This is a genomic window from Stenotrophomonas sp. 2694 (assembly GCF_040548715.1).
In the GTDB taxonomy this organism is placed as follows: domain Bacteria; phylum Pseudomonadota; class Gammaproteobacteria; order Xanthomonadales; family Xanthomonadaceae; genus Stenotrophomonas; species Stenotrophomonas indicatrix.
The window spans coordinates 55360-113030 of the sequence record NZ_JBEPSG010000002.1; the positions used below are offsets into that span (position 1 = coordinate 55360).

The 57671-nt window shown below is 65.9% G+C and carries 47 protein-coding genes (2 of these 47 only partly in view); 25 read left to right on the plus strand and 22 right to left on the minus strand.

Going from position 1 to position 57671, the window contains the following annotated elements; translation table 11 throughout:
• A protein-coding gene (locus tag ABIA73_RS03045) for a type 1 glutamine amidotransferase domain-containing protein (RefSeq protein ID WP_025873977.1) crosses the window boundary here: on the plus strand, positions 1-319 show its 3' portion. Its footprint begins 224 nt before the window's first position; only the last 319 of its 543 coding nucleotides appear in the window; its start codon lies beyond the left edge, outside the window; the stop codon is at positions 317-319.
• 72 nt (positions 320-391) lie between these two features.
• Here the strand turns inward: ABIA73_RS03045 and ABIA73_RS03050 are convergent, their stop codons facing one another.
• The 4 genes from ABIA73_RS03050 to ABIA73_RS03065 all read right to left on the minus strand — a co-directional run bounded on the left by ABIA73_RS03050 (position 392) and on the right by ABIA73_RS03065 (position 2694).
• The gene (locus ABIA73_RS03050; protein ID WP_025873976.1) at positions 392-988 is read right to left on the minus strand and encodes a YceB family lipoprotein; all 597 of its coding nucleotides are present in this window, start codon (positions 986-988) and stop codon (positions 392-394) included.
• An 81-nt stretch (positions 989-1069) separates the two neighbouring features.
• A complete protein-coding gene (locus ABIA73_RS03055) occupies positions 1070-1612 on the minus strand; it encodes a hypothetical protein (RefSeq protein WP_025873975.1) in 543 nt (180 codons plus the stop codon).
• Between the two features lie 70 nt (positions 1613-1682).
• Entirely contained in the window at positions 1683-1991 is a 309-nt protein-coding gene (locus tag ABIA73_RS03060; protein WP_025873974.1) for a DUF3861 family protein, read from the minus strand.
• A gap of 304 nt (positions 1992-2295) precedes the next feature.
• Positions 2296-2694, minus strand: a complete 399-nt coding sequence (locus tag ABIA73_RS03065) for an HU family DNA-binding protein (protein ID WP_025873973.1) — start codon at positions 2692-2694, stop codon at positions 2296-2298.
• Positions 2695-3064: 370 nt separating this feature from the next.
• On the opposite strand from ABIA73_RS03065, the gene ABIA73_RS03070 reads away from it, so the two are divergent.
• Positions 3065-3496 (plus strand): OsmC family protein, encoded by a 432-nt coding sequence (locus tag ABIA73_RS03070; protein ID WP_025873972.1) that lies wholly within the window; start codon positions 3065-3067, stop codon positions 3494-3496.
• Between the two features lie 87 nt (positions 3497-3583).
• Here the strand turns inward: ABIA73_RS03070 and ABIA73_RS03075 are convergent, their stop codons facing one another.
• Together ABIA73_RS03075 and ABIA73_RS03080 are read right to left on the minus strand one after the other, a co-directional pair.
• Positions 3584-4462 (minus strand): PhzF family phenazine biosynthesis protein, encoded by an 879-nt coding sequence (locus ABIA73_RS03075; RefSeq protein WP_180831468.1) that lies wholly within the window; start codon positions 4460-4462, stop codon positions 3584-3586.
• A 94-nt stretch (positions 4463-4556) separates the two neighbouring features.
• A complete protein-coding gene (locus ABIA73_RS03080; protein WP_218788848.1) occupies positions 4557-5429 on the minus strand; it encodes a PhzF family phenazine biosynthesis protein in 873 nt (290 codons plus the stop codon).
• 75 nt (positions 5430-5504) lie between these two features.
• Between ABIA73_RS03080 and ABIA73_RS03085 the strand changes: the two genes are divergently transcribed.
• The 4 genes from ABIA73_RS03085 to ABIA73_RS03100 all read left to right on the plus strand — a co-directional run bounded on the left by ABIA73_RS03085 (position 5505) and on the right by ABIA73_RS03100 (position 11562).
• A complete protein-coding gene (locus ABIA73_RS03085) occupies positions 5505-8099 on the plus strand; it encodes a bifunctional aspartate kinase/diaminopimelate decarboxylase (RefSeq protein ID WP_354275413.1) in 2595 nt (864 codons plus the stop codon).
• 90 nt (positions 8100-8189) lie between these two features.
• Positions 8190-9542: a UDP-N-acetyl-alpha-D-muramoyl-L-alanyl-L-glutamate epimerase gene (gene murL / locus ABIA73_RS03090; RefSeq protein ID WP_354275414.1), complete on the plus strand. Its 1353-nt coding sequence runs from the start codon at positions 8190-8192 to the stop codon at positions 9540-9542.
• Complete coding sequence (gene murD, locus ABIA73_RS03095) at positions 9523-10932, plus strand: UDP-N-acetylmuramoyl-L-alanine--D-glutamate ligase (RefSeq protein WP_354275415.1); 1410 nt, start codon at positions 9523-9525, stop codon at positions 10930-10932. The genes murL and murD overlap by 20 nt, the downstream gene beginning before the upstream one ends.
• Before the next feature lie 15 nt (positions 10933-10947).
• Positions 10948-11562: a hypothetical protein gene (locus ABIA73_RS03100; protein WP_354275416.1), complete on the plus strand. Its 615-nt coding sequence runs from the start codon at positions 10948-10950 to the stop codon at positions 11560-11562.
• Positions 11563-11627: 65 nt separating this feature from the next.
• Here ABIA73_RS03100 and ABIA73_RS03105 read toward each other — a convergent pair whose 3' ends face one another.
• Positions 11628-12209: an SMI1/KNR4 family protein gene (locus ABIA73_RS03105; RefSeq protein ID WP_309909803.1), complete on the minus strand. Its 582-nt coding sequence runs from the start codon at positions 12207-12209 to the stop codon at positions 11628-11630.
• Between the two features lie 129 nt (positions 12210-12338).
• On the opposite strand from ABIA73_RS03105, the gene ABIA73_RS03110 reads away from it, so the two are divergent.
• Positions 12339-13130, plus strand: coding sequence for a dienelactone hydrolase family protein (locus ABIA73_RS03110; protein WP_099783146.1), 792 nt, complete (start codon positions 12339-12341; stop codon positions 13128-13130).
• Positions 13131-13201: 71 nt separating this feature from the next.
• Here the strand turns inward: ABIA73_RS03110 and ABIA73_RS03115 are convergent, their stop codons facing one another.
• A complete protein-coding gene (locus ABIA73_RS03115) occupies positions 13202-14200 on the minus strand; it encodes a polyprenyl synthetase family protein (RefSeq protein WP_354275417.1) in 999 nt (332 codons plus the stop codon).
• A 215-nt stretch (positions 14201-14415) separates the two neighbouring features.
• On the opposite strand from ABIA73_RS03115, the gene ABIA73_RS03120 reads away from it, so the two are divergent.
• Entirely contained in the window at positions 14416-16029 is a 1614-nt protein-coding gene (locus ABIA73_RS03120; RefSeq protein WP_134832106.1) for an alpha-glucosidase family protein, read from the plus strand.
• A gap of 410 nt (positions 16030-16439) precedes the next feature.
• On the opposite strand, the gene ABIA73_RS03125 is transcribed toward ABIA73_RS03120, so the two are convergent.
• Both ABIA73_RS03125 and ABIA73_RS03130 read right to left on the minus strand, forming a co-directional pair.
• Entirely contained in the window at positions 16440-19199 is a 2760-nt protein-coding gene (locus ABIA73_RS03125; protein WP_218788860.1) for a TonB-dependent receptor, read from the minus strand.
• 254 nt (positions 19200-19453) lie between these two features.
• Positions 19454-21508 (minus strand): glycoside hydrolase family 97 protein, encoded by a 2055-nt coding sequence (locus ABIA73_RS03130; protein ID WP_354275418.1) that lies wholly within the window; start codon positions 21506-21508, stop codon positions 19454-19456.
• A 236-nt stretch (positions 21509-21744) separates the two neighbouring features.
• Between ABIA73_RS03130 and ABIA73_RS03135 the strand changes: the two genes are divergently transcribed.
• The 6 genes from ABIA73_RS03135 to ABIA73_RS03160 all read left to right on the plus strand — a co-directional run bounded on the left by ABIA73_RS03135 (position 21745) and on the right by ABIA73_RS03160 (position 28560).
• Positions 21745-23937, plus strand: a complete 2193-nt coding sequence (locus tag ABIA73_RS03135; RefSeq protein WP_354275419.1) for an alpha-L-rhamnosidase-related protein — start codon at positions 21745-21747, stop codon at positions 23935-23937.
• Positions 23934-25421 carry an MFS transporter gene (locus ABIA73_RS03140; protein ID WP_354275420.1) on the plus strand — a complete coding sequence of 496 codons (1488 nt, stop codon included), beginning with the start codon at positions 23934-23936 and terminating at the stop codon, positions 25419-25421. Before ABIA73_RS03135 ends, ABIA73_RS03140 begins: the two co-directional genes overlap by 4 nt.
• Positions 25421-27136, plus strand: coding sequence for an alpha-amylase family glycosyl hydrolase (locus ABIA73_RS03145; protein ID WP_354275421.1), 1716 nt, complete (start codon positions 25421-25423; stop codon positions 27134-27136). The genes ABIA73_RS03140 and ABIA73_RS03145 overlap by 1 nt, the downstream gene beginning before the upstream one ends.
• A gap of 153 nt (positions 27137-27289) precedes the next feature.
• Positions 27290-27676, plus strand: a complete 387-nt coding sequence (locus ABIA73_RS03150; RefSeq protein WP_025873957.1) for an SseB family protein — start codon at positions 27290-27292, stop codon at positions 27674-27676.
• 117 nt (positions 27677-27793) lie between these two features.
• The gene (locus ABIA73_RS03155) at positions 27794-28258 is read left to right on the plus strand and encodes a GNAT family N-acetyltransferase (RefSeq protein ID WP_032975876.1); all 465 of its coding nucleotides are present in this window, start codon (positions 27794-27796) and stop codon (positions 28256-28258) included.
• Entirely contained in the window at positions 28255-28560 is a 306-nt protein-coding gene (locus ABIA73_RS03160; RefSeq protein ID WP_033830565.1) for a hypothetical protein, read from the plus strand. Before ABIA73_RS03155 ends, ABIA73_RS03160 begins: the two co-directional genes overlap by 4 nt.
• Before the next feature lie 155 nt (positions 28561-28715).
• Here the strand turns inward: ABIA73_RS03160 and ABIA73_RS03165 are convergent, their stop codons facing one another.
• Both ABIA73_RS03165 and ABIA73_RS03170 read right to left on the minus strand, forming a co-directional pair.
• Positions 28716-32294: a M1 family aminopeptidase gene (locus ABIA73_RS03165; protein ID WP_354275422.1), complete on the minus strand. Its 3579-nt coding sequence runs from the start codon at positions 32292-32294 to the stop codon at positions 28716-28718.
• A gap of 12 nt (positions 32295-32306) precedes the next feature.
• Entirely contained in the window at positions 32307-33206 is a 900-nt protein-coding gene (locus ABIA73_RS03170; protein ID WP_218788871.1) for an ABC transporter ATP-binding protein, read from the minus strand.
• A 153-nt stretch (positions 33207-33359) separates the two neighbouring features.
• Here ABIA73_RS03170 and ABIA73_RS03175 point away from each other — a divergent pair, with 153 nt between their 5' ends.
• The 3 genes from ABIA73_RS03175 to ABIA73_RS03185 all read left to right on the plus strand — a co-directional run bounded on the left by ABIA73_RS03175 (position 33360) and on the right by ABIA73_RS03185 (position 37695).
• The gene (locus ABIA73_RS03175) at positions 33360-34073 is read left to right on the plus strand and encodes a hypothetical protein (RefSeq protein WP_279208312.1); all 714 of its coding nucleotides are present in this window, start codon (positions 33360-33362) and stop codon (positions 34071-34073) included.
• 81 nt (positions 34074-34154) lie between these two features.
• Entirely contained in the window at positions 34155-35651 is a 1497-nt protein-coding gene (locus ABIA73_RS03180; protein WP_033830567.1) for an ATPase domain-containing protein, read from the plus strand.
• Entirely contained in the window at positions 35641-37695 is a 2055-nt protein-coding gene (locus tag ABIA73_RS03185; protein ID WP_105163599.1) for a PAS domain-containing hybrid sensor histidine kinase/response regulator family protein, read from the plus strand. The genes ABIA73_RS03180 and ABIA73_RS03185 overlap by 11 nt, the downstream gene beginning before the upstream one ends.
• Before the next feature lie 94 nt (positions 37696-37789).
• Here ABIA73_RS03185 and ABIA73_RS03190 read toward each other — a convergent pair whose 3' ends face one another.
• Complete coding sequence (locus ABIA73_RS03190; RefSeq protein ID WP_032975883.1) at positions 37790-38821, minus strand: LacI family DNA-binding transcriptional regulator; 1032 nt, start codon at positions 38819-38821, stop codon at positions 37790-37792.
• A gap of 283 nt (positions 38822-39104) precedes the next feature.
• Between ABIA73_RS03190 and ABIA73_RS03195 the strand changes: the two genes are divergently transcribed.
• The 3 genes from ABIA73_RS03195 (at position 39105) to ABIA73_RS03205 (ending at position 45372) form a co-directional block, all read left to right on the plus strand.
• A complete protein-coding gene (locus tag ABIA73_RS03195; RefSeq protein WP_033830569.1) occupies positions 39105-39677 on the plus strand; it encodes a single-stranded DNA-binding protein in 573 nt (190 codons plus the stop codon).
• Positions 39678-40436: 759 nt separating this feature from the next.
• A complete protein-coding gene (locus ABIA73_RS03200) occupies positions 40437-44990 on the plus strand; it encodes an RHS repeat-associated core domain-containing protein (protein WP_354275423.1) in 4554 nt (1517 codons plus the stop codon).
• Complete coding sequence (locus tag ABIA73_RS03205) at positions 44980-45372, plus strand: tetratricopeptide repeat protein (RefSeq protein ID WP_025873945.1); 393 nt, start codon at positions 44980-44982, stop codon at positions 45370-45372. The genes ABIA73_RS03200 and ABIA73_RS03205 overlap by 11 nt, the downstream gene beginning before the upstream one ends.
• Before the next feature lie 130 nt (positions 45373-45502).
• Here ABIA73_RS03205 and ABIA73_RS03210 read toward each other — a convergent pair whose 3' ends face one another.
• Complete coding sequence (locus ABIA73_RS03210) at positions 45503-45832, minus strand: hypothetical protein (RefSeq protein ID WP_154879604.1); 330 nt, start codon at positions 45830-45832, stop codon at positions 45503-45505.
• Between the two features lie 159 nt (positions 45833-45991).
• On the opposite strand from ABIA73_RS03210, the gene ABIA73_RS03215 reads away from it, so the two are divergent.
• From ABIA73_RS03215 to ABIA73_RS03230, 4 genes are read left to right on the plus strand one after another with little or no spacing between them, the layout of a single operon-like run.
• Positions 45992-46882 carry a hydroxypyruvate isomerase family protein gene (locus ABIA73_RS03215; protein WP_354275424.1) on the plus strand — a complete coding sequence of 297 codons (891 nt, stop codon included), beginning with the start codon at positions 45992-45994 and terminating at the stop codon, positions 46880-46882.
• A gap of 26 nt (positions 46883-46908) precedes the next feature.
• Positions 46909-48594, plus strand: a complete 1686-nt coding sequence (locus tag ABIA73_RS03220) for a GMC oxidoreductase (protein WP_354275425.1) — start codon at positions 46909-46911, stop codon at positions 48592-48594.
• Entirely contained in the window at positions 48594-49169 is a 576-nt protein-coding gene (locus ABIA73_RS03225; RefSeq protein ID WP_033830572.1) for a gluconate 2-dehydrogenase subunit 3 family protein, read from the plus strand. Before ABIA73_RS03220 ends, ABIA73_RS03225 begins: the two co-directional genes overlap by 1 nt.
• The gene (locus ABIA73_RS03230; protein WP_354275426.1) at positions 49154-49927 is read left to right on the plus strand and encodes a 3-keto-disaccharide hydrolase; all 774 of its coding nucleotides are present in this window, start codon (positions 49154-49156) and stop codon (positions 49925-49927) included. The genes ABIA73_RS03225 and ABIA73_RS03230 overlap by 16 nt, the downstream gene beginning before the upstream one ends.
• A gap of 10 nt (positions 49928-49937) precedes the next feature.
• Here the strand turns inward: ABIA73_RS03230 and ABIA73_RS03235 are convergent, their stop codons facing one another.
• Genes ABIA73_RS03235 through ABIA73_RS03255 form a run of 5 tightly spaced genes read right to left on the minus strand, consistent with a single transcriptional unit; the run spans position 49938 to position 54572 of the window.
• Positions 49938-50225 (minus strand): c-type cytochrome, encoded by a 288-nt coding sequence (locus ABIA73_RS03235; RefSeq protein ID WP_032951568.1) that lies wholly within the window; start codon positions 50223-50225, stop codon positions 49938-49940.
• A 27-nt stretch (positions 50226-50252) separates the two neighbouring features.
• The gene (locus ABIA73_RS03240) at positions 50253-51119 is read right to left on the minus strand and encodes a sugar phosphate isomerase/epimerase family protein (protein ID WP_354275427.1); all 867 of its coding nucleotides are present in this window, start codon (positions 51117-51119) and stop codon (positions 50253-50255) included.
• Positions 51120-51138: 19 nt separating this feature from the next.
• The gene (locus ABIA73_RS03245) at positions 51139-52263 is read right to left on the minus strand and encodes a Gfo/Idh/MocA family protein (RefSeq protein ID WP_032975890.1); all 1125 of its coding nucleotides are present in this window, start codon (positions 52261-52263) and stop codon (positions 51139-51141) included.
• Positions 52264-52275: 12 nt separating this feature from the next.
• Positions 52276-53493, minus strand: a complete 1218-nt coding sequence (locus tag ABIA73_RS03250; protein WP_032975891.1) for a nucleoside permease — start codon at positions 53491-53493, stop codon at positions 52276-52278.
• A gap of 26 nt (positions 53494-53519) precedes the next feature.
• A complete protein-coding gene (locus tag ABIA73_RS03255) occupies positions 53520-54572 on the minus strand; it encodes a sugar phosphate isomerase/epimerase family protein (protein ID WP_301864214.1) in 1053 nt (350 codons plus the stop codon).
• A gap of 95 nt (positions 54573-54667) precedes the next feature.
• Here ABIA73_RS03255 and ABIA73_RS03260 point away from each other — a divergent pair, with 95 nt between their 5' ends.
• Positions 54668-55675, plus strand: coding sequence for a LacI family DNA-binding transcriptional regulator (locus ABIA73_RS03260; RefSeq protein WP_309909861.1), 1008 nt, complete (start codon positions 54668-54670; stop codon positions 55673-55675).
• A gap of 39 nt (positions 55676-55714) precedes the next feature.
• Here ABIA73_RS03260 and ABIA73_RS03265 read toward each other — a convergent pair whose 3' ends face one another.
• The 3 genes from ABIA73_RS03265 to ABIA73_RS03275 all read right to left on the minus strand — a co-directional run.
• On the minus strand, positions 55715-56107 hold the full coding sequence (locus ABIA73_RS03265) for a DoxX family protein (RefSeq protein ID WP_025873933.1): 393 nt from the start codon (positions 56105-56107) through the stop codon (positions 55715-55717).
• A gap of 187 nt (positions 56108-56294) precedes the next feature.
• A complete protein-coding gene (gene arsB / locus ABIA73_RS03270; protein WP_059063380.1) occupies positions 56295-57317 on the minus strand; it encodes an ACR3 family arsenite efflux transporter in 1023 nt (340 codons plus the stop codon).
• A 14-nt stretch (positions 57318-57331) separates the two neighbouring features.
• Positions 57332-57671 carry the 3' portion of an arsenate reductase ArsC gene (locus ABIA73_RS03275; RefSeq protein ID WP_059063382.1) on the minus strand. 167 nt of this gene lie beyond the right edge of the window, so the window shows 340 of its 507 coding nt (coding positions 168-507); its start codon lies beyond the right edge, outside the window; the stop codon is at positions 57332-57334.

A 57671-nucleotide genomic window follows, 5' to 3' on the forward strand; every position in this document is an offset into this window, starting at 1 on the left:
TGCGCTGGTGCTGCCCGGTGGCGTGATCAATCCGGATACCCTGCGCACCAACGAAGCAGTACTGGATTTCATCCGCAGCATGGCGGGTGCCGGCAAGCCGGTGGCGGCGATCTGCCACGGCCCCTGGCTGCTGATCAACAGCGGGCTGGCGGAGGGCCACGAGGTCACCTCGTGGCCGTCGCTGCAGCAGGACCTGGCCAATGCCGGCGCGCGCTGGCGCGACGCGGAAGTGGTGGTGGACGGCAACCTGATCACCAGCCGCAAGCCCGATGACATTCCAGCCTTCAGCGAGGCGGTGGTGAAAGCGCTGGCGGCGTGATGCGGCGCTGGTAGCGCCGGCCGCTGGCCGGCACGTGCGTAAAAGGATTGCCGGCCAGCGGCCGGCACTACCTTATTTGCCGAGGATGCCCGCCGGCACCAGGTCGCCCAGGTTCTGGTTGAAGGTCACCACCAGCTTGCCGTTCTTCACCTGTGCCGACTGCACCTGCAGGGCGCCGAGCAGTCCGGCCACGGCCGGGTCCAGCTTGTAGATCGGTTCGCGCTGGGCGTAGTCGCTCAGCCATGCGTTCAGCAGGCCACGGGTCCGTGAATCGAGACGGCCACCCTGGCTGGCCGGAGTGAAGTCATCCACGCTCGGCTGCTGCAGGTGGAAGCCCTGGGTCTGCGCGTCATAGCGCAGGCCACTGCTGAGCTTCACCGTACCCAGCTTGGCCGGGTTACCGCCGGCGGTGGCCAGCGCCACGTCCATGCCCAGGTTCAAGCGCTCGCCTGCGGGCAGGCTCAGCTGCGGGTGGCTCATGGTCAGCGCGATCAGGCCGCCCAGCGCGTCCTGCGTGCGCGGGAAGCTGCCGTCCAGATACTGCTGCACGTCGCTGGCGCCAACCGCCAGTTCACGACCGGAGATCGAAGGGGCGGCCTGCGCACCGATCGCAGCAGCAATCAGCACGGTCGAGGCGGCAAGGCGGGTCATCAGGGAACGCAGGCGCATGGCGGTGACCGGAAGAAGGATCCAAGAGGCCTACAGAGTAGCTTTGCCCGCTGAATCGCGGGTACACACGGTTGCAACGGTTCAGTCCAGCGTTGGTTGCAGGCTGGCCGACTGGATCTGCCAGCTGCGGCCATCGGCGCTGGGCTGCACGCGGTACCAGCCGTGGTAGCGGAAGGTGCCGTTGGCGGTCACCGCGCGGATCTTCACTGGCACCTCCAGCAGGCGTGGCGGCTGCCCATCGTCGCGGGGCAACGCCACGTCACTGTCCAGGCGCAGGTTGCGCACGTCGGGCAGCAGGCGCAGCACGGCATCGTCGGCATGACGCGGGTCGGCGGGGGCATAGGCCCAGGCCGCATCGCTGCGCGATGTGTTGCGGTTGAGCAGATCCAGCATGTAGCGGTTGAGCATCGCTGCGGGCGTTTCGCTGCCGTTGGCAACGGCGCCATACAGCGGATCGATGGCGATCGCGTCAACGGTAGCGGCCTGCGGTGCCGCTTTCGTCGTTGGCACCGACGGGGCGGTTGTGGCGGCGCTCGCGTCGCGCCCGGTGGCATCGACCGGGGGCGCCGGGTTGGAACACCCCGCCACAAGCAGCGGGATCAACAAGGAAATAAAACCGCGCATGTCTGCCTCCTCCCCGAGGCAGCCTGGAAGGCGGCAGTGTAGCGGCCGGGGACCGCTCAGCGCGAAGTGGTCAGCGCGAAGAGGGAAGCTGTTCCAGCGCGTCCAGCGCCGGCAGGACCTGCGCGGCGACCGCTGCCAGTGCATGGCCGTCGGTGTCGGCATGACGCTGCACGATGTCACGCAGCAGCTGGGTGGCCACCACCAGGGTGGCACGTTCGTCACCGCTCAGGCCTGCCGTGCGCGGGGCCGATTCCAGCAGGCGCATCAGGTCGCGGCTGGCGCGGTGCTCCAGTTCGATGGTGCAGCGCCCGGTGCACTGGTGCCCGTCCTTTTCGATCGGGGTCACCGAGATCCGGTAGCGGGTGGAAGGGCTGGCCATGGGGGTGCTCGCGCTGGTGGGGAGGAATGGCACCACCATAGGCAAGGCGTCGGCCGGCGGCGATGGCCGGCGCTGCACGCAGTGTTCCACCCGGTTCGTTCCTGCGCTGGAAAAACAGCGGCGCGGCCATGGGCGGCGGGCCTGTGCGGGAAATTGCGTGGGCGCGGGAAACGCTGTGTTGCGGGGGCGCAGTGGACGGCATCCACGCATGGCGTGGATCTACGGCAGAGCGAGCGCGGATGCGGGGCAAAAAAAACGGGACGGCCAAGGCCGTCCCGTCAGGTATCCGCTGCAGGGCGCGCGCTTAGAGCGCAGCGTCCTTGAGCTTCTTGAGCGGGCGAACCTTGAGCTTGGTGGTGGCCGGCTTGGCGGCGAACCACTGCTCTTCCTTGGTGAACGGGTTGATGCCCTTGCGCTTCGGCTTGGCCGGCACATTGACGGTGGTGATCTTCAGCAGGCCCGGCAGGGTGAACGAGCCGGCGCCCTTCTTGTGCACCGAGGAAGCGACAGCGCCTTCCAGCGAGGCCAGCACAGCGCGGACGTCCTTGGCGACAACGCCGGAGACTTCAGCGATGTGTGCAACCAGGCCCGACTTGGTCAGCACTTCCTTGATCGGCTTCGGAGCGGCCGGCTTGGCGGCTGCCTTCGTCGCGACTTTCTTCACTGCCTTCTTCGGGGCAGCCTTCTTAGCGGTCTTTGCCATGGTTTCCTGTTCCGTGAACGGTTGGTTGTTTGGTCGGCGCCGAACCCCGTCGGCAAGCGCAATGTAGGGCAACTCTTGGGCGCCGCCAATAGCCTGGAGCGCTGAAAGTGCATGTTTTTTCATATCCAGGCCGATTCAGTACATGGCCGGCAGTAGGGGGAGCGGGTGCGGTGGTGCGCTGCACCGCAGTGTCGGTGATTTCGACTGGATGGGCGAAATGACTGAAAACAAGGGGGAAATCGCCAGATTGCTGGCGAAGAAGTGTCCAGTCGTTGGCTCGGGACAGGCGCGCCGCATGCGGCGGGGCGACGCAGGGCTAACGCGGCGCGTGCCAGGGTATTGGTTCATCACAGCCACAACGGAGCAGGACATGGGAATCTCGCGACACGCTACCGCGCATTGGGAAGGCGACCTGAAGTCGGGCAAGGGCCAGTTGAGCACGCCGCAGAGTGGTCTTCTGGACAAGACCCGCTACGGCTTCAACAGCCGTTTCGGTGATGAAAAGGGCACCAATCCCGAAGAACTGATCGCTGCCGCGCACGCCGGTTGTTTCACCATGGCGCTGTCGGCCAAGCTCGGCGAGGCAGGCTTTACCCCGACCTCGCTGGATACCGAAGCCAAGGTCGATCTGTCGATGGAAGGCGGCCCGCAGCTGTCGCAGATCCGGCTGAAAGTGAAGGCGGTGGTGCCGGGAATCGAGGCGACGCAGTTCCGCGCGATCGCTGATGACGCCAAGCAGAACTGCCCGGTTTCCAAGGCGCTGAGCGCGGTGCCGATCAGCCTGGAAGCCGAACTGGGCTGAGAAGGTAGTGCCGGCCGCTGGCCGGCAACCACATGAAACCGGGTATAAGGTGGCAGCCGGCCAGCGGCCGGCTCTACCGCTTTGCGTTCACCAATCGATGGTGCCGGAAATCACCGTCTGCACCTGGCCGCCGGACCAGACCTCGCCCTCTTCATCGACCAGCAGCGTCAGCCGCGCATCGTGGCCGACTTCGCGTCCCTGGCTGACGTCGAAGGGCTGGCGGCCGCGCGGAAGGGCGTCGCGCAGGTCCAGCCAGGCCGCCAGCACAGCGTTGGCCGCGCCAGAAGCAGCATCCTCGAAGCGGCGCCCATTGCCGACGAAAGCGCGCACGGCCAGGTCGTAACCATCGCTGCCATCGGCAAAGGCATAGGCGAACACGCCCATGCTGTCGGTCGATTCAGCCAGCGTGGCGATCGCATCCCAGTCCGGGTGCAGGGCGCGCAACGCGGCCTCATCCGCGACCTCTACGACCCACCAGCTGCGGCCACCCTGCATGCGGGCCGGCGGCAGCGAACCCAGCGGCCAGGTGTGCAATGCGGCCTGCAGGCGTGGGTCATCGGTGGCGGCGATCTCGGCCAGCTGCGCACGGGGCGTGCGGATGGCGATGCGCTGCTGCGCGCCTTCGCCGGTCACGCGCAGTGGCAGCGCACCGGCGATGCCGTCCTGAACCAGTACCCCGTCGACCGGCATGGCCAAGCCCGCCTGCAGCACCGCGTGGGCAGTGCCGACGCTGGGATGGCCGGCGAACGGCACTTCCTTCTGCGGGCTGAACATGCGCAGCCGATAGCTGGTGCCGGCCGTCTGTGCCGGGAACACAAACGTCGTTTCGGGCAGGCGGGTCCAGCGGGCGATGGCCTGCATCGTCGCATCGTCCAAGCCTTCGGCGTCGAGCACGACGGCCAGCGGATTGCCGGCGCCCGGGCGCGGGGAAAACACATCCAGCTGCAGGAAGCGGCGGGTGGTCATCGAGCAGGAACTCCAGGAAACAGGCGGCATAGGGTAACGCGGGGCCATGCCCCGCGAGCGCGCAGCGCGGTAGGCCGCCGGGCGTGGCCCGGCGCTACCAGGTGATGTTGCCGTCTATCACCAGCTGCACCTGGCCGCCGATCCACACCGTGTCCTGCGCGTCCACAGTGACCTGGACGCGGCCGTCGCGGCCGACCTCGCGGCCCTGGCTGGCCAGATAGGTCCGGTTCTCGCCGGGCAGGGCATTACGCTGCCGAAGCCAGGCGCCGATCAGCGCGTTGGCGCTGCCGGTCACCGGGTCTTCCGGCACGTTGGGCGCATCGGCGGGGCAGAACGCGCGCACCACCAGGTCGTGCCCGGTATCGGCTTCGAGCGCGAACACGGCGATGCCGAGCGCGTCGGTGGCAATGCTCCAGTCGCGCAGGGCCGCCATGTCCGGTACCAGCGTGCGTACGGCCTCGGCGTCGCGCAGCGGCAGCAGCCACCAGCGCGGGCCGTTGTCCCACAGCTCGGCGCGCTGGCCCTCGGCGGCAGCGGCACGCAGAGTGTCAGGAATGTCGCCTGGCAGAGCCGGCAGCGGCCGTGCCGCTGGGCTCGCCAGGCGGATGGTGGGCGCGTTGGCCGGCCCGGTGACCTGCACCGGCAGCAGGCCGGCCGCGCACTGCTGCACCAGGGCCCCGTCGCGTGGCTGCACCAGGCCGCAGGTGACCGCAGCCCAGGCGGCGCCCACGCTGGGGTGCCCGGCGAAGGGCAGCTCGCTGGCAGGGGTGAAGATGCGCACGTGGTAGTCGGCGCCGGCAGCGGTGGGGCGAAGGAAGAACACGGTCTCGGACAGGTTCAGCCAGGCGGCCAATGCCTGCATGCGGTCGGTGGACAGTCCATCCGCGTCGAACACGACACCGAGCGGGTTGCCGGTACCGGGCTGGTGGGCGAAGACATCGAGCTGCAGGTAGCGGTAGGCGGTCATTGACGGGTGTATTGGGCTTAGAATCGAAGGTTCCGCCCCCTCGGGCGGCTTCCCCACATTACACATAGCCTATCCATGTCAGCTTCCCCCCTTGTCGATCGTTGGATCGTACTGAAGTTCGGCGGCACCTCGGTGTCGCGTCGCCACCGCTGGGACACGATCGGGAAGCTGGCGAAAAAACGGGCCGAAGAGACCGGTTCGCGCGTTCTGGTGGTGGTTTCGGCGCTGTCCGGGGTCACCAATGAACTGACCGCGATTGCCGATGGCGCGCCGGACAGCCGCGATCGCGTGGCGGCGCTGGTCGAACGCCACCAGGCCTTCCTGGACGAGCTGGGGCTGGGCGCGGAGGTGCTGGCCGAGCGGCTGGCCGCGCTGCAGGGCCTGCTGGACGACCCGCGTGCGCCCAGCCGTCCTCTGGACTGGCAGGCCGAAGTGCTCGGCCAGGGGGAACTGCTGTCTTCCAGCCTGGGCGCGGCCTATCTGCGTGCCAGCGGCCTGGATTTCGGCTGGATGGATGCGCGCCAGTGGCTGGACGCGCTGCCGCCGCAGCCGAACCAGAGCGACTGGTCGCAGCGCCTGTCGGTGAACTGCCAGTGGCGTGCCGATGCGGACTGGGCGCAGCGCTTCCGCGCGCAGCCCACGCGCCTGCTGATCACCCAGGGGTTCATCTCGCGTCACGCCGACGGTGGCACTGCCATCCTCGGCCGCGGCGGTTCGGATACCTCTGCGGCGTACTTCGGTGCGCTGCTCGGCGCCAGCCGCGTGGAGATCTGGACCGATGTGCCAGGCATGTTCAGCGCCAATCCCAAGGACGTGCCGGACGCGCGCCTGTTGACCCGCCTGGACTATTACGAAGCGCAGGAAATCGCCACCACCGGTGCCAAGGTGCTGCACCCGCGCTCGATCAAGCCGTGCCGCGATGCGGGCGTGCCGATGGCGATCCTCGATACCGAGCGCCCGGAGCTGCCGGGCACCAGCATCGACGGCAATGCCGCGCCGGTGCCCGGAGTGAAGGCAATCAGCCGCCGCAACGGCATCGTGCTGGTGTCGATGGAAGGCATCGGCATGTGGCAGCAGGTCGGCTTCCTCGCCGATGTATTCGGCCTGTTCAAGAAGCACGGCCTGTCGGTGGACCTGATCGGTTCGGCCGAGACCAACGTCACCGTATCGCTGGATCCGTCCGAGAACCTGGTCAACACCGATGTGCTGGCCGCGCTGTCGGCCGACCTGTCGCAGATCTGCAAGGTCAAGGTGATCGTGCCGTGCGCGGCGATCACCCTGGTCGGCCTGGGCATGCGCTCGCTGCTGCACAAGCTGTCGGACGTGTGGGCGACCTTCGGTCGTGAGCGCGTGCACATGATTTCGCAGTCGTCCAACGACCTGAACCTGACCTTCGTCATCGACGAAGCCGATGCCGATGGCCTGCTGCCGATCCTGCACGCCGAACTGATCGACAGCGGCGCGATGCCGGTGGAAGAGACCGAAGTGTTCGGCCCGCGCTGGCGCGAAATCGCCGGCACCGTGCGCCCGCGTGGTACGCCGTGGTGGCGCGGCCAGCGTGCGCACCTGCTGCAGCTGGCCGATGCCGGCACCCCGCGCTACGTCTACCACCTGCCGACGGTGCGGGCGCGTGCCCGCGCGCTGGCGGCGATCAAGCCGATCGACCAGCGTTACTACGCGATCAAGGCCAACAGCCATCCGGCCATCCTGCAGCTGCTGGAGTCCGAAGGTTTCGGCCTGGAGTGCGTGTCGCACGGTGAGCTGAAGCATGTGTTCCAGGCCATTCCGGAACTGTCGCCCAAGCGCGTGCTGTTCACCCCCAGCTTCTGCCCGCGCAGCGAGTACGAAGCGGCGTTCGCGCTGGGCGTGACCGTCACTGTCGACAACGTCGAAGCCCTGCAACGCTGGCCGGACCTGTTCCGCAACCGCGAACTGTGGCTGCGCGTGGACCTGGGCCGTGGCGAAGGCCACCACGCCAAGGTCCGCACCGGTGGCAAGGAATCCAAGTTCGGCCTGCCGATCGCGCGCGTGGACGAGTTCGTGCGCGCGGCCACCGAGCTGGGCACCCGCGTGGTCGGCCTGCATGCGCACCTTGGCAGTGGCGTGGAAACCGCCCAGCACTGGCGCCTGATGTGCGATGAGCTGGCTGGCTTCGCGCGCCGCATCGGCAGCGTGCACACCATCGACATCGGTGGTGGCCTGCCGATCCCGTACAGCGAGGAAGACGAGCCGTTCGACCTGGATGCCTGGGCCGAGGGCCTGGCCGAGGTCAAGGCGCTGCATCCGGCGTTCCGCCTGGCGATCGAGCCGGGCCGCTTCCTGGTGGCCGAATCGGGCGTGCTGCTGACCCACGCCACCCAGGTGGTGGAGAAGGATGGCGTGCGCCGCGTCGGCCTGGATGCCGGCATGAACACGCTGATGCGCCCGGCCCTGTACGACGCCTGGCACGACATCGAGAACCTCAGCCGCCAGGGCGGTTACGCCGAAGCGGCGTTCGATGTGGTCGGCCCGATCTGCGAATCCAGCGATGTGTTCGGCAAGCGCCGCAAGCTGCCGGTGTCGACCGCGCCGGACGATGTGATGCTGATCGCCGACGCCGGTGCCTACGGCTATGTGATGTCCAATACCTACAACCAGCGGGCGATGCCGCGCGAAGACGTGATCGAATGATCGCCGCCTTCCGCGCCCTGCACCCGCCCACCGACACGTCCCGCGCCTGCGCGCGGGCACGTGCCTGACCGTGCTTGAACTGGATTCACCATGACTGCTTTCGATAAACACCAGGTTTCCCGCTTCCGTTTCGTCCGCTGCGAATTCGCCGCGGACACCGGCGTGGCCAAGCTGGTCTACGCCTTCGATGACGGCCCGGAAATGGTGGAAACCGTTACCGTGCCCGGCGCCCCGTTCGTGCTGGAACCGGCCCGTGCCGATGCCGTGCAGCGCGCGCTGCGGCTGCTGCACCTGATTGCCGGTGTGAGCTACTACAAGGCCGGCGTGCCCGATACGGTCAGCATCGACAGCTACAGCATCGATGCCGATACCGCAGCGCTGGTGGAGACCATCTACCTCAACGGCCTGGGCGAATTCGCTTACCGCAACGGCCTGAACCTGCGTGGGCGCTTCCGCCTGCCGGTGCAGGGCGAGGCGGTGCAGGCGCCGTTGCTGGGCCTGCAATCGCACGCGCTGGTCGCCATCGGCGGCGGCAAGGATTCGCTGGTCAGCATCGAAGCGCTGCGCCGCGCCGGCGTGGACGAGACGGTGACCTGGATCGGGGGTTCGCAGTTGATCCGTGCCTGTGCCGAACGCACCGGGCTGCCGACGTTGAACCTGGGCCGCGCGCTGGCGCCGGAACTATTCGAACTCAACCGCCAGGGCGCATGGAACGGGCACATCCCGGTCACCGTGGTGAACTCGGCGATCATGGTGCTGGCTGCGCTGCTGCACGGTGTGGACCAGGTGGTGTTCTCCAACGAGCGCTCGGCCAGCTACGGCAGCCAGATTCCGGGCACCGGTGAAGTGAACCACCAGTGGTCCAAGGGCTGGGCCTGCGAGCAGGCCTTCGGCAACCACGTGCGCAAGTACGTGGCCGCCGACCTGCAGTACTACTCGTTGCTGCGGCCGATGTCGGAGCTTGCGGTGGCCCGCCAGTTCGCCAAGAGCGATTTCTACGACGCGCATTTCTCCAGCTGCAACCGCAACTTCCACATCCTTGGCGAGCGCCCGGTGAACCGTTGGTGCGGCGTCTGCCCGAAGTGCCACTTCGTTTTCCTGGCGCTGGCCCCGTTCATGCCCAAGACCCGCCTGGTGCGCATCTTCGGCCGCAACCTGCTGGATGACATCGAGCAGGCTGGTGGCTTCGATGCGCTGCTGGAATTCCAGGACCACAAGCCGTTCGAATGCGTGGGCGAAGGCCGCGAATCGCGTGCGGCGATGGCCACCCTGGCGCAGCGCCCGGAGTGGAAGGAAGACGTGCTGGTGAAGCGCTTCTGCAATGAAATCCAGCCGCAGCTGGATGCGGCCGAGCTGGAGCTTGCACCGCTGATGCAGCTGCAGGGCGAACATCGTATTCCGGCGACGCTGTGGGAACGGGTGCGTGAAGATTTCGCAGCTTGAAGGCAAGCGCGTAGCGCTGTGGGGCTGGGGACGTGAGGGGCGTGCTGCGTATGCGGTGCTGCGCGCGCGCCTGCCATCGCTTGGCCTGAGCCTGTTCTGCCCGGCCAGCGAGGTCGCGGCCGCGCGTGCGGAGACGCAGGGCGTGCTGGACGTGCGTGGTGAACCGTCGGCCGAGGCCTTGGCGGCATTCGAGGTGGTGATCAAGTCGCCGGGGATCAGCCCGTACCTGCCGATCGCGTTGGCGGCGGCGGAGCAGGGCACCCGCTTCATCGGCGGCACGGCGTTGTGGTTTGCCGAACATGCCGATGCCGATGGCACCGTGCGCGACACGATCTGCGTGACCGGCACCAAGGGCAAAAGCACCACCACCGCGCTGGTCGCGCACCTGCTGCGCGCAGCGGGACATCGCACCGGCCTGGTCGGCAACATCGGCCTGCCACTGCTGGAAGTGCTGGACCCGCAACCGGCGCCTGCGTACTGGGCGGTGGAGCTGTCCAGCTACCAGACCGGCGAGGTCGCGCGCAGTGGTGCGCACCCGCAGGTGGCGGTGGTGCTGAACCTGTTCCCGGAACACCTGGACTGGCACGGCAGCGAACAGCGCTACATCGAAGACAAGCTGCAGCTGGTGACCGGGGCCGCGCCGCGCGTTGCCGTGCTCAATGCCGCAGACCCGCATCTGGCGGCGCTGTCGCTGCCCGGCAGCGATGTGGTCTGGTTCAACCAGCCGCAGGGCTGGCACATGCGCGGTGACATCGTGCATCGCGGCGGGCAGGCGGTATTCGATACCCGCAATACGCCACTGCCGGGCCGCCACAACCGCGGCAACCTGTGCGCGGTGCTGGCCGCGCTGGAGGCGCTGGGCCTGGATGCCGTGGCGCTGGCGCCGGCGGTGCAGGATTTCCGGCCGCTGCCGAACCGCCTGCAACGCATCGGCCAGGCTGATGGCCTGACCTACGTCAACGATTCGATCAGCACCACGCCGCATGCCAGCCTGGCGGCACTGGAGTGCTTTGCCGGCCAGCGCATCGCGTTGCTGGTCGGCGGGCATGATCGTGGCCTGGACTGGACTGATTTCATGCAGCACATGGCGCACGACGTGCCGCCGGTGGAGATCGTGACCATGGGCAGCAACGGTCCGCGCATCCACGCGACGCTGCAGCGGCTGGCCGACGCCGGCCGTTTCGGCCTGCATGCCGCTGCCGATCTGCCCGACGCGATGTCGCTGGCGCGTCGCGCACTGGGCGAACAGGGTGGGGTGGTGCTGCTGTCGCCGGGCGCGCCGAGCTATGGCGCCTACCGCGATTACGTTGCGCGCGGGCGGCATTTCGCCGAGCTGGCCGGGTTCGACCCGGATACGATCAGCGCGATTCCGGGTATCGGGATCGCCTGACGGTCGTGCCGGCTGGTGGCCGGCAACCCGGGGATTTCATCCACGCATGGCGTGGATCTACTCTGTGCGGAAACCCGGACGGATTCGGCGAGCCTTATGTGCACCTTCATCACCCTGTTCCTGCCCACTTCGTTTCCGGACGCCGAAGGCTCCGCAATCATGGAGCGCAGCGGTCGGCGGCTGTTCGCGCAGGATTCGCCGAGCCTGCGTGCCGCCGTGTGGCCGGGCTGGCAGCCCTGGTTGAGCGCAGGCCACTGCGACTGTGGCACCGCACTCGCATCGGCATGGGAGATGCGGGAATGGAAGGGTGATGCCGAGCGCCGGCGCAGGAAGGGTTGGAGCGAGGCGAAGATCGCCCGTGCGCTGGCCGAGCAGTTGGCGCGGCGCGAGCAGGATCAGCAGGTGCATCGCGATGGAGCCCTGGGAGACGCCGGCCAGTGGCTGCAGCGCATTGATGCCCTGCTGGATGCCGGAGCGGCGCGCATCGGCCTGCTGGTGCGCGACTACGCTGGGGCTGTGGGGGGCCGGCAGCCGAAGCCGCCGGAACGGTGTTGGGCGCGCGCGCGGATGGCGGTGGACGATCTGCTTGCGTTCGAACCGGGTGTGTTGCACTGGATCGAACGCGAGTGAAGCCCTGATCCACGCATGGCATGAGGCCATCGGGCGGCGGGATTTCATCCACGCATGGCGTGGATCTACTCGTCGAGGAAGCTGTAGTCGCGGTCGATCAGCTGCTGCAGGTAGGCATCGAAGCTGGGGGCGATGACCGCGTAGCTGTCCGGGTCGTGCAGGTAGCGCACCACCTGTCCAACGCTGCCGCCGGGTGCGGGATCGAAATCCAGATACAGCATCGAGGTGCCGCCGTTGTTCATGCAGTGCGAGAAGCACAGTCGGCGGCTCATCGGCAGGTCGGCATCGATGCCGGCGCCGAGGATCTCCGGCTCTTCATCCAGCCATTCTTCGTAGATGGAACGGATGCTGTCGTCCCATTGCTGTTGGTCTTCGAAGATCTGCCCGATGGAGCGCAGGTAGTACGGGTAGTCGCCCACGTCCGAGCCCAGCATCAGCACGCAGACCTCGCCCTTCGGATAGTCGCGGAAGTGCGTGCCGTCCACGCGCGAAAGCAGCTCGACCAGGCTGTCGGGCACCTGCGGCCACTGCGCGCGCAGCCGTTGCAGGTCGGCCTCGCTGGCGCCTTCGGTCCACGCCCATTGCGGGGCATCTTCCTCGGGCAGCCGCGGGATCAATCCAGACAGAAAGCGATCAACAAGGTTCATGCAGAAAAGGGGACGGAGGGGATCAAGTCGTATCCAACCACACCTGCGTCACGCCGCCAATGCAGAATGCGACGCGGGAGGGGCGATTACGGCTTAATCCCCTCCGTCCCCTTTTTCTGGAGCAGGCGCATGAACCGTTGGCGTTGCGGCGTGGCGATGGTACTGGGGCTGGCAGCGATGCCAGCGTGGGCGGCGATGAAGACCCAGCCGGTGGAGTGGAAGCACCAGGGCACGACCTTCAGTGGCGTGCTGGTCTATGACGATGGAGATGCTGACAAGCGTCCCGGCCTGGTGATGGTGCCGAACTGGAAGGGCGTGAACGAATCGGCCATCGAGAAGGCCAAGCAGCTGGCGGGCGATGACTACGTGGTACTGGTGGCCGATGTGTACGGCAAGGGCGTGCGGCCGAAGACCGATGCCGAGGCCGGACCGGTGGCGACCAAGCTGCGCAATGACCGGCCACTGCTGCGAGCGCGGGCGCTGGAGGCGGTCAACGTACTGAAGGCGCAGGCGGGCAAAGCACCGCTGGACGCCAGCCGGATCGGCGCAGTGGGCTTCTGCTTTGGCGGCACCACGGTGCTGGAACTGGCCCGCGCCGGCGCGCCGCTGGCGGGCGTGGTCAGCCTGCATGGCGGGCTCGGCTCCCCTTTGCCGGCGCAGGCCGGCGGCAGCCACCCGTCGGTGCTGGTGCTGAACGGCGCCGACGACAAGAGTGTGACCGCCGAGGATATCGGCAGTTTCCAGAAGGAAATGGATGCGGCCAAGGTGGACTGGGAGTTCACCAACTACAGCGGTGCGGTGCACTGCTTTGCCGAGCGCGATGCCAACAGCCCGCCGGGCTGCCAGTACAACGAACGCGCCGCCAAGCGCGCCTGGAAGGCACTGGATGAGTTCTTCGAGGAGCGGTTCGAGAGGCGTTGAAAAGGTGTGCCGACCAACGGTCGGCACCCACCCGTTCTTGTAGGTGCCGACCGTTGGTCGGCACTCCTCCATCAATGCGAACGCTGTACCGCGTAGCGGGCCAGGCCGCGCAGGGCGGCGACGGCATCGTTGTCGCCCAGGCCGTCAAGCGCCCGTTCGGCGGCCTCTGCATATTCCTCGGCACGACGGCGGCTGTATTCCAGGCCTCCGGTGGCGTGGATCGCCGCCAGCACTTCCGGCATCGCCGAGGCATCACCGTTCTGCACGATCGCGCGCAGGCGCTGGCGGGTGGCCTCATCGGAATGGGCCATGGCATGGATCAGCGGCAGCGTCGCCTTGCCTTCGGCCAGGTCGTCACCCAGGTTCTTGCCCAGCTCGTCGGCGTTGGCCGAATAATCCAGCACGTCATCGGCGATCTGGAAGGCGTAGCCCAGGAGCATGCCGTAGTCGTACAGGGCCTGCTGGGTGGCTTCATCGACGCCGCTGGCCAGTGCACCCAGGCGCGTGCCGGCGGCGAACAGCACCGCGGTCTTGCGCTCGATCACGCGCAGGTAGGCGGCTTCGTCGGTGTCCGGGTTGTGCACGTGCAGCAGCTGCAGCACTTCGCCTTCGGCAATGCGGTTGGTGGTGTCGGCCAGGATCTGCATCACCGGCATCCGGTCCAGCTCGACCATCAGCTGGAAGCTGCGCGAGTACAGGAAGTCGCCCACCAGCACGCTGGGCGCGTTGCCCCACAGTGCATTGGCGGTGCTGCGGCCGCGGCGCAGGCTGGATTCGTCCACCACGTCGTCGTGCAGCAGGGTGGAGGTGTGGATGAACTCGATGATCGCTGCCAGCTGGTGGTGCTCGGGGCCGGAGCCGCCGACCGCATGGCCGGCCAGCATCACCAGCATCGGCCGCAGGCGTTTGCCGCCAGCGGAGATGATGTGGTCGGCGATCTGGTTGATCAGCACCACATCCGAGGACAGCCGGCGGCGGATCAGGGCATCGACGGCAGCCATGTCGGCTGCGGCAAGCGACTGGATCTGGGACAGGCCCAGGGCGGGACGGGTGTCTTCAGTGATGGTCATGCGATCAGGCTTTCAGGCTCATCCCTGATTATAGGCGTTGCCTGTGAATTGGGGAGGAAACCGGGGGCCAGGCCACCGCCGCGCGCCACCGGGCGTGGCGTCTGGCGTGAATACGTATGCAGGCAGCGCCATCGTCGTGGGCCGCCGCTAAGCTTGCGGGAGTTGGTTTTCGGCCCGCTTCCAGCGGGTCCCGCATGCCCGGAGGGGGGCTGTCGATGTCGCACTATCCATGGTGGCGCGGAGCCGTCATCTACCAGATCTACCCGCGCAGTTTCCTCGACGCCAACGGCGACGGGGTAGGCGACCTGCCCGGCATCATCCAGCGCCTGGACCATATCGCCGCGCTGGGCGTGGATGCGATCTGGATCTCGCCGTTCTTCCGATCGCCGATGGCCGATTTCGGCTATGACATCGCCGACTACCGCGATGTCGATCCGCTGTTCGGCAGCCTGGACGACTTCGACCGGCTGCTGGCCAAGGCCCACGGCCTGGGCCTGAAGGTGATGATCGACCAGGTGCTCAGTCACACCTCGATCGAGCACGCCTGGTTCCGCGAGAGCCGCCAGGACCGCAGCAACCCGAAGGCGGACTGGTATGTGTGGGTGGATCCGCGCGAAGACGGCACGCCCCCCAACAACTGGCTGTCGCTGTTCGGCGGCGGTGCCTGGCAGTGGGAGCCGCGCCGCGAGCAGTACTACCTGCACAACTTCCTGGTGGACCAGCCGGACCTGAATTTCCACAACCCGCAGGTGCAGCAGGCGACCCTGGACAACGTGCGCTTCTGGCTGGACCGGGGTGTGGATGGCTTCCGCCTGGATGCGATCAACTTCTGCTTCCATGACGCGCAGCTGCGCGACAACCCGCCCAAGCCGGCCGACAAGCGCGTCGGCCGCGGCTTCAGCGCGGACAACCCGTACGCCTACCAGTACCACTATTACAACAACACCCAGCCGGAGAACCTGCCGTTCCTGGAGCAGCTGCGCGCCCTGCTGGACGAGTACCCGGGGGCGGTGAGCCTGGGCGAGATCTCCTCGGAGGATTCGCTGGCGACCACCGCCGAATACACCCAGGATGGCCGCCTGCACATGGGCTACAGCTTCGAGCTGCTGGTCAACGATTACAGCGCGGCCTACATCCGCGACACCGTTTCGCGCCTGGAAGCGGCGATGACCGAAGGCTGGCCGTGCTGGGCGGTGTCCAACCACGATGTGGAGCGGGCGGTCAGCCGCTGGGGTGGCCATCCGGCCGACCCTCGCCTGGCGCGGATGCTGGTGGCGCTGCTGTGTTCACTGCGTGGTTCGGTCTGCCTGTACCAGGGCGAGGAACTGGGCCTGGCCGAGGCCGAAGTGCCGTTCGAGGCGCTGCAGGACCCGTATGGGATCACCTTCTGGCCCAACTTCAAGGGGCGCGACGGCTGCCGCACGCCGCTGCCGTGGATCGACGCGCCGCTGGCCGGCTTCACCACCGGCAAGCCGTGGCTGCCGATCCCGGCCGAGCACCAGGCGGCGGCCGTGGCGGTGCAGGCGCAGGATCCGCATTCGGTGCTGTCGGCCTTCCGCAGCTTCCTGGCCTGGCGCCGTACCCAGCCGGCCCTGCTGCACGGTGACATCCGGTTTCTGGACAGTGCCGAGCCAGTGCTGCTGTTCGAGCGTATGCTTGCAGATGAAACTCTCCTGCTGGCCTTCAACCTGTCGGCCGAAGCGGTGAGCCATCCGCTGCCGGCGGGCAACTGGCAGCAGGTGGCTGTGCCGGGCCCGGATGCGGGGACGGTGCAGGGCAATGAACTGCAGCTGCCGCCGCGTGCGGTGTATTGCGCACGACGCAGCTGACCGATTTCTCCGGTGGCGGTACTTGCGGGGACGGGGCCGAAGCGCCCCGTCCCTTTTTTGTGGGCGCGGTTCCGGTGCAGGACATCCACGCAGGGCGTGGATCTACCAGGGGGGTGCCGAATGGATGCCCGGCACGCATTGATTGCGATGCGGCGGGGGAGAACCACGGCATGCGTGGATGGGTGATGGATGCGACGGTAGATCCACGCCATGCGTGGATGGGGCCGTACCGATCACGCTTCACTGGCCATCGCGTTGTGCGCACAAAGGAAAACCCGCTGCCTGCGCAGCGGGTTTCCGGTCCTGTTCGCTGTGTCCTGTCGCCGGGCATGGCCCGGCGCTACCGATGGGGGTGCCGGGCAGCGGCCGGCACTACCGAGTCCGGTCGCCGGGCATGGCCCGGCGCTACCTCAGAACTTGTAGTTCACGCCCAGCATGTAGGTGCGGCCCCACTCGATGTACTCCAGCGGACGATCCTTGGTGCCGGCGTAGGTGCGGTACGGCTCGTTGGTCAGGTTGCTTCCCTGCAGCAGCAGGGTCAGCCCACGCAGGCTGCTGCTGTCGCTGAAGGTGTAGCTTACCTGCGCATCGGTCACGTTCTCGCCCACGACATAGCGCAGGGTGCGGTTGCCGTTGAAGTTGCCGATCTCGCCGATGAAGTCCGAACGGCGGCGCTGGCTCACGCGTGCTTCAAAGCCACTACGCTCGTAGTAGGCAGTGAAGTTGTACACGCGCTTGGACAGGCCGGGCAGGCTGATCGGGTCGGTGCCCACGCTGGACGCGCTTTCCGGATCCAGGATCTGGATGTCGCTCTTGTTGAAGGTCGCGCTGGCCTGCACGCCGAAGCCACGCAGGCTGTCGGTCAGCATTTCCAGCGGGAACGACGCGGTCAGCTCCAGGCCCTTCAGGGTGCCGCCCTTGCCATTCACCGGAGTCGAGAACGTGCCGGTGGGCAGCACCGGCACCACCATGCCCGGCGGCGGCACATAGTCGCCCAGCAGGCCGGTGAAGTCGTAGTTGTCCACCGACTGGGTGTAGACGTAGCTCTTCAGGTCCTTGTAGAAGATCGCGGCGGCCACGTAGGCCTTCTCGCCGAAGTACTTCTCATAGGACAGGTCCAGTGCGGTGGCGCGCCACGGGTCCAGCAACGGGTTGCCGCCACTGCCGCCGGGGCGACCGGTACCGGTATCCACGCCGAACTCCAGGCCCGCGCGCATCTGGTCCACGCGCGGGCGCGCGACCTGCTTGGCTGCGGCAAAACGCAGGGTCTGCTCATGCGGGAACATGAAGGCCAGGTTCAAGCTGGGCAGCCAGTCGTTGTACTTGCGGCCGTCCGAGTAGGGCTGGATGTTGTTGCCAGCCGCCTGCGAGCTGTCCCAGTAGCGCGAGTCCGAGCTCTGGTCGGTGTGCTGCATCTGCACGCCGATATTGCCGCGTACGCCCACCACGCCGATGTCGGTGTTGATGTTCAGGCGCGCCCAGGCGGTGGTGATCTTTTCCTGCACCGTCCACGACTTGGGAATCAGGTAGTCCAGGTTGTCGACCGGATTGAAGGTCATGTAGCGACCGACCGCGCCAGGCACGTTCCAGGCCGGGATGGTGCCCAGGCCGGCGAAGCCGAGGTTGACCGGGCGGTACTGCAGATCCGATGCGATGTTGGCATCGCCCTGCGCGCCCAGCAGGATGTTGCCTTCGGACTGGGTCTTCACCTTGCGGCGGTCGGCATAGTTCACGCCGATATCCAGATCCGGTGCCCACGACGCCATTGCTTCGGGCAGGGCGATGGTCGCGGCCAGCTTGCCACCCTTCAGGCGGTCTTCCACCTTCGGCACCTTGCCGTAACCAGAACCGTAGATGGTGTTGGTCAGGAACAGCGCGTCCGGGTTGGAGTAGTTCAGGCCCGGGCTGATCTGCGAGAAGCCATCCTGGCGGAACTGCACACCGACCGTATCCAGTTGCGGCATCGGGGTCAGCTGCAGGTTGTTTTCCAGGTTCAGTTCGTCGCGGGTGGCCTTGGAATAGTTCAGGTCGGCAACCAGCTTGACGCTGCCGAAGGTGAACTCGTTGTTCCAGCCGAACGCATCGATCTTGTCCTTGCGCTTGTTGTACATGCCGCGCACCAGCGGGTACACGCCACTGGCGGTGCCACCGGTGAAGGTGCCATTGGCATTGACCTGCGGGTTGCTGACCAGCAGGCCCGGGGTGTAGTTGCCGTTGTAGTTGCTGAGGTTGAGCTCGAACTGGTTGGCGGTGTCGATCTGCTCTGCTTCGGTGTGGAACGCGTCGAAGGTGCTGGTCCAGCTGTTGTTCGGCCGGAACTGGATCGTGGCCATCACACCGTCGCGCTTGTTGTTGCCGGTGCGGCGCAGCGCCTTGATGCCGTCGGTGAAGTAGGTGCCAGCGGCAACACCGGGGCGGTTGCCGTTGGTGGTGTGCTCGGTGGTCCACGGCTCGTACAGGCCCACCTGGTTTTCCTGGATCGGCATGTCGCTGTGCGCGTAGCCGATGGCGATGCCGAGGGTCTTGTCCAGGAACTGGTCGATGTAGCTGGCGCTGAAGCGGTTGCCGTACGGGTCGGTGTCGGCGGCGCGGCCGAGCGAGCTCTTCTGGTAGCGGCCGCTGACGGCGATGACGCGGTCGGGGAAGCTGAGCGGACGTGCGGTCTGCATGTCGATGGTGCCCGACAGGCCTTGGCCGACCAGCGCTGCATCGGGGGTCTTGTACACGGTCACGCCGTTGACCAGCTCGGACGGATACTGGTCGAACTCGACGCCGCGGTTGTCGCCGGTGCTGACCACTTCACGCCCGTTGAGCAGGGTGGTGGCGAAATCCGGCGACAGGCCGCGCACGCTGATCACCTGCGCACGACCGGCCACACGCTGTGCGGCAAGGCCAGGCAGGCGCGAGATCGATTCGGCGATGCTGACGTCGGGCAGCTTGCCGATGTCCTCGGCGGAGATGGCTTCGACCACCGAGGTGGCGTCCTGCTTGGTGGCGATGGCGCTTTCGATGCCGCGACGGATGCCGGTGACCTGCACGGTGTCCAGGTTGGTGGCGGCGGTGCCGGTTGGCGGGGTTGCCGTGCTCTGCGTGGACTGCGCTGCTGCCAGCGATGGCGTCAGTACGACGGCCAACGCGATGCTCAGCGCACTGCGCTTGTGGTTCAACATTTTCCCCTCCCAGGCAATGTTGTAGTGCGATTCGTGGTCGTCCCGATGGTGTCGAGGACGTGCGACGCGGTGGCCGCTGTCGTCGCCGCTATGGTAGGCAGCGCGTTCTTCGTGGGAATCACCCTGCATACGTATTCAATGGCGTTTGCAGGGTTGTAATCGCTTCCAGATCATCATTCCGGTAGTGCCGGCCACTGGCCGGCAACCATCCACGTCGCAACGATGCCGGCCAGCGGCCGGCACTACCTGCGCATTCACAGCGGGGTGAAGCGGATGGCCTGTCCGCCGCCCGGCGCCAGCACCAGCGTGAGTGAATCGGTGCTGCTGACCTCGCGTGTTTCGCGCTTGAAGGCGAAGGGGTTGCTGCGGAAATCCGCGCCATCGCCATCGCGGTAGACCTCGGCGCGGTAGCGCACGCCCGGCTCCAGGAAACCCAGCGACACCGGCAGCACGCGGCCGTTCTCGTCGGTGATGCTGCCCAGGAACCAGTCGCGGCTGTTGCGGTCGCGGCGCACGATCGTCACGTAGTTGCCGACCTCGCCATCGAGCACGCGGCTCTGCTCCCAGTCCACCGCCACGTCCTCGATGAAGCGGAACGCTTCGCGGTGCTGCAGGTAGTGCTCGGGCAGGTCGGCAGCCATCTGGATCGGGCTGTACAGCACCACATACAGGGCCAGCTGGCGCGCCAGCGTGCTGGGAATGGCCTGGCCGTGGCGGCCCTTCAGGCTGAGGATGCCGGGGGTGTAATCCATCGGCCCGGCCAGCATGCGGGTGAACACCAGGTTGACCTCATGCTCGGGCGGGTTCGGTGGCTGGCCCCAGGCGTTGTATTCCATGCCACGTGCGCCCTCGCGGGAAATCCAGTTCGGGTAGGTGCGGCGCAGGCCGGTGTCCTTGATCGGCTCGTGCGGGTTCACCGACAGGTGCCGGCGGGCGGCTTCCTGCACCACCTTCAGGTGATGGCGGGCCATGAACTGCCCGTCGTGCCACTCGCGCCACAGCGGGCCGCCGGCCGGATTGTGGCGATCAACCTGGCCGTCGTCGCAGACGTAGCCGGTCTTGAACTGGTCCACGCCCAGCCGCGCATACAGATCCAGCGCAGCACCCAACTGGTCTTCGTAGTGTTCGATCGCGCAGCCGGTTTCATGATGGCCGATCAGGTGCACGCCCTTCTTCAGCCCGTACGCCGACAATGATTCGATGTCGAAATCCGGCGTGGCGCGGGTGAAGTCGAAGTCGTAGCCGTTGCCGACCCAGTTGCCGTCCCAGCCAGGATTCCAGCCTTCCACCAGCACACCACGGAAACCGTGCGCGGCGGCGAAATCGATCACCTTCCGCGTCTTTGCGGTGGTGGCCGCATGCTTCGGTCCGGTGGCCCAGCTCTCTTCATCCAGGTGCATCGACCACCACACGCCCAGATACTTGGCCGGTTTCACCCAGCTCACATCGCCCAGCGCATTGGGCTCGTTGAGGTTGAGGATCAGGTCGGACTCGACCAGGCCGCCGGCACGGTCGGCGATCTGCAGGGTGCGCCATGGCGTGGCGAAGGGCAGGGCGCGGCGCACCTTCCAGCCTTCGGCCGAAGGCGAAAGCTGGGCGCGCAGGCGCTGGCCCTCGGTGCGGCGCAGCCACATGCCCGCGTAGTCGACCAGTGCCGCCTCATGGATGGCCACGTGCAGGCCGTCGTGGCTGCGCAGGGTCATCGGCGTGTGCACCAGCGGCACTTCGCGCAGCGGGGTGCGCTGGTACAGGTATTCGTAATGGATCGGCTCGCCCGCGGGTATCCACCATGCGGTGGACTCCGGCGCGATGGCGAACTCGGTCAGCTCGTCATCGATGATCGCTTCGCGCAGGTTCGGTTGCTCGGGGAACACGTAGCGGAAGCCCAGGCCGTCGTCGTAGACGCGGAACACCAGGTCCAGCCGGCGCTTGCTGCCGGTGCTTTCGGCCAGGTGCACGGTCAGTTCGTTGAAGCGGTTGCGGGTGAGCCGGCGCTCGCCCCAGGGCTGTTCCCAGCTGTCATCGACACTGCGCCGTTCCTGCGCCAGCAGGCTGAAGTCGCGGTCGAGGCGACCATCGCGCAGTTCAAAACCCAGCTTCGAATCGGCCACCACGGTCTGGCCGAGGCGCTCGACGCGGTAGCGCGCGGTACCGCCGTCCAGCACCAGGCTGACCTTCAGCACCTTGTCCGGTGATTCGACGCTGGCGATCTGCGGTGCCGCCGCCTGTGCCAGCGTGGCCCATCCCAGCAGGGCCAGGCCGAAAGCGTGCGCGAACACTGCGCGTACCGTTGTGGGTGACGTCGGCATTTCCCCTCCCAAGGCGCCGTTGACAGACCCGGACCATAAGCCAGCCCGGCAGGCCTGCCGGTACTGCACGCCATGAATACGTATGCAGCTGGACGCAGTCGACAGCCCCGCGTCTACCATGGGGCCAAGGCACCTTGAGGGAGGTGCCGCGCCCGCACGCCGGCAACGGCAGTGCGGACCCACAACGGTGCAGAGAGGGAGGGAGGTCGACGGGCGCAAGCCGGTCTGCCGCTTCGATGCTGAAGATCATTTGCCTGACCGCTGCCCTGGGGGCAGCGCTGGGGACGACCGCGCACGCGGCCGACCTGACATTCGACGGCCGCCAGGCGCGCGCCGAATCCGCTGCCAAGGGCAGCTTCGTGCTGCATGCGCCGAAGGGTGAGGTGCGCATCGCCGCCGCGCCCATGCGCAGCCAGACCGGCAGCGTGATGTTCGACGCGCTGTTCGCGCTGGCCCAGCAGGAAATGGACCAGGACCGGGTGGATGCCATCCGCGATCCGGCCTTCGACGAAGGCCGTCCGGTACCGTGCGAGTGCTTCCAGACCGGCGCGCGCTGGCCGTATGTGTGGACGCGTGACGTCAGCTTTGCAGCCGATCTGGCGCTGGCGAAGCTGGACCCGAAGCGCACCCGTCAGTCGCTGCAGTTCAAGTTGTCGGCTGCGCGCGACGGGCATACGCCCGGCCTGTTCGTGGCCCAGGACACCGGCTCCGGTGGCAGCTGGCCGATCAGCAGCGACCGCGTGGTGTGGTTCCTCGCTGCCCGACACCTGCTGGATGATCCTGCGTTTGCCGAGCAGGTCTGGCAGGCCCTGCAGGGCACATTGGCGCAGGACCGGGCGATGGTGTTCGACGCGCAGATGGGCCTGTATCGCGGCGAGACCTCGTTCCTTGACTGGCGCGAGCAGACCTATCCGGACTGGACGCGCGAGGACGTGCGCTTCATCGGTGATTCCTACGCGCTGTCCACCAACGTGCTGCACTACCAGGCGCTGCGCCTGGCGCAGCAGATGGCCGCGCAGCTGGGTGACGAGCGCAGCGAGCAGTACAGGGCCTGGGCCGATGCACTGGCGGTGCAGATCGACGCGCGCTTCTGGCGCGAAGACATGGGCCAGTACATGAGCTACACCGGCGAGGCGGCGCACCCGGTGCCGTACGCCAAGATCGATCTGCTCGGCCTGTCGCTGGGCATCCTCGCTGATGTGCTGCCCACTGAACGTGCGCGTCATGCGCTGGCGGGCTATCCGATGGGCGCTGCCGGCAGCCCGGTGGTGTGGCCGCAGGAAGCGCAGCAGCCGATCTACCACAACCGTGCGATCTGGCCGTTCGTCAGCGCGTACTCGCTGCGCGCGGCGCGCAAGGTGGACGATGCGCCACGCATTGCTGCCGAGATCCGCTCGCTGATGCAAGGGGCGGCGCTGGCAGGTTCCAACATGGAGAACTACGAGCTGGTCAGCCAGGCCGTGCACGTGGACGAAGGCGCGTTGAGCGGGCCGGTGGTCAACTCCGAGCGCCAGCTGTGGTCGGTGGCCGGCTATCTGTCGATGGTCACCGAAGGCGTGTTCGGCGTGCAGGACGACGGTCGCGTGCAGCCCAAGCTGCCGGCCGAGCTGGTGCCGGAGCTGTTCGGAAAGCAGAAGCGGATCAGTCTGGAGGCGGGCGGCAAGCGCTATGTGCTGGAGCGCCCGAAGCAGGTGGGCGCTGGCTTGTTGATCGCGGGAAAAACGCGTACGCGCGGCACCACGACCACCGTGCAGCTGGTCGCTGCGCCGGCAGCCGTGAGCCGTGATGTGCCGCGTGCCGATGCCAATGCACGAGCACCGGCCACGCCGCTGGCACCGCAGGCAAAGCGCAGTGGCAAGGGCTGGTCGGTCGCGGTGGCTGCCGGCCAGGTCCTCTGGCAGGACGGTGTCGCGGCCACGGCCAGCAAGGGCCAGGTGCGCGTCGGCGATGATGGCCTGCAGCACTGCCTGAGCCTGACCCGGCGCGAAGGTGCGCTGGAATCCCTGCACAGCCCGATGGTCTGCGTCGGCCCGCAGCAGGTGCTGCGGGGCAGCCGGCAATGGCAGTTCAATGCAGCCAGGGCGGGCCACGTGCGCCTGCGCCTGCAGTACAGCAACCCGAACGGCCCGATCAACACCGGTGTGACCGCGGCGGTGAAGCAGCTGGCCGTGCAGTGCAAGGGCCAGCCTCCGCAGCGGCACACGGTAACGCTGCCGCACAGCGTGGCGGCGCAGGACTCGACCGCGGCAACCTTCGCGGTACCCAAAGGCCGCTGCACGGTGACGCTGGAAGAGGGCTTCAACATGAGCGCGCTGCAGCACTTCGCGCACTACACCGGCGGCAAGGGCGGGCGTGATGGCGTGCTGAACCAGGCCCAGGTGCAGGCGCTGAAGATTGCGCCGGTGGCGGCAGCAGAGGGCGCACGATGAGCCGTCCTGCAAAGCCGCAGTTGTCGTTCTGGCAGATCTGGAACATGTGCTTTGGCTTCCTTGGCATCCAGTTCGGCTTTGCCCTGCAGAACGCCAACGCCAGCCGCATCTTCGAAACACTGGGTGCGGACATGGACGCGGTGCCCGGACTGTGGATCGCCGCACCGCTGACCGGCCTGCTGGTGCAGCCGGTGATCGGCTACCTGTCCGACCGCACGTGGACACGCTGGGGACGGCGCCGCCCGTTCTTCATGATCGGCGCGGTGCTGACCACGCTGGCCCTGCTGGTGATGCCGAACTCGCCGACGCTGTGGATCGCGGCCGGCACGCTGTGGGTGCTGGACGCCTCGATCAATGTGTCGATGGAGCCGTTCCGGGCCTTTGTTGGCGACCAGCTGGCACCACGGCAGCGCCCGGCGGGGTATGCGATGCAGAGCTTCTTCATCGGCGTCGGCGCGATCGTTGCCAGCTTCCTGCCCTTCATCCTGGCCCACTTCGGCGTTGCCAACACGGCAGCGGCGGGGGAGGTGCCCGATACCGTGCGCTATGCGTTCTACTTCGGCGCGGTGGTGCTGCTGGCGGCGATCACCTGGACGGTGGTCAGCACCCGTGAGTATTCGCCCGACGAGCTGGCCAGCTTCGATGATGCCGAACCACCGGCGCATCACGCCGGGACCGCGGTCACCGGGCCCGCACCGTGGACGCAGGTTGCGCTGTGGCTCGGTCTCGGCGTGCTGCTGGCGGCACTGATCGCGTGGCGCCACGGCGACAAGATGCTGTACGTGCTGGCCGGCCTGTGCGTGGGCTACGGCGCACTGCTGGCGGCGGCGCGGGTACTACCGGGCACGCACATGCTGGCCGCCATCGTCGGCGACCTGCGCGCGATGCCGATCACCATGCGCCGGCTGGCCTGGGTGCAGTTCTTTTCCTGGTTCGCCCTGTTCGCGATGTGGATCTTCACCACGCGCGCAGTAGCCGGCATGCATTTCGGCTCCACCGATGTCGAATCGGCGGCCTACAACGAAGGTGCCAACTGGGTGGGCGTGCTGTTCGGTGCCTACAACGGCTTCGCCGCACTGGCCGCGCTGCTGATCCCGCCGATGGTGCGGGCGATCGGCCTGCGCTGGAGCCACCTGGTCAACCTGTGGCTGGGTGGGGCAGGGTTGATCTCGATGATGTTCATCGACGATCCGCAGTGGCTGCTGCTGTCGATGGTCGGCGTCGGCTTTGCCTGGGCCTCGATCCTGTCGCTGCCCTATGCGCTGCTGTCGGACAGCGTCCCGGCAGCGAAGATGGGCGTGTACATGGGCATCTTCAATTTCTTCATCGTGATCCCGCAGCTGGTCGCGGCCAGCGCGCTCGGTTTCGCCCTGCGCGCATGGCTGGGGGGCCAGCCGATGCATGTCCTGGTGCTGGGTGGCTGCAGTCTGTTGATTGCCGGTCTGTGCGTGTTGCGGGTTCCGTCCCGTCCGGAGGTGGTGTGATGCGTGGTGCCCTGTCTGCTGCTGTATCCCTTGTGCTGTTCGCTGGCCATGCTTCGGCTGCGCCACGCCCGGCCTATGTTGGTACCACCGAGCCGTTCGCCAGTGACGCGGTGTACTTCGTGGTCACCGACCGCTTCGTCAACGGCGATCCGTCCAACGACCATCGCGACCAGGGCGGCAAGCACCGTACCTTCGATATTCCGGTGCCATGCCCGGACAAGGTGGACGGCAACATCGGCTATCTCGGTGGCGATTTTCGTGGCGTGCTCGACAATGCCGACTACATCCGCAACCTCGGTTTCGGCGCGGTGTGGATCACGCCCATCGTCGACAACCCGGACGAAGCCTTCACCGGCAGCAAGCCGATCAGCTGTACCAGCACCCTGACCGACCGTGGCAAGACCGGCTACCACGGCTACTGGGGCATCAACTTCTACACGCTTGACGAGCACCTGCCGAGCAGGGACCTGGATTTTGCCGGGTTGACCAAGGGCCTGCACGGCGCCGGCCTGAAGGTGGTGCTGGACATCGTCGGCAACCATGGTTCGCCGGCCTGGACCATGCCCACGCGGCAGCCGCAGTTCGGCCAGATCTTCGACAAGGGCGGCAGGTTGATCGCCGACCACCAGAACCTGCCGCCACAGAAGCTGGACCCGAAGCACAATCCGCTGCACGCGTTCTACAACAACATCGGCCCGGTCGACAGCAAGGACGGCTCGATCTTCGATGGCAACCTGGCCGAGCTGGGCGACTTCAACCAAGACAACCCGGCAGTGATGGACTACCTGGTGGGGGCGTACCTGCAGTGGACCGCGCAGGGTGTGGATGCGCTGCGCATCGACACCATCGGCTGGCTGCCGCATCCGTGGTGGCACGAGTTCGTCAACCGTATCCGCGCGCAGCACCCGGGCATGTTCATGTTCGGCGAAGCGTTCGACTACAACGCCGCCAGCATCGCCGAACACACCTGGCCGGCCAACGCCAATGTCAGCGTGCTCGACTTCCCGCTGCGCGGCGCGCTGGAGCAGGCCTTTGGCAGCGCCGGCAAGGGCTTTGAAACGCTGGCTGAGCCGCTGCACCTGACCGGTGGCCCGTACGCCAACCCGTACGAGCTGATGAGTTTCTACGACAACCACGACATGCCGCGCCTGCAGGCCAGCGACAGCGGCTTCATCGACGCGCACAACTGGTTGTTCACCGCGCGCGGCATTCCGGTGGTCTATTACGGATCGGAAACCGGCTTCATGCGCGGCCGTGCGGAGCACGCCGGCAACCGTGCCTACTTCGGCCAGCCGCGGGTGGATGCAGCCCCGCAGAGCCCGATCTTCGCCCCGCTGCAGCGCATCGCCAAGCTGCGCGAGAGTACGCCGGCGTTGCAGCGCGGCCTGCAGGTGAACGAACGTCTGCAGGGCGATGAAGCGGTGTTCTTCCGTGTGCTGCAGCATGGCGACGTGGCGCAGACCGCGCTGGTGCTGCTGAACAAGGGCGATGCCACGAAGACCTTCAGCGTGGACCGCTACCTGCAGCCCGGCCTCTGGCGCGACGCGCTGGACGGTGGTCAGGTGACGGTGAAGGGCAGCCTGAAGGCGGAGGTGCCGGCGCACGGGGTGAAGGTGTTTGTGCTGGATGCGGACGTGCAGCAGCCGGCCCTGCAGGCCGAACTGGACAAGGCCATGGCAGACCAGCTGGCGCGCGACCAGCGACTGAAGCGCTGACCGCGCAGTGACCAGCGGAAACGGTAGTGCCGGCCGCTGGCCGGCAGCCTCTTCGTCGTTGGACCCAGTGCAGTTGCCGGCCAGCGGCCGGCACTACCTGGTGTGGCGGCATCCGGCACAATAGGCACCCCCTGATGCCGCGCTCGTACTGCCATGACCGACCTTGCCCCGCAGACTCCCATCGAAACCCTGCTCAAGGCCGCGATGGACGGAACAGTGCCGATCCGGGCATTCATGGAGGCCTTCGTTGCTTCCCAGGTGGTGCTGCTGACGGGCAGCCTGGTCACGCCCGATGGGAGTGGCTTCGATCCGCTGCTGTTCGACAAGCAGGGCACCCTGCACGTGGCCGTGTTCACCGATCCGGCGCGGGTGGGCATCTACAGCCAGCAGGCCGAGCATCAGGTCCGCTGGCTGATGCTGGACGTGCTGCGCCGCGTGCCGGGCGGCTACGGCGTGGTGATCAACCCGGGCACTACGCTGGGCTTCGAGATCTCGCCCAGCGGCGTCGGTGAGATCCTGAAGGACTTCTCGCAGGGCTGAGGTGCATATCGCCGGGGAGCCGATCCCATGCACGGTTGGATTGATTGCAACGATTTGCAGTGACTGCAGGGGTGAAGCATGCTTTCCTGAAGGACGATCAGGACAGCGAGGTTACCCATGGAGTTCAGGATGCTGGCGCCGGCAGCGCCGGAGTGCGAGCAGCTGGCGCAGTGGTATCACGCGCAGTGGGGAAAGGATGCAGGCTTCACTCTGGAAGATGAGCGTCTGCGGCTGCGCAAGCCCAAGGACGCGCAGGGATTCCCGCATCTGCTGGCGGCAATCGACGATGGGCAGGTGGTCGGTGCCGTGCAGCTCAAGCGCGGTGAGATGCCCGGTTTTCCCGAGTATGAGCACTGGCTGGGAAGCGTGTATGTGGCCGACAGCCAACGCGGGCGAGGGTTGGCCAGCACGCTTGTCGAACACGCAGTGAAGCAGGCCCGGTCGATGGGCATATCGCAGCTCTACCTGCAGACCGAGTCGCTGGACGGTGGTCTGTATGCGCGATTGGGGTGGAAGCCCGTTGTCGAGTCCGACACGCGTGGCTTCCCGGTGCTGGTGATGGTCCGCGGGTTGAGCGCATGAGCACCGCCTCGGCCCGCCATTCCCGTCTTGCCCTGGTCTTCCTGATCGGCGCCATCGTCGCAGCCCTCATCGCCGCGCCATTGCTGAGCGCGGTCGGCATCGTGCAGTGGCCGGTGTTCGTCATCGCCTGGCTGATCAATCTTGGCGCTGCCTGGCATCTGGGCGTTTGGGCAGGGCTGCAGGGCCGTTCGGAGTTTGCCTTCATGTTGCTGGCTGCACTCGGCACCGTGGCGTCGATCGTGATCTACGTGCTGCTGGCGGTGCTGGGGCCGAAGGCCGGTTCGCAGGGCCCCGCAGCGTAGCCCAGGGCGTCAACCGGGCATTACGGCATCCACGCCGCGCATGGATGCATTCCAGTAGATCCACGCCCTGCGTGGATGCATCCCCGTAGATCCACGCCCTGCGTGGATGCCGTAGAAGGTCGGTGCCGGCCCGAAGGCCGGCACCGCCACTCACATCACATCGTCACCTTGCGCCGGTTGTCTTCGCTCACCCGGTCGATCAGCTTGTTGTACGGATCGAAACCGGCCTCGTCCGGCTTGGCATCCACCGTCACCGTGATCGTCGGCGCTGCCGTGGTGATGTGATGGCGCTGCAGGTACAGCACCTTCTGGTCGCGTTCCTTGCCCGAGGGACCATTGGCGAACACACCGATCTCGACCCAGTCGTCCAGCGTGGCCGGCGTTTCCTTGCCCTGGCCATCGGCATGGACCTTGGCGGCGTGCAGCTTCAGGGTGACGTCGTAGCGGCCATCGGCACGCTTGCGCGCGCTGGCGGTCTCCAGCCGGTTGTCGTACAGCGTGATCTTCTCGAACAGATCGGTCAGCAGCTGCTGGCGGTCGGCCGGGGTCTCCGCACGCAGGTAGTCCAGCAGCTCCCGCGAGGTGGTGTACGGCGGCTGCTGGTAGCCCTTGTCCTGCAGGAAGCGCTGCAGGGCGCGGTTCAGCGCCTGTTCGCCGATTTCCTCACGCAGGCGGTAGAACACCAGCGAACCCTTGCGATAGTGGATGTACTGCTGGTTCTCCACCCGTTCCAGCGGCAGTTCCTCGATGCGCTCGCCGCCACGGCCGGCCAGATAGCGGTCCAGTTCGGTCTTCAGGAACTGGCGCATGTGCGCGCGGCCGTACTCCTTTTCCATCACCATCAGCGCCGAGTACTGCGACAGCGATTCGGACAGTACCGTGGCGCCCTGCACGTTGGCACCGATCACCTGGTGCGCCCACCACTGGTGTGCGATCTCATGCGCGGTGACGTAGAACACGTAGTCCACCTTGTCCGGGTCACGCAGGTCGGCGATGAAGCCGATCGACTCGGAGTAGGGGATGGTGTTGGCGAAGGACTGGGCAAAGCTCTGGTAGCCCGGGAACTCGATGATGCGCACCTGGCGGTGCTGGTAGGGCGTGAAGTTCGCCTCGTAGTAGGCCAGCGACTTCTGCACCGCCTCGATCATGCGGTCCACGTTGTAGGCATGGGCCGGGTCGAAGTACACCTCGATCGGAATGTCCTTGTACATGCCCTTCTTCACCTGCCAGCGCGCCGACAGATAGGCGTAGAAGTTGAGCATGGGCCGGTCCATCGCATAGCTGAAGCAGCGGCGGCCGTTCACGGTGGTCTCGTGCTGCAGGTAGCCCGGGGCCAGCGCGACCTGGTCCGGTGCGGTGCAGATGGTGGTACGGAAGTCCAGCCAGTCGGCGTCGTCGGAGATGTAGGTGTTGGCACGTGCTGCTTCATCCTCCAGCTTCGGCATGCGGGTCGGCTCACCCAGCCCGCGCTTGCGCCGTTCGTTGCGGTCCTCCAGCTCGCCGCGCGGGTCGTAGCCGAATGACGGCAGCAGGGTGCTGTTGAAGAACGTGCCGTTGTCCACGATGTTGCTGGGTGCCTGGCCGGCGGTGATGCCCTTGGGGCGTTGTTCGACGCGGAAATGCACCTGCCGCTGCTCGCCGGGTTGCAATGGCGTGGCCAGGCGGTAGATGCGGTAACCCAGGTCGACATCATGGAAGGCCAGGGTCTGCCCGCCTAGGTCGACCTTGACCAGATTGCGGTCATCGCCCATCGCGATGTGGATGTCACTGATCGGGGCAGCGTGGGTGTTGCGCACCGTCCAGTCGGCATCGATGACCATCGACTGGGTTTCCGGATGCAGGTCCACGCGGTTGTCGACGGCGATGATGCGCGGTTGCGGCAGGTTCCTGTACTTGGACAGCTCGCGCTCGTAGCGCACCTGCAGGTCGCGCTGCTGGTCGGGAGACAGGAATTCATTGCGGATGTTGGTGCTCCAGTACAACCATCCGCCGAGCGCGACAAAGCCGAGCAGGGATACGGCAAAGCCAGCGCCGGTAGGACCGCGCAGGCGGCGTGCCGCCAGCTTCAACCGGTCACGCGCACTGGCGCCGACGCCGCGCACCCAGAACGCGGAGGCAAGGAACAGCAGCGCGGCCAGCAGCAGGCCCCAATAGGCCTGGAAGACCAGCTGCCCAGGCAGGAAGTGGCCGTAGCCGTTCATGTCCGAGTACGGGGCGTTGGGCCAGTTGCCGAAGTTGTACAGGTTCTGGGTGTAGTCCAGCAGGCCCAGCGCGACCTGCGCGATCATCACCACGATCAACAGCGCGTAGCCGAAGAACTTGTTGTTGGTCAGGACCTGCAGCACCAGCGCCATGCCGCCCATCAGCACATAGAACACCGAACCGAGGGCCAGCACCTTCAGGTACAGCAGCGGCTCCAGGTGGGTGTAGCCCTGCACCAGCTGCATGGCCATCGACACCACCGCACCGATGGCCTGGAAGCAGGCGACGATCACCACCAGGGTGGTCAGCCGGGCCAGCAGCGGTACCCAGTTGGGTACGGGCATGGCGTCGTTGACTTCGTTCAAGCGGACCGCGCGCTCCTTCCAGACCAGTTCGCCGGAATAGAACAGCACGATGATCACCAGCAGCCAGCTGTAGGCGCCCTGCAGGGCCGACAGCATTTCGGTGGTGACCGGCCAGATCGGCGTGCCATAGACCGCGCTCTGGTGCAGGGCGGCGGGGATGAAGTTGGCCAGGCCCAGCACCAGCAGCACGATGAACGGCACCCCGCGCAGGACGCCGAGGGTGTCAAAGCGCACCTGGCGCACGAACTGGTGCCAGCCGGTTGCCGCGCTGAAGCGGGGGCGCATGCGCGGCGCGGTGATCGCCGCCGGTCGCGGCGCATCGGCGCTGGCCACGGCCTGGCGACGGCCCCAACGCCTGCGCCCACTGCCGGTACGCTCGGTGCGGAACAGAGCGAAGGTGGCGGCGAACAAGACGGCGGCCACCCCCAGCCACAGGGCACGGTTGGCCAGCAGGTAGCCCGCCACCTCGGGCAGGCGGGTGTTGCTCTGCTCGGCGGCCCAGTAGCGGACCGTGCGGCCGAGCGCGCGCATGCCCAGTGGCTCGGTCAGCGTGGCGACCCAGACGTTGTCGATATCGCTCAGCAGCGAGGCACTCACGCCATACAGCACGAAGTAGCCGACCAGGCCGATGTAGACCCACAGGATCGAGCGCGTCAGCGCCGCCAGCAGCGACAGCAGGGCGGTGGTGAACAACACGTTGGGCAGCACGATCCAGGAGAAGGTCCAGGCATAGCTGGCCAGCGAAACCGGGCCGACGCGGGCCTTGTCCACCCAGGGCATGAACGGCCCCAGGAAGATGCCCAGCGCGATGATCAGGTAGACCACCAGGCTGGCGCAGATGGCTGCCAGGATGCGTCCGGCCAGGTAGTCGCGGCGCTTGATCGGGCTTGCGAAGATCAGCTCCGAGGTGCCCAGCTCGAAGTCGCGCAGCAACGCATTGCTGACGAACAGGGTGGACACCAGCATGCCCATCATGGTGAAGATGCCCATGAAGCGCGCGATGACGATCGGCGCATTGCTGTGCACGTTGTTGACGCCGCCGCCGATCTGTACGGCTTCGGAGGAGGCGGCGGCGAAGGCCAGCGCGGCGAACAGGAACGCCAGCAGCCACAGCAGCGGCGAACGCAGCTGCTCGCGCAGCTCGAAGCGGAAGAAGGTGAGGATCATGGTGTGCTCCGCTCAGGCTGCACGGGCACGCGCCTGCAGGCGCAGGCGCTGGAAGTACACATCCTCGAGATCGGGGGCCACTGCAGTGAAGCCATCACCGGGGTCGCTGGCGCTGTGCACGTGGATCACCGGGCGGCCGCCGACCAGGCGCGAGGACAGCACCGTGTAGCGCGCCTCGTGGTCGGCCAGTTCGGAAGGCTCCACCTGCTTGCGCCAGACCTGCTGCTGCAACGCCTCGATCGCATCGGTGGGGCGACCGGTCAGCAGCACCTGGCCCTTGTTCATGATCGCCATGGTGGGGCACAGGTCGGTCACGTCCTCGACGATGTGGGTGGACAGGATCACCGCCACGTTCTCGCCGATGGCCGCCAGCAGGTTGAGGAAGCGGTTGCGCTCTTCCGGATCAAGGCCGGCGGTGGGCTCGTCGACGATCACCAGGCGCGGGTCGCCCAACAGCGCCTGGGCGATGCCGAAGCGCTGGCGCATGCCGCCGGAGTAGGTGCCCAGCTTGCGCTTGCGTGCATCCCACAGGTTCACCTGCTGCAGCAGGCCATCGACCACCTCGCGGCGCTGACCGCGCTGGGTCAAGCCCTTCAGTACGGCAAAGTGCTCCAGCAGGTCCAGCGCGCTGACCTTCGGGTACACGCCGAAATCCTGCGGCAGGTAGCCCAGCCGGCGGCGCACGGCATCCTTGTCGCGCAGCACGTCGATCGGCGACTCACCCGGAATGCTCAGGGTGGCACTGCCGCTGTCGGCTTCCTGCAGGGTGGCCAGCGTGCGCATCAGCGAGGATTTCCCCGCGCCGTTGGGCCCGAGCAGGCCAAACATGCCGCGGGGAATATCCAGTGTGATTCCGTTCAACGCGTGTACGCCATTGGCGTACGTCTTGGACAGCGAATCGATCTTCAGCATGCGACGTACACCTTTCCGTGTGTTGATCTGCTGTTTATCGCGCTGAACGGGGGCGGCGTCATGCCCCTTTGGTCATGGTGCCCCAGACGATGGCCGTCCCAACGGGTGGGCTGGATATACTCGTTCGCGCCCCGACGCGGAAAAGGACATCCGGTGCGCATCGCATTCTGGTCAAGCTGGTTGCTGTTGATCTCCCTCAGTATCGGGCTGGCGCTGGCGCTGGCCGATTTCCGTACTGCCACGCATTACGCATCCGCACCGCTGCTGCTGGAACCGGGCACGCAGCTGACGCTGGAAACGGAGCGGCTGTTGCCGGGGCGGCCGCAGCTGTCGTTGACGTTCCAGCGTCCCCCGCCGGACTACGACCAGCCGGACCCCGTGCTTGGCAACTGGCAGAACAGTCAGCACGCCGGTTTCCTGCGCTTCCGCACGCCCGGCGAGCCGATCAGGCTGAAAGTCGAGCATGACGGTCGGCACGCGATCTATCGGGCCATGCCGGTCAGTTCGCATGGCTCGGGTGAGGTGACGCGCGAATTTACGCCGGACGAACCCAGCGCATCGCCCACCGATTTCCAGTGGCCGCCACTGGCCTCGCCGCTTACGCTGGGTGCTGGCAACCTGCACCTGAAGATCACCGTTGTGGAGGTCGGGCCTGGCCTGCGCGGAGAAACCGCGACACTGGGCCTGGAACCGGGCCTTCAGATGAAAGTGACTGACGCGGACTACGGTTGGTTGTGGCTGCTGTTTATCGTCAAACCAGCGCTGCAACTGCTGCTGGCACTCTATGCGGTGGTGATGCTGGCGTGGAGCTGGCGCAGGGGGCGCACTTGGTGGCGGGGCAGAGCTGGCGCCGTGAAAGCTTCCTGAATGTGTTAACAGCGGTGCGCTGGATCACACAATGCGTCGACAGGGGCGCCGATAGGCTTTCCCCCTCAAACGTCGACGTCGATGCAGGCACGCATGCGGATCACAACCGGAATTGAAGGACTGGACAGCATCATTGGCGGCGGGTTGCCGCAGGCGCGGCTGTACCTGCTTGAGGGGCCGCCGGGCTCCGGCAAAACCACGCTGTCCCTGCAGTTCCTGCTGGAAGGCCTGCGGCGCGGCGAGCGCTGCCTCTACATCACCCTGTCCGAGACGGCCGAGGAGCTGCGCGAAGTCGCGTTGGCGCACGGCTGGTCGCTGGACGGTCTGCACCTGTTCGAGCTGGGTTCGGCCGAAGGGGCGATGGGCAATGGCCGCCTGCAGTCGGTGCTGCATTCGTGGGAAATGGAGCTGGACGAGACGGTCAACCTGATCATGTCCAAGGTGGACAGCATCGGGCCGACCCGGGTGGTGTTCGATTCGTTGTCGGAACTGCGCCTGCTGGCGCAGGATTCGCTGCGCTATCGTCGGCAGATCCTCGCACTCAAGCAGTTCTTCGCGCCCAAGAGTGCGACGGTTTTCCTGGTAGATGACCTGACGTCCACCGGCGATGAGCGCGACGGCCAGCTGCACAGCCTGTGCCACGGCGTGGTCTCGCTGGAACGCCTGACCCTGGACTTCGGCCCTGCCCGGCGCCGCATGCAGGTGCAGAAGCTGCGGGGCGTCGATTTCGTTGCCGGCTACCACGACATGGTGATCCGTCGCGGTGGCGTGCAGATCTTCCCCCGCCTGATCGCCTCGGAACATCACGGACGGTTCGTCGGAACGCCCATCAGCAGCGGCGTGGCCGAGATCGACCGGCTGCTGGGCGGCGGTCCGCTGCGCGGTACCTCCACCCTGTTGACCGGCCCGGCCGGCAGCGGCAAGACCAACGTGGCGCTGCAGTATGTGTGGGCCGCCTGCGAGCGCGGCGAGCGCAGCTGCATCTTCGAGTTCGACGAGCGCGTGGGCACGCTGCTGGCACGCGCTTCGGCGCTGGATATCGATCTGGACAAGCATCTGCGCTCCGGCATGCTGGAGATCCTGCAGATCGACCCGGCCGAAGTGTCGCCCGGGGAGTTCTCCTGGAACCTGCGCAAGTCCGTGGAGGAGCGCAACTGCCGTGTGCTGGTGATCGACAGCCTCAACGGCTACGTGACCGCCATGCCGCAGGAAAAACAGCTGATGCTGCAGCTGCACGAGATGCTGTCCTACCTCAACCAGAAGGGTGTGGCGACCTTCATGATCAACCCGCAGCATGGGCTGGTCGGCACCATGTCCACCGGCAGCCTCAATGTGTCCTACATCGCTGATGCGGTGGTGCTGTTCAGATTCTTCGAAGCGAAGGGACGCATCCGCAAGGCGATCTCGGTGATCAAGAACCGCGGCGGTGCGCATGAAGACACCATCCGCGAACTGAAGATCGACGGGCGCGGCATCACGGTCAGTGCCGCATTGGCCGATTTCCAGGGCATCCTCACCGGCACGCCGGAGTTCGTCGGCGACAGCGCAGCGCTGCTGGGCCAGTCCGATGTCCGATAGCGATGAGGGCGGCACCGTTGTCCGTATCGTCGCTCCCTTCGGCCGTGATGCCGACAGCATCGCGGCGGTGCTGGCCGGCGCAGGGTTGAGGACAGGCATCGCGCCAAGCCTGGAAGTGCTGGCTGAGCAACTCGATGACTGCACCGGGCTGGTGGTGGTGACCCAGGAAGCGGTGGCACGCGGTAGCGAGGTACTGCTGCAGGCGCTGCAGCAGCAGCCGGCCTGGTCGGACATTCCGTTCATCCTGCTGCGCTCGGCGCGTTCCTACCGGCGTTCCACCCGTGAACCGTTGTTGCCCGGCTCGATCAACGTAGTGGAGATGGACCGGCCATTGGGCAGCATGTCGTTGCTCAGCGCTGTGCAGGGCGCGCTGCGCGCGCGTGGCAAGCAGTTCGTGGTGCGCGACCAGGTCGCCGCCTTGGCCGATGGCCGTGCGGCGCTGGCGCGCAGCGAGTCCGAGCTGCGCTTGATCGCCGATGCAATGCCGGTGCTGATCGCATTCGTGGACCGCTCGCTGTGCTTCCGCTTCGCCAACAAGGCCTATGAAAACTGGTTCGAACTGGCTACCGGCGAAGTGATCGGCACGCATGTGCGCGAGGTCATCGGCGAGACCGTATGGCAGCAGCGTCGCCCGGCGATGGAAGCCGCGTTGGCCGGTCGCGAGGCCATGTTCGAGATCGTCTGGCCACATCGCGTGTATGGGCGCCGGGACTGCGAAGTGCGTTACTCGCCGCGCCGCAATGGCGAGGGACGCATCGACGGCTTCCACGTGTTCGTCACCGATATCACCGCGGCCAAGCTGGCCCTTGCCAGCAGCCAACAGCACGCGCACGCGCTGGAGGCGATGGTGGCCGAGCGCACCCGTGAACTGGAAGCGCAGATGGCGGCGCGCGAGGCCAGCGACGCTGCATTGCGGCAGTCACAGAAGATGGAGGCGATCGGCCAGTTGACCGGCGGCATCGCCCACGATTTCAACAACATGCTGACCGGCATCCTGTCCGCGTTGGACATCGTCCGGCTGCGCCTGGACATGGGCCGTGTCGACGACCTCGAGCGTTTCCTGGACACCGCTACCGCCTCGGCCCAGCGTGCCGCGGCACTGACCCAGCGCCTGCTGGCGTTCTCCCGGCGGCAGTCGCTGGATGCGCGTCCGGTGGAGCTCAACACGCTGCTGGTTTCGGTGCAGCACCTGCTGCACAGCACCCTGGGCGAGGCGGTGCGCATCCACGCCGAACCCTCGCCGCTGCCCTTGCACGCCACGCTGGATGCCAACCAGTTCGAGAGCGCGCTGCTGAACCTGGCCATCAACGCGCGTGATGCGATGCCGGACGGCGGCGATCTGACTCTGCGTGCCTCGTCGGTAAGCGTAAGGGAAGGCCAGTACACGGCCGTGCCTGCCGGTGACTACGCACTGGTGGAGGTGGCCGACACCGGTGCCGGCATGGCGCCGGAAGTGGTCGAGCGCGCCTTCGAGCCCTTCTTCACCACCAAGCCCATCGGCAAGGGAACGGGGCTGGGCATGTCGATGGTGTACGGCTTCATGCAGCAGTCCGGTGGCCACATCGCCATCCAGTCCAATGTCGGCGAGGGGACGACGGTGCTGCTGTTCATTCCGTTGTCGGAGGCCGTTGTGGAAGACGCGCCTGCACCTTCGCAGCCGATCCGGCGCGGCGCCGGCCAGTCCATCCTGGTGGTGGAGGATGACGAGCAGGTACGGATGCTGGTGACGGTGGTGCTGGAAGACCTGGGCTACCACGCGCAGGTGGTGGGTGATGCCGATGCGGCGATCCCCATCCTCACTTCGGCGCAGAGCATCGATCTGCTGGTCACCGATGTCGGGCTGCCGGGGCTCAACGGGCGCCAGCTGGCGGAGATCGCGCGGCAAACGCGGCCGGCGCTGCCGATCCTGTTCATGACCGGCTATGCGGAAAAGGCACAGGAGCGCGCGGCCTTCCTCGATGAAGGCATGGCGATGATCGCCAAGCCCTTCCTGCTGGATGAGTTCAGCATGGCGGTACGCACGGCCATGCCGGGCGGCGCGTAGCGATGCAGGTCCTGTAGAGCCGGGCCATGCCCGGCTGTCGTCGGCCTTGCGTCCCACGCATGCATGCCGAGCATGGCTTGGCGCCACCGAAGGGCTACGCGCGCAGCGAGGACTCGCGCACCACCAGCTTCACCGGAATGCTCTGGCCTTCCACCGGCTGCCGGCCGATCAGCGCCAGCAGCTTCTCCACCAGCAACTGGCCGGCCTGCTTGGTGTCCTGCTGTACGGTGGTCAGCGGTGGCGACACCGAGGCTGCCAGCGGGATGTCATCGAAGCCGGTCACCGCCACGTCCTGCGGCACCCGCAGGCCCTGCTCGCGCAGCGCGCGCACCGCACCGATGGCGATCAGGTCGCTGGCCGCGCAGACCGCATCGATGGAACGGTCCTGGGCCAGCAGTGACAGGCACGCCTCATGCCCGGACGCCTCGGTGGTGATCGCATCGTGCTGCAGCGCCGGGTCGGCGGTCAGGCCATGCGCACGCAGCGCCTCGACGTGGCCGCGATAGCGCTCCTGGAATTCCGGGTAATGGCTGGAGGCATGGCCGAGGAAGGCGATGCGGCGGCAGCCCTGTTCCAGCAGGTGGGCGGTGATGTCATGCCCGCCCTGGAAGTTGTCGCTGCCGATCGACACCCCCGGCTGGCCGGGCAGGGCCGCGCCCCAGCGCACGAAGTGGGTGCCTTGTTCCACCAGCCGCTGCAGGCGGTCGCGCGACTGGTGGTAGTCGCCATAGCCCAGCAGGATGATGCCATCGGCCTTGTTGCTGTCTTCGTAATCGGCCTGCCAGTCGGTGGACAGCTGCTGGAAGGACACCAGCAGGTCCTGCCCATGCAGCGCGCAGGCGCGGGTGATCGACCCCAGCATCGAGTGGAAGAACGGGTTGATCAGCGAGTCGTCGTTGGTCGGGTCCTCGAAGAACAGCAGGGCCAGCGTGCCGGCATTGCGCAGGCGCAGGCTGGAGGCGTTCTTGTCGACCTTGTAGTTCAGCTCGCGGGCGATGCGCAGGATGCGCTCGCGGGTTTCGGCGTTGACCATCGGGCTGCCGCGCAGGGCCCGCGACACCGTGGGCTGGGAGACCCCGGCCAGGTGGGCGATGTCCAGGGAGGTGGCTTTGCCTTTGATGGTCATGGGGGCCGGCAGGGAAATGATCGGGGAATGATGCCATGGGGCGCCGATGGGCTGGCGCCGCGCGCCGGGGCAGGGCGCGCGCAGTGCCCTGCCCAGGGGGCTGCAGGCCGGATTCCGGCCATGGCCGGGGGCTTTCCCGACCCAGGTGTCGGCCGAGGGGATGGTAAGATGACCCGTTCTCGTATTCCCCCAAATTTCCCGGGGGCGACCCAGCGCTCTGCACCCCCGCCCGGGGACGTGCTATCACTGGCGGCCTGCCCCTGGACAACGGACGAAGGTACCTATGGCGCGCGGCATCAACAAAGTCATCCTGGTCGGCAACCTCGGCAACGACCCGGACGTGAAGTACACCCAGAGCGGCATGGCGATCACCCGCATCAGCCTGGCTACCACCAGCGTCCGCAAGGACAAGGATGGCAACCAGCAGGAACGTACCGAATGGCACCGCGTGGTGTTCTTCGGCAAGCTCGGCGAGATCGCCGGCGAGTACCTGCGCAAGGGCAGCTCGGTGTACGTCGAAGGCAGCCTGCGTTACGACAAGTACACCGGCCAGGACGGCGTGGAGAAGTACTCCACCGACATCGTCGCCGATGAAATGCAGATGCTGGGCGGCCGCGGTGAAGGCGGCGGCGGTGGCGGCGGCAACTTCGCTGGCGGCGAGCGCCCGCAGCGCCAGCAGGCCCCGCGCCAGGAATACGGCGGCGGTGGTGGTGGCAACCAGCGTGGCGGCCAGGGCGGTGGTTACAACCAGGGCGGCAACCAGGGCGGCGGCTACGGCCAGCAGCGTCCGCAGCAGCAGCCGCAGCAGTCGGCGCCGCCGATGGATGACTTCGCTGACGACGATATTCCGTTCTAGTTCCTACTTAATGGTTTTAGTGTTGATAGAGGCCCTCATCTTTATGGATGGGGGCCTTTTTCGTTAACAACATTAGTTTCTGGCAGAATCCCGCCGTGATCTGGACTTCTACCTACGGCCAGGTATTGATAGATGACTGGCTACACACCTTAGCGAATGAGATTTGAGAACGGAGAGCAGCACTCGGTACTCCGGGGGCCCAGTGGCCTTCCTGTGCATGAAGTGACGCTCTACCTGGCAAGTTCAGGACGAAGGGACTCGCGGCGAACACAATCCACTTTGCTTGATCGGTGTGCCAGCGCGATCTGAGTGGAGATGGAGTCATGGGTGGGTTGTCAGGAAGCTGGATTGTGCACCGGACGCCATGTGCCGAGGAGCTGCATCGAACGGGCAGACGTCTGCTCGAGTCCATCGCTGGCCGAGGAGGCAATCATCAGCATCAGCCCGTTTCGACTGTGGATCTGTGCATGGTCTTGGCTGGTCTTGATGACGGCGTGCGAAGGAAGGGCATAAGCCTAGCGAGCTGGCGCGGGGGCTGTCGCAGATCCTGCGGACACGTTCACCGCAGCCCTATGCCCAATTGCGCCGTTCTTCCCCAAAGCGTATGTTGTTGCACAAAATATGTCATTAGCTTGCTTTAGGATTTTCCGATCCTCGGCAATATCGGGGGAAGATGTTCGTTCCGCGCATTAAGGATTGATGTCGGATGCAGTCCTTTGGCCGGACTTGCCAGTTGTCTTTCACATGGAGTGTGTACCAATGGCATTTTCAATGCCCCTGCGCAGTCACAAGGCTGCTGCGATTCTCTACTTCTGCCTGGCATTAGGCGGTGCATCGACCGCAAGTGCAGCCACCTACTACGGTCCTCCCTACAAGGTTCAGTCGTTCCGCGGGGTTGGGTCGTTTGATAGCGTTGGTGCCGCGGTGAATTTCTTGGTAGGGAAAATCCAGGCTCCCTGCCAACAGGACCCGAAGTGCACCAAGCCGCCTGTTGTCACGGTTCGCTACGGAAACGACGGCTGGGCGGCGCGCATCTACGTGAATGGCAAGGCCAGCGACAGCGTTTTCGCCTCCGAGATCAGCATTGGGCAGCCCCAGAAGAACTTTGGGGGCTGCCAAAAGCGGTGCTCGGCCGGGCTTGGCTCAGCCACGGACGGAACAGGTGCCCGAGGCGCGAGGAACAGCGCTGCCGCAGCCAATGCCCGCGACCCAGGCAGTCCCTTCGAGGGCGACCCGATCAACACGGCGACCGGTAACTTCTACCGGCAGGAAACCGATTACGAGTCCCCTTCTGGACTGACGTTCCGTCGCTTCTACAACAGTTCCCCGCGTGCGCCAGGATCCTCCTTGGGGCCTCAGTGGCGTCACTTGTTCGATAGGCGCTTGGAGTTGTTCGAGTCTAATACCGGCGTGGCTGGCGAGCCCACCTACCTGAGGGCATTGCGGCCTGACGGCAGCTCGGAGTTGTTCACCAAGGTCAGCGGTGGATGGTCGTCGGATCCTGACGTGGCTGACGTGATGGTGGCCGGCCCAGATGGTGTGGGCTACGCGCTGCAGTTGGCCGCCAATCGCCAGACCGAAATCTATGACGCGGCAGGGCTTTTGAAAGAAGTCTTCGACTCCGCAGGCAAAAAGCTGCTGTCCCTTCAGCATTCAGACGCCGCCACGCCGTCGGAAATTGCACCGGCACCCGGATTGCTGCTAGCGGTAACCGACGAACGCGGTCGCACCATGGGTTTCTCCTATGACGCCGCTTCTCGCCTGAGCAAGGTGACATTGCCGGATGGTGCGTCCCAGACATTCAGCTACACCACGGCAGGGCAGCTTGCATCGGTTGCTTATCCGGATGGCACGAGCAATGGCTATGTCTACAACGAGCCGGCCAACAGCCCAACCGTGGCCGGCACGTCGTTCCTTACGGGTATCGTGGACGAGAAGGGCGTCCGCTACGAGACGGTCAAGTACAACGCAGGCAACCGCGCCTACTACGCCGAATTCGCTGGTGGGGTAGACGCGACCACCATTGACTACGCCGCCTACATCATGAAAGGCGTCATGCCGGTTACGGTCAAGGGGCCGCTGGGCGCAACGTCAAACTATGGCTTTGTGGACACTGGGAAAGGGCGGATCATGCCGTCAGGCGGTTCTGCGGCGTGCGGCACCCAGTGCAATCAACCCTACAAGGCCATGACCTATGACGCGAACGGCTACCCGGCGTCGGTCAAGGACTTCAAGGGAATCACTACAAGGACGACTTACACGGCAGACGGGCTGCTGGCCGAACAGGTTGACGCCGCCGATACCCCGCAGCAGCGCACCACGACGACCACGTGGGACGGCGCACTGCGTTTGCCCCTGAGCCGGGTGGTCAAAAACTCTGCGGGCGTCGCCGTTTCCAGCAGTTCATGGAAGTACAACGCGTTGGGCCTGGAGGTCGCGCGGTGCGAGGTGGATCCTGCCATTCCGGCTGCGGTCGGGTATGCGTGCGGAGCTGCGACCAATGCACCCGCTGGGGTTCGTCAATGGACCGCCGCCTACTGCTCGGCGGTGGATGCCACCCAATGCCCGCAAATCGGTCTTGTCCTTGCAGAAGACGGGCCTCGGACCGACGTTCAGGACGTTACCAGGTACAGCTACTACCTGGCCGCAGATGAGTCGGGTTGCGGAGTTCTAGGGGGTTCCTGCCACCGTGCTGGTGACCTTCAGTCCGAGACCAATGCTGTAGGTCAAGTGACGACACGGCTGGCCTACGACCGCAACGGACGTGTCACGCGCGTTCGGGACACGACGGGCACAATCCATGATTTTGGCTATTCCAGTCGAGGCAAGCTCACCTCGATAACCGAGCGGAACAGCGTGGACGGAGCTGCGTCTACCAGCGATCGAGTGACCACCTTGTCCTACGATCCGACAGGCAACGTCACATCGATTGTTGACCCCGATGGAGTATCCCTCAGCTACACCTACGATGATGCGCACCGTCTCGTTCAGATCAATGACGGGGCCGGGAACAACATCCGCTATACCCTCGATGTGGCAGGCAATCGCACCAAAGAGGAGGTGTTCGACGCAGGTGGTGGACTGAAGCGTTCGCTCTCTCGCGTTTACAACAAGCTGGGGCAGCTGGTGTCTCAGAAGACGGCAGCGGGGAATTCAACCGACTTTACATATGACCTGGCGAACAACGTCCAGCTCATCACGGATGCCCTGAAGCGCAAGACGCAGTTTGACTACGATCCCTATGGAAGGCCCAGCAGGGTGCTTCAGGACGTTTCCGGGTTGGCGGTCGAGACGCGATACGAGTATGACGCAGAGGGCAGGACCACCACGGTTATTGATCCCAAGGGCTTGGCGACTACCTACGGCTACTCGGGGCTTGGTGATGTGTTGAGCCGCCAGAGCCCCGACACGGGCGCGACCACTGCCAGCTATAACAGTGCAGGGCAGCAGACGAAGCAGGTTGACGCCAATGGCACGGCTAGCAGCTACACATACGATGCCCTGGGGCGCGTGGTGCGCAAGGTTTATGGGGACCAGGCAATTGTTGCGTCATACGTGTATGACCAAGTCGAGAACATCTGCTCACTTGGTGAGTCGTTTGCAATCGGGCGGCTCTCATCCATGCAGGATGACGGCGCTAAAACCCAGTATTGCTACGATCGCTCCGGCAATGTGACGCGCAAGGTGCAGACGTCATCGGGGCAGAGTGTAGGCGTCAGCTATGCCTATACCAATGCTGGCCGACTTCGTTCTGTCACCTATCCTGACGGAACGGTGGCGGACTACAATCGAGATGCAGCCGGCACGATCACCGAGATCGGCGCGACTCGACCGGGTGCTGCTCGTGTCGTGTTGCTTTCCAGTGCAAAGCGCCATCCCTTCGGCCCCTCTGCGGGCTGGGTTTACGGCAACGGGCGTACGCTGTCGCGAGACGTCGACCAGGACTACCGTCCGTCGGCGTTGAACGGCAGTGGCTCGGGTGCGCTGAATGCAGCCTTCTCGTTCAGTGCGGTGGGCGAGTTGACCCGCCTCACCGCCGGCGGGACTGGGGCAACGTCCGTATCGCTGACCTACGACGCCTTGAGCCGATTGACTGCTTTCAAGGATGCGGCGACTGGCTCGATCATCGACAGCTACTCCTACGACGCCACCGGCAATCGCACGTCTGCGAAGGTCAATGGAGCTGACCAAGCGTACGTCTATCCGTCAGACAGTCACCGCCTGCAAAGCGTTGCGGGCGTGTCGCGTGCCTACGATACGGCCGGCAACACGCTTTCGATCCAAGGCGTGGAGCGCGAGTTTGCTTACAACGCAATGGGGCGCTTGAGTGCGGTGAAGCGAAACGGCACGGTTGCTGCGGAATACCATTACAACGATCTTGGCCAGCAGATTTCCCGGACGGCCGGAGGTGCTTCGGCCCTGAATCTCTACGACGAGCGCGGGCAATGGTTGGGGGAGTACGACCAGAAGGGTGTTGCGCGTCAGCAGGTAGTCTGGTTGGACGACATGCCCGTCGGATTGCTGAAAGGCAGCGCCCTCTACTACGTCCAGCCGGATCATCTGGGCGCCGCTCGTGTTGTCATTGACTCAGCCCGTGACGTGGCGGTTTGGAGTTGGGATCTGAAGGGGGAAGCGTTCGGTGCGACGGCACCAAACGAGGATCCGGACCAGGACGGCACGCTGTTTGAGTTCGCGATGCGCTTCCCTGGGCAGCGATACGACGCTGAGAGCGGCCTTCACTACAACGTTCAGCGTGACTACGATCCCGCCAGTGGCCGCTTCGTGACGTCAGACCCGCTCGGATTGCAGGGGGGGATCAGCACCTACGGCTACGTGAATGGCAACCCGCTTGCATCAGTTGACCCCGATGGGATGCAGGCAATTCCCTTGCTGCCCCCGCCCCCCGTAGTCACGGGCGCCCCGGGTGCGGTTGGTGCGTACAATGGGGGCGACCTCAGTGATCCGAACGGCAACTGGGACTTCGGTCCAAAGATCAACGCCGATAGCCTTAGGAATGCGCTTAAGGCGGGTGAGATGTTGGGAGTTGGGCCGAATGGTATTCTGAATCCGCATAGCCCAGCGTCGCAGATGGCTGTTGCATTGATCAAATCTGCGTGTGCCGACGGGGATGACGACGACTTCGTTGCTGACTGCCAAAGCCATATCCAAGGCTGTAAGACTACCTGCACGCGCGCCAAGGGTGATTTCAATCAGCCGGGTGTCTGGGGTGGGAATTTGGCACGATGTATGCTCGGGTGTGTTCCCTATCGGTGTCAGAAGTTAATGAAGCAGAGCGACCTTGATGGATATTGATGAAATTACCAGTATGCTTGAGGCGGGTGACGACAATGGCGCGCGTCACCACCTTTTGGATCTTGTAAAGCGCGATCCCGCTTGTGAGGTCGCGTGGTTGTTTCTTGTTGGGATTGGTTTTCGGAGCGATGATGCGGAGTTGTCCCTCTGGGCGCTTCGTGCGCTTCAGAAGCTTCGTCCTCGCGATGTGTTGGTCGCGTCTGGACTCGTGGACTGCCTGCTTCGGCTGGAACGATATGAGGAGGCTAAGGAGGTCATTCATGCCTTCTCCAAGATTGCTTGTCCTGGTATACCCGCCCATGACACAGTCCTCGAAGAGCATCGCAGGGCCCTTCAGTTCATCAACGATAGCGTTGAGGCTGCAGGTGACGAAGACGAATAGCTGACGCGTTCGCTAATCGCGAAGCCTTGGCTTGATCGATTACTTTCGCTCGACGTCACGAGCTCTACGCCTTGATGAGGTTGCTCTCCCCAGCCGTGCGTGGCTGGCAGCGTTGTCTTCGATGAATTTCTCAAGCTTTTGCGCGAGAACATTGTTTTTGATTCGCCCCAAGGCAGGCGTTGCCTTGGTTTGGATGATGCGGACGGCGAAGTTCTTGGGCCTGGATGAAGTAAAGGAATGGCTTGAAGGTGGGGATATCCCTGGCGCGCGCGCCTGCCGGGCCGTGTCGATGCTCTTGACTGACGGGTGCACCTGACGAGTGCGGATGTTTACGTTCGAACAGGCTCAATCGAACAGAACGCCTACCTTGCTTGACCAGCGAGGATTTGTTTACACGTTTGGTAGTCACAACCGTTCTGATCGAACGCTCGTTCGCAGCAGAAAAGAAAGCCCCGCTCATGCGGGGCTTTCTTTTCTGCGATTCCTGCGGAGTTGTGCTTCGCAGCATTGATTTTCGTGCACCGCGACTTGCAAACAGACAATTTCCTCCCCTATGGTGCAATCGATTGCATTGCCGTGAATCGTTTCGTTTGATACCGGTTGGGAGGCCGGCAGGTGGATGTCCATCCATTCGATCAGACCGGCCCCGGGCCTCACGCGGCGCGATGCGCTGCGCATGGCGGCCGCTGCGAGCCTTGGCTTGGGGGCGGCGGGCGTTCTGCCTGCGTTTGCCGCCGCGGCGCCGCTCAAGGGCAACCTGAAGCACGCCGTGGCCCGCTGGACCTTCCCGCAGCTGTCGGTCGCCCAGCTCTGCGCGACGGTGAAGGACATCGGTTTTGCCGCGATCGACCTGGTCGGCCCGGAAGACTGGCCCACCCTGAAGGCCCATGGCGTATACAGCTCGATGTGCAACGGCGCGGAGCTGGGCCTTACCAAAGGCTTTGCCGGCCGTGAGTTCCACGATCAGCTGGTGGAGCGCTACACGGGGCATATCGACCTGGTGGCCGATGCCGGTTACCGCAACCTCATCTGCTTTTCCGGCAACCGCAACGGGATGGACCCGCAGGAGGGCATGGCCAATGCCGAGGCCGGCCTCAAGCGCATCCTCGGGCATGCCGAGAAACGTGGCGTGGTGCTGGTGATGGAGCTGCTGAACTCCAGGGTCGATCATCGCGACTACCTGTGCGACCACTCCGCCTGGGGCGTGGAGCTGTGCCAGCGGCTCGGCTCGGACAACTTCGGCCTGCTGTACGACATCTATCACATGCAGATCATGGAGGGCGACATCATCGCCACCATCGGCAGGCATCACGCCTGTTTCAAGCATTACCACACCGCGGGCGTGCCGGGCCGGCACGAGATCGGGGACCAGCAGGAACTCAATTACCCCGCCATCTGTCGCGCGATCCGCGACACCGGTTTCGATGGGTATCTGGCGCAGGAATTCATGCCTGCGGCACCGGATCCCGTCGGTTCGCTGCGCGAGGCCATCCGCCTCTGCGACGTCTGAAACGATATCCACCAGGTGAGAGATCCATGGCAGACAATCATTACGACGCCATTGTTGTTGGCTCGGGAATCAGTGGCGGTTGGGCGGCGAAGGAACTGACCGAGAAGGGCCTGAGGGTCCTGATGCTGGAACGCGGACGCAACATCGAGCACGTCAAGGACTACGTCAACGCGATGAAGGAGCCGTGGGATTTCCCGCATCGCAACCGGCCTACACAGGCGATGAAGGCCGCCTTCCCGGTGCTGATGCGCGACTACGCGCTGGCCGAGAACCTGGAGGGCATGTGGGCCGACGAACAGGAATCGCCGTACATCGAGACCAAACGGTTCGACTGGTTCCGCGGCTACCATGTCGGCGGGCGTTCGCTGATGTGGGGCCGTCAGAGCTATCGCTTCTCCGACCTGGATTTTGAGGCGAACCTGAAGGACGGCATCGCCACCGACTGGCCGATCCGCTACGCCGACATCGCACCCTGGTACGACCATGTGGAAAAGTTCGCCGGCATCGCCGGTACGCGCGAAGGGCTGGACGTGCTGCCGGACGGCGAGTTCCTGCCGCCGATCCCATTGAACATCGTCGAGAAGGACGTGGCCGCGCGGATCAGGAAGGCCTTCGGCGGAACCCGGCACATGATCCACTCGCGCACGGCGAACATCACCAAGCCGATGCCCGAGCAGGGCCGCGTCAACTGCCAGTATCGCAACAAGTGCATCCTCGGCTGTCCCTTCGGTGCCTATTTCTCGACCCAGGCGGCGACACTGCCAGCGGCGATGAAGACCGGCAACCTGACCTTGCGGCCGTTCTCCATCGTCAAGGAAGTGCTTTACGACAAGGACCGCAAGCGAGCGCGGGGCGTGGAGATCATTGACGCAGAGACCGGCCAGACCTACCAGTACACGGCCAAGGTCATCTTCCTCAACGCCTCCTCCTTCAATTCGACCTGGCTGCTGATGAACTCGGCCACCGATGTGTGGGAGGGTGGGCTGGGCTCATCGTCGGGTGAGCTGGGACACAACGTGATGGACCATCATTTCGGCGCGGGTGCCTCCGGCCGGGTCGAAGGCTTCGAGGACAAGTACTACTTCGGCCGTCGTCCCTGCGGCTTCTACATTCCACGCTTCCGCAACGTGGCCGCTGACAAGCGCGGCTACCTGCGCGGCTTCGGCTACCAGGGCGGTGCCAGTCGCACGGGGTGGTCGCGCGAGATCGCCGAGCTGAACATCGGTGCCGACCTGAAGGAGGCGCTGACCGTGCCCGGTGACTGGCGCATCGGCATGACCGGCTTCGGCGAAATGCTGCCGCACCACGACAACACGATCCGCCTGGACCGGGACCGCAAGGACAAGTGGGGTCTGCCGGTGCTGGCGATGGATGTATCCATGCGCGCCAACGAACTGGCCATGCGCAAGGACATGGCCGCCGATGCCGCCGAGATGCTCGAGGCCGCCGGCGTCAAGGACGTGGAGATGCACGACAACGACTACGCCCCGGGCAAGGGCATCCATGAGATGGGGACCGCGCGCATGGGCCGTGACCGCAGGACGTCCGTGCTGAACCAGCACAACCAGGTCTGGGATGCGCCCAACGTCTATGTGACCGACGGTGCCTGCATGACCTCCAGCGCGTGCGTGAATCCTTCGTTGACCTACATGGCACTGACCGCGCGGGCTGCTGACCATGCCGTGCGCGAACTGAAAGCGGGGAACCTCTGATGGACCGCCGCGAACTGCTGAAGATGATCGTCGCCGCCACCGGCGCGGCGATGATCGGCCTGCCTGCGCTCGGTCAGGCACAGGCTCCCGCCGCAGGGGCGAAGACGCGCTTCTCCGACGCGGAGGTCGGCACGCTGGACGAGATCGCCGAGACCATCCTGCCGCGGACGAAAACGCCGGGGGCGAAAGACGCAGGCGCCGGTGCGTTCATGGCGACGTTCGTCAGCGACTGCTACACCGCCCGACAGCAGGCGACATTCCGCGCTGGCCTGGCCGATATCGACAAACGCGCCGGCGGCCGCTTCGTTTCACTTGCGCCGCAGGCCCGCACTGAACTGCTGCGCGCGCTGGATGCAGAGGCCAGGAAGCACGCGGTCGAGGTGACCGAAACCGGCACCGCCGAGGCAGGAGAACCGATGCCGCATTACTTCACGATGTTCAAGCAGCTCACCATCTTCGGTTTCTTTACCTCCAAGGTTGGCGCGACCGAAGTGCTGCGTTACGTCGCCGTGCCGGGCCGCTACGACGGCGACCTGGCCTATGTTCCCGGCACGCCCGCATGGGGGACCAGCTGATGGATCACGCCATGAAGATCGCGCCGCTATTGATCGCCGCCGGCGTGCTCGCCGCGGCACCGGCGTTCGCGCAGGCCAACACCGAGCCCACGCGCGACCCGGCAAAGACCGAGGTGTGGACGCCCGTGCCTGCAACCGTGGCCACGCCGCCGGGCAAGGCGCCGTCCGACGCCATCGTGCTGTTCGATGGCAAGGATGCCTCCGCCTGGGAGTCGGAGCAGGGTGGGCGTGTGCCCTGGACCGTCGCCGACGGCGCCATGACCATCGTGCCGGGCAGCAAGGGCATCCGCACCAAGCAGCGCTTCTGCGACATCCAGCTGCATGTCGAGTGGCGCACACCTGTCGAGACCAAGGGTTTCGACGGCCAGAACCGGGGCAACAGCGGCATCTTCCTGCAGGAACTCTATGAGCTGCAGGTGCTGGACAGCTACAACAACCCGACCTATGCCAACGGCCAGGCCGGCTCCATCTACAAGCAGGCCATGCCGCTGGTGAACGCCTCGCGCGCACCGGGGCAGTGGCAGGCCTACGACATCCTCTGGAAGGCACCGCGCTTCTCGCCGGGCGGCGGGCTCATCTCGCCCGCGCGCATCACCGTGCTGCACAACGGCGTGCTGGTGCAGGACGACACCGTGCTGGCGGGCAGGACCGAGTACATCGGCCCGCCCTCGTATTCACCGCATGCGTGCGCGCCGCTCTACCTGCAGGAACATGATTCCAAGGTCAGCTACCGCAATATCTGGGTGCGCGAGCTGTAACGCTGGCGGCCTATTTCGCCAGATAGCTGGTGATGTCGTCGATCTCCTGTTGCGACAGCTGGGAGAACGGCGGCATCAGTCCGCCGCCCTTCCTGATCTTGTCCTTGATCTGCGCGGCATCCAGGCGCTTGCCGATGTCGGTGAGCGCGGGGAATGCGCCCGGCATGCCGGCGCGATCGGCACCATGGCAGGCCGTGCAGTTCGCTGTGTAGAGCTTTGCGCCGGCTGCAGGGTCGTCCTTGGACCATGCCGTGGTTGCCAGCATCGCCGCACAGAGAATCACAGCCACTTTCAGCATCGTTTTCAATCAGGACTCCTTCGCGTACTAGCGCTGCGCGCTGGCTGGCAGGCGGGGGGACAGGTGTTCACGCAGGTAGTCCGCGCCGGTCTGGATGACCTTGGCCGGATCGCGTGGCTGGTCGTGCTCGAGGATGTACCAGTGCACGCCGGCCGCTGCGGCGGCTGGCAGGATCGCGCGCCAGTCCAGCACACCCTGGCCGACGGCCGCGAAGCCGCCCTCGTCTTCGGCCTGGCCCTTGGCTGCATTGTCCTTGGCGTGTACCGCGAACAGGTGGCCGCGGAACTTGCCGAGCATCACCGCCGGGTCCAGGCCCGCACGCGCGACCCAGGCCAGGTCCAGCTCGGTCTGCAGGTCCGGCCCGGCCGCTGCGAACAGCAGTTCCAGGCCGGTCCGGCCATTGAAGTCGACCAGTTCGAAGTCATGGTTGTGGTAGGCCAGGCGCATGCCCTTGGCCCGTACCTGCTTGGCGATCGCGCCCAGTTCCTTGCCCAGCGCGGTCCAGCCTGCGGCATCGGTCGGCCGATCCTTCGCGTCCAGGTAAGGCACCACCAGGGTGGTGTTGCCGATCGACCGGTTGAAGGCCACCACGCCGTCCAGGTCCTTGCGCAGCTCGGCCAGTTGCACGTGGGAGGAAATCGCCCTGATCGAATACCGGTCCAGCAACTGCTTGAGTTCGGCCGCGCTGACGCCCTGCGTGCCCACCGTTTCCACCGCATCCACGCCGGCGTCGTGGACGATCTTCAACTGCTGGTCGAGCGGGCCGGCGTTGCGCAGTGTGTACATCTGCACGGCGATGGGCTTGTGCGGGCTGGCGGCTTCGTGTGCCAGGACGGGCAGGGCAGCGAACAGCAGCAGGGCGAGGGTGGCAGTTCTGCGGGCAGGCGTGTTCATCATGAGATGCTCCCGGGGTTCAACCGATGGCGGTCCAGGCACGGGTCCTGGCCGAGGTGATGACGCGGTCGACGATCAGCGCCGAGCGCACGCCGTCTTCGAAGGTGGGCAGGCCATCCGGTCGCTCGCCTTCGATGGCGCGGTAGGTGTCGGCGACGAATGCCTCGAAGCAGTGGCCGTAGCCCTGCGCGTGCCCGGCCGGCAACAGCGATAGCCGGCGCTGTTCGGCACTGCCGGCGCCCGGCCCGCGCACGAAGACTTCCTCGCGCTGGTCGGGCTTGCCGATCCACAGCCGCTCGGCATCTTCCTGGTTGAACGCCACACTGGCCCTGGCACCATCAATCTCGAACCAGAGACGGTTGTGGCGTCCGGCCGATACCTGGCTGACCGTCAACGATGCCAGCGTCCCGGCGCCGGTACGGAACATCGCTGCGGCCACGTCCTCGCTGGTGACCGCCTGCATCGCGCCACCGGCCGCTGCTGTGGTGAAGCTCTGCCCGGTGTCGGTGCTGCGTTCGGCGATCACCGTGTCGAACGCCGCGCTGACCTCGGTGAAGCGCTCGCCGCTGACCCATTCCACCAGGTCACACCAGTGCGAGCCGATGTCGGCGAACACGCGCGAGGCGCCGCCCAGCGCCGGGTCCACGCGCCAGTTGTTGCTGGCCGGGTCCAGCAGCCAGTCCTGCAGGTAGCTGCCGTGGATGAGGTGCAACGGCCCCAGTTCGCCATGGGCGATGCGTGCGCGCGCCTCGCGGACCACCGGGTGATAGCGGTAGACGAAGGGCACCGTGGCGACCAGCGCGTTGGCGGTAGCCAACGCCGCCAGCGCCCGGGCGTCCTCCAGCGTGGTGGCCAGCGGCTTCTCGCAGACCACGTGCTTGCCGGCTTCCAGTGCGGCCTGTGCCATGGGGCGGTGCAGGTGGTTGGGCGTGCATACGTGCACGACCTGCACCTGTGGATCGGCGACCACCTCCTCGATGTCCCGATAGGCACGCGGGACACCCCACGCCTGCGCCACATCGCGTGCGCGCTGCGGAGAAGAGGCGGCCACGCCACGGATGTCGGCACCCGCCAGCAGCGCCGCGCGACGGTGCACGGCACCGATCATTCCTGTGCCGACGATGGCGATTCCAGGCTTTGGCATCAGGTAGGGTCCTCAGGGCGTGGAAGGTGCGGCCGCAACCACGGGCCGGTCGCGGAAAAGCAGCAGGAAGGCGATCAGCACAAGCAGCGCGACCCCTGCCGGGAACAGCCAGATCTGCTGCCAGTCCGGACCGGCTGCAGTGGTGAAGTGCTCCACCACCGCGCCGGACAGGAACGTACCGATCAGCATGCCCACGCCATACGTGGCCAGGGTGATGAATCCCTGCGCGCTGCTGCGCGCGGCCGGGCCGGCGTGCGCATCGGTGTAGATCTGGCCGGTGACGAAGAAGAAGTCGTAGCAGATGCCGTGCAGCACGATGCCGATCACCAGCAGCGAGAAGCCGCCGCCCGCATCGCCAAAGGCGAACATGACGTAACGCACGACCCATGCGGCCATGCCCACCGCCAGCATCGTCTTCACCCCCAGGCGCACGAACAGGAACGGCATGGCCAGCATCAGCAGGACTTCGGAGACCTGTCCCAGCGACTGCAGGCCCGCCGCGCCGCGCACGCCCAGATCGTTGAGATACGGGTTGGTGAAGTTGTAGTAGAACGCCAGCGGGATGCAGATCGCGATGGACGCAAGGAAGAACACCAGGTAGGAGCGTGACTTCAGCAGGCGCAGCGAATCCAGCCCCAGGATCTGTCCCAGGCCGGCGTCGCGCTGCCGTGCCAGCGGCGGGGTGTGCGGCAGGGTGAACGCATACAGGCCCAGCGCCAGCGACGCCATCGCCGCCATCCGGAAGGTCAGCTCGAGCCGATGCGCCTGTTCCCAGCCCAGCCAGCCGATCAGCACGCCTGCCACGATCCAGCCGACGCTGCCGGCCACCCGCACCAGCGGGAACTGTTTCTCGGGCGACTGCATGTGCCGCATCGCCACGCTGTTGGCCAGTGCCAGCGTCGGCATGAACAGCAGCATGTAGCCCATGACGCAGGCGGAGAACATGCTGAAGCTGGTTGCGGTGGACGCCAGCCACATCAGCACTGCGCCAGCCAGGTGCAGGACCGCAAGGATGCGCTGCGCCGCGAAGTAGCGGTCAGCGATCAAACCGACCAGGAAAGGCGCGACGATGGCACCGATGGACTGGCTGAGGAAGGCCGTCGCCACCTGGCTTGCGCTGGCCTGCAGCGGGCCCTGCACCAGATAGGTTCCCAGGGTGACGAACCATGCCCCCCAGATGAAGAACTGCAGAAACATCATCGCGCCCAAGCGCGACATGGTGTGCGTCATGGCTTGCCCTCCCAGGCAGTGATGTCTCAGATCCCGAGCATGCGGCGCAGTGATCCGGGATCGGTGCCGCTGTCGGCAAAGTCGTCGAAGGCGCGTTCGGTCACGCGGATGATGTGGTCGCGGATGAAGGCGGCTCCTTCCCGTGCACCGTCTTCCGGGTGCTTCAGGCAGCACTCCCATTCCAGCACTGCCCAGCCGGGAAAGTCGTACTGGGCGAATTTCGAGAAGATCGCCTTGAAGTCGATCTGCCCATCGCCGAGTGATCGGAATCGGCCCGGACGATCGATCCAGTCCTGGTAGCCGCCATACACGCCACTGCTGGCACTGGGGTGATATTCCGCGTCCTTGACGTGGAAGATGCCGATGCGATCGTGGTAACGGTCGATGAAGCCGAGGTAGTCCATCTGCTGCAGCAGCAGGTGGCTGGGGTCGTACAGGATTTTCGCGCGGGGATGGTGGTCCACCACGTCGAGGAAGCGCTCGAAGGTCGCGCCGTCATGCAGGTCCTCGCCGGGATGGATCTCGAAGCACAGGTCCACGCCGCAGGCGTCAAAGGCATCCAGGATCGGGCGCCAGCGTCGGCCGAGTTCGGCGAAGGCTTCGTCCACCAGCCCGGGTGGCCGCTGCGGCCAGGGATAGAAGTAAGGCCAGGCCAGTGCGCCGGAGAATGTGGCATGCGCGGTCAGCCCCAGGCGTTGGCTGGCCTTGGCGGCCAGCAGCAGCTGCTCCACCGCCCAGGCCTGGCGGGCGGCCGGATCGCCACGCTTGTCCGGCGGCGCGAATCCGTCGAACAGGCTGTCATAGGCCGGATGGACGGCAACCAGCTGCCCCTGCAGGTGGGTGGACAGCTCGGTGATCTGCAGGCCATGTCCGCCCAGCATGCCGCTGACATCGTCGCAGTACGCCTGGCTGCGCGCCGCCTCGGCCAGATCGAACAGGTGGGGCGCGCTGGTCGGCACTTGTACGCCAGAATAGCCCAGCCCCGCGGCCCATCCGGCCAGCGTGTCCAGCCGATCAAAGGGAGGTGTGTCGCCGATGAACTGCGCCAGGAACAGCGCTGGACCCTTGAGCGTCTTCACGTTGATTCGCCCTCGATGCAATCGATTGCATTATCCTAGCAGGGGCATTCGAAAGACCCGTTGTGCACTGCACAGCGAAAGGAAGAGGTAGCGCCATGGCCACCATCTACGACATCGCAAGGCACGTCGGCGTCTCCGCAGGCACGGTGTCGCGAGCGCTTTCCCGGCCGGACAAAGTGCTGCCGGCTACTCGCGCGCGCATCGAGCAGGCCGCTGCTGCGCTGGGCTACGTGCCCAACACGGTGGCCAGGACCCTCAAGACCCAGCGCAGCGGCAAGATCCTGGTCACCGTGCCGGACATCGCCAACCCGTTCTTCGCGCAGATCCTGCAGGGTGCGGAGGATGCGGCGCAGGCCGTTGGCTACGCCGTCCTGCTGGGCGACACCCAGAACCTGCCCGAGCGCGAGGAGCGCTATGCGCAGATGCTCCGGCGCAACGAGGCCGATGGTCTGATCGTGCTGGGGCATCGCCTGCCGCCGACGGCGCGCGAGATTGTCCAGCAACGAGGTACCGCTGCACCGGTGGTCAATGGCTGCGAGTTCGATCCCGCGCTGGGCATCCCCAGCGTCCACATCGACAACGCGGCCGCCGCGCGCGCTGTGATGGAGCACCTGTACGGACTGGGGCACGAGCGGATCGCTGTGGTGGGCGGACCGCCCGACAATCCCCTGCACACGCAACGGCTGGAAGGCGTGCGCGCCGCCGGCAGGGCGCGTGGCCGCCTGCGCCACCTCAGCGTCGTGCCGGGTGACTTTTCCGTGGAGTCCGGCCATGCGGCCGCGATGGCGCTGCTGCCGCCCGCAACCGCAACCACCGCGATCTTCTGCTTCAGCGACCAGATGGCGCTGGGTGCGTTGGCAGCCTGCCGGGATCTTGGCATCCGCGTGCCGGATGACGTCTCCATCGTCGGCTTCGACGACCTGGCGTCATCGCGTTACCTCACGCCTCCGTTGACGACCATCAGGCAACCGATGCGGGAGATCGGTGAGCGCGCGGTCAACCTGCTGCTCGCCATCATCGAACAGGTCGATGTACCGCTTCAGCAGACGCTGGATTTCAGCGTGATGCTGCGGGGTTCGACGGCCCCGCCCAAGGGTCGCTGAGGCAAGGGCAGGGCGGCGGGATGCCGCGCTTTGCCCGGCTCAGGGCTTGCCGCGCCTGGCGTCCACGCTGAAGCGGCCAGGCCCGCTGCAGGCCAGCAGCAGGAAGCCGCCGGCGATGGCCAGATTTTTCAGGAACATGATCTGCTGCACCGGGTCGGCGAGCTGGTGGTGGAAGATGAAGGCCGTGACCAGGCTGAAGGCGGCGAGCACCGCTGCCACTGCCCGGGTCTGGAAACCGAGCAGGATGCACAGGGCCGTGCCGATCTCGAACAGGATGGTCGGCCACAACAGGATGCCGGGAAGACCCATCGCGGCCATGTAGCCCTGTGTTGCCGCCGGGTCGGACAGCTTGCCCAGGCCCGATACCAGGAACAGCAGCATCAGCAACACGCGGGCGGCCAGCTTCGCAAGGGAGTGAAGTGATGTGTCCACGGCGACGTCCTCAGGGTGGGCAGGGCAGGGGATGATCAACAACCATGCAGGGCGGTATGCCCTTGCCCAACCGACCGGGCGCTGCAGCAGGAGCTCCTGTCCGGCCATCGAATCCCATCACGGGTGAAGTGGATGTTGAGAGCGATGGCGTCGGCAGCTTGGGCGACCTGCGCGGTGCGTCCTTGCCTCAGCGCCGCTCGTACCAGCCGCGTGATGCATTGACGATGCGCACCACCGACAGCATCACCGGCACTTCGATCAGCACGCCGACCACGGTCGCCAGTGCCGCGCCGGAATGCACGCCGAACAGGCCCACGGCGGTGGCCACGGCCAGTTCGAAGAAGTTGCTGGCGCCGATCAGCGCCGAGGGACCGGCCACGCAGTGGGCAACACCCAGGCGCCGGTTGAGCAGGTAGGCCAGCCCGGAGTTGAAGTAGACCTGGATCAGGATCGGCACCGCCAGGATGGCGATGACCAGCGGCTGCCGAACGATCTGCTCGCCCTGGAAGCCGAACAGCAGCACCAGCGTCAGCAGCAGGGCCAGCAGCGAGACCGGGCCCAGCGTCCGCAGCGCGGACTGCAGGCCAGCCTGGCCGCGACGGGCCAGCATCCAGCGCCGCAGCAGTGCGGCCACCAGCACCGGCGCGATGATGTACAGCGACACCGACAGCAGCAGCGTGTCCCATGGCACGCTGATTGCCGACAGGCCCAGCAGCAGCGCCACCACCGGTGCATAGGCCACCACCATGATCGCGTCGTTCAACGCCACCTGGCTGAGGGTGAAATTGGCATCGCCGCGGCACAGGTTGCTCCACACGAAGACCATCGCGGTGCAGGGCGCTGCTGCCAGCAGGATCAGCCCGGCGATGTAGCTGTCGATCTGCGCGGCAGGCAGCGCGTCGGCGAACACGTGGCGCAGGAAGAACCAACCCAGCAACGCCATCGAGAAAGGCTTGACTGCCCAGTTGATGAACAGCGTTATGCCGATGCCTTTCCAGTGCTGGCCGAGCTGGCGCATCGCACTGAAATCGACCCGCAGCAGCATCGGGATGATCATCAGCCAGATCAGCACCGCGATGGGCAGGTTGACCTTGGCCACCTCCGCCGCCGCCAGCGCAGCGAAAGGCTGCGGCAGCGCGTGGCCAAGCAGGGTGCCGGCCACGATGCACAGCGCCACCCACAGGGTCAGGTAACGCTCGAACAATCCCATCGGTGCTGGTGCGCTCACGCCTGGCCGTCCCCGGGCTGCACGAAGCCAATGCGATCCAGCGCATCTTTCAACGGCCCGCGGTCGGACCATGTGTCTGCGGGCAATGCCAGCAGGGCCAGCAACCGTGCCTTGACGATGGCGTGGGCCTGCGCGAACGCAGCCGCCTTGTCCTCCGCGCTGCCATCAACGGCGGCCGGATCAGGCAGGCCCCAGTGCGCGCGCACGAAATCGCCGAACACCACCGGGCATGCCTCGGCGGCCGCGGCATCGCAGACCGTGATCACCAGGTCCATCGGCGCGCCGCCGGCGAACTCGTCCCACGATTTGCTGCGCAGGCCTGCCGTTGCAATGCCC

Bases quoted from the DNA above. Each gene is read 5' to 3' on its own strand.
- ABIA73_RS03215 (WP_354275424.1), top strand. From the start codon at position 45,992: ATGTCCATCCATTCGATCAGACCGGCCCCGGGCCTCACGCGGCGCGAT.
- ABIA73_RS03235 (WP_032951568.1), bottom strand. From the start codon at position 50,225: ATGCTGAAAGTGGCTGTGATTCTCTGTGCGGCGATGCTGGCAACCACG.
- ABIA73_RS03250 (WP_032975891.1), bottom strand. From the start codon at position 53,493: ATGACGCACACCATGTCGCGCTTGGGCGCGATGATGTTTCTGCAGTTC.
- ABIA73_RS03130 (WP_354275418.1), bottom strand. From the start codon at position 21,508: ATGCCGACGTCACCCACAACGGTACGCGCAGTGTTCGCGCACGCTTTC.
- ABIA73_RS03165 (WP_354275422.1), bottom strand. From the start codon at position 32,294: ATGATCCTCACCTTCTTCCGCTTCGAGCTGCGCGAGCAGCTGCGTTCG.
- ABIA73_RS03230 (WP_354275426.1), top strand. From the start codon at position 49,154: ATGGGGGACCAGCTGATGGATCACGCCATGAAGATCGCGCCGCTATTG.
- ABIA73_RS03140 (WP_354275420.1), top strand. From the start codon at position 23,934: ATGAGCCGTCCTGCAAAGCCGCAGTTGTCGTTCTGGCAGATCTGGAAC.
- ABIA73_RS03125 (WP_218788860.1), bottom strand. From the start codon at position 19,199: ATGTTGAACCACAAGCGCAGTGCGCTGAGCATCGCGTTGGCCGTCGTA.
- ABIA73_RS03220 (WP_354275425.1), top strand. From the start codon at position 46,909: ATGGCAGACAATCATTACGACGCCATTGTTGTTGGCTCGGGAATCAGT.
- arsB (WP_059063380.1), bottom strand. From the start codon at position 57,317: ATGGGATTGTTCGAGCGTTACCTGACCCTGTGGGTGGCGCTGTGCATC.
- ABIA73_RS03050 (WP_025873976.1), bottom strand. From the start codon at position 988: ATGCGCCTGCGTTCCCTGATGACCCGCCTTGCCGCCTCGACCGTGCTG.
- ABIA73_RS03190 (WP_032975883.1), bottom strand. From the start codon at position 38,821: ATGACCATCAAAGGCAAAGCCACCTCCCTGGACATCGCCCACCTGGCC.
- ABIA73_RS03150 (WP_025873957.1), top strand. From the start codon at position 27,290: ATGACCGACCTTGCCCCGCAGACTCCCATCGAAACCCTGCTCAAGGCC.
- ABIA73_RS03120 (WP_134832106.1), top strand. From the start codon at position 14,416: ATGTCGCACTATCCATGGTGGCGCGGAGCCGTCATCTACCAGATCTAC.
- ABIA73_RS03210 (WP_154879604.1), bottom strand. From the start codon at position 45,832: ATGAGCGGGGCTTTCTTTTCTGCTGCGAACGAGCGTTCGATCAGAACG.
- ABIA73_RS03060 (WP_025873974.1), bottom strand. From the start codon at position 1,991: ATGGCCAGCCCTTCCACCCGCTACCGGATCTCGGTGACCCCGATCGAA.
- ABIA73_RS03260 (WP_309909861.1), top strand. From the start codon at position 54,668: ATGGCCACCATCTACGACATCGCAAGGCACGTCGGCGTCTCCGCAGGC.
- ABIA73_RS03170 (WP_218788871.1), bottom strand. From the start codon at position 33,206: ATGCTGAAGATCGATTCGCTGTCCAAGACGTACGCCAATGGCGTACAC.
- ABIA73_RS03065 (WP_025873973.1), bottom strand. From the start codon at position 2,694: ATGGCAAAGACCGCTAAGAAGGCTGCCCCGAAGAAGGCAGTGAAGAAA.
- ABIA73_RS03105 (WP_309909803.1), bottom strand. From the start codon at position 12,209: ATGAACCTTGTTGATCGCTTTCTGTCTGGATTGATCCCGCGGCTGCCC.
- murL (WP_354275414.1), top strand. From the start codon at position 8,190: ATGACTGCTTTCGATAAACACCAGGTTTCCCGCTTCCGTTTCGTCCGC.
- ABIA73_RS03200 (WP_354275423.1), top strand. From the start codon at position 40,437: ATGGCATTTTCAATGCCCCTGCGCAGTCACAAGGCTGCTGCGATTCTC.
- ABIA73_RS03055 (WP_025873975.1), bottom strand. From the start codon at position 1,612: ATGCGCGGTTTTATTTCCTTGTTGATCCCGCTGCTTGTGGCGGGGTGT.
- ABIA73_RS03225 (WP_033830572.1), top strand. From the start codon at position 48,594: ATGGACCGCCGCGAACTGCTGAAGATGATCGTCGCCGCCACCGGCGCG.
- ABIA73_RS03070 (WP_025873972.1), top strand. From the start codon at position 3,065: ATGGGAATCTCGCGACACGCTACCGCGCATTGGGAAGGCGACCTGAAG.
- ABIA73_RS03240 (WP_354275427.1), bottom strand. From the start codon at position 51,119: ATGAACACGCCTGCCCGCAGAACTGCCACCCTCGCCCTGCTGCTGTTC.
- ABIA73_RS03080 (WP_218788848.1), bottom strand. From the start codon at position 5,429: ATGACCGCCTACCGCTACCTGCAGCTCGATGTCTTCGCCCACCAGCCC.
- ABIA73_RS03110 (WP_099783146.1), top strand. From the start codon at position 12,339: ATGAACCGTTGGCGTTGCGGCGTGGCGATGGTACTGGGGCTGGCAGCG.
- ABIA73_RS03160 (WP_033830565.1), top strand. From the start codon at position 28,255: ATGAGCACCGCCTCGGCCCGCCATTCCCGTCTTGCCCTGGTCTTCCTG.
- ABIA73_RS03135 (WP_354275419.1), top strand. From the start codon at position 21,745: ATGCTGAAGATCATTTGCCTGACCGCTGCCCTGGGGGCAGCGCTGGGG.
- ABIA73_RS03075 (WP_180831468.1), bottom strand. From the start codon at position 4,462: ATGACCACCCGCCGCTTCCTGCAGCTGGATGTGTTTTCCCCGCGCCCG.
- ABIA73_RS03085 (WP_354275413.1), top strand. From the start codon at position 5,505: ATGTCAGCTTCCCCCCTTGTCGATCGTTGGATCGTACTGAAGTTCGGC.
- ABIA73_RS03115 (WP_354275417.1), bottom strand. From the start codon at position 14,200: ATGACCATCACTGAAGACACCCGTCCCGCCCTGGGCCTGTCCCAGATC.
- ABIA73_RS03145 (WP_354275421.1), top strand. From the start codon at position 25,421: ATGCGTGGTGCCCTGTCTGCTGCTGTATCCCTTGTGCTGTTCGCTGGC.
- ABIA73_RS03180 (WP_033830567.1), top strand. From the start codon at position 34,155: ATGCAGGCACGCATGCGGATCACAACCGGAATTGAAGGACTGGACAGC.
- ABIA73_RS03155 (WP_032975876.1), top strand. From the start codon at position 27,794: ATGGAGTTCAGGATGCTGGCGCCGGCAGCGCCGGAGTGCGAGCAGCTG.
- ABIA73_RS03245 (WP_032975890.1), bottom strand. From the start codon at position 52,263: ATGCCAAAGCCTGGAATCGCCATCGTCGGCACAGGAATGATCGGTGCC.
- ABIA73_RS03195 (WP_033830569.1), top strand. From the start codon at position 39,105: ATGGCGCGCGGCATCAACAAAGTCATCCTGGTCGGCAACCTCGGCAAC.
- ABIA73_RS03205 (WP_025873945.1), top strand. From the start codon at position 44,980: ATGGATATTGATGAAATTACCAGTATGCTTGAGGCGGGTGACGACAAT.
- ABIA73_RS03185 (WP_105163599.1), top strand. From the start codon at position 35,641: ATGTCCGATAGCGATGAGGGCGGCACCGTTGTCCGTATCGTCGCTCCC.